Genomic DNA, 57671 nt, shown 5'->3' on the forward strand with positions numbered 1-57671 from the left:
ACAGGTAGACGCAGTTGCCGTGGCTGTCGGCGAAGACCTGGATTTCGACGTGGCGCGGCCGGCCCAGGTACTTCTCGATCAGCACCCGGTCATTGCCGAAGGCGGCCTGTGCCTCGCGCTTGGCGGAGGCCAGCTGTTCATGGAAGTCCTCGGCCGAGGTGGCGACCTTCATGCCCTTGCCGCCGCCGCCGGCCGAGGCCTTGATCAGCACGGGGAAGCCGATGCGGGCCGCCTCCGCCGCCAGCACGCCGCTGTTCTGCTCCTCCCCATGATAGCCGGGCACCAAGGGGACGCCGGCGGTTTCCATCAGGGCCTTGGCCTCGGACTTGCCGCCCATGGCGCGGATGGCGCTGGCCGGCGGGCCGACGAAGACCAGGCCGGCGGCGGCGCAGGCCTCGGCGAAGCCGGCATTCTCCGACAGGAAGCCATAGCCGGGGTGGATGGCCTGGGCGCCGGTGCGGGCGGCCGCGTCCAGGATGGCATCCATGCGCAGGTAGCTGTCGCGGGCCGGGGCGGCGCCGATGCGCACCGCCTCATCCGCCATGGCCACATGCAGCGCACCCGCGTCGGCGTCGGAATAGACGGCGACGGTGCGGATGCCCAGGCGGCGGGCCGTGCGGATGATGCGGCAGGCGATTTCACCGCGGTTGGCGATCAGCAGCGTATCGATCATCACTTGTCCCCTGCAGGCTGGACCCAGGCGGCCTTGCGCTTTTCCAGGAAGGCGGAAACACCCTCCCGCCCCTCGTCACTGGCCCGGATGCGGGCGATGCGTTCCGCCGTGTCGCTGATCAGCGCGTCGGTCACCGGCTGGTTGGCGCAGTCGAAGACCAGGGCCTTGGCGGCCATCTGGGCGTGCGGCCCGCCCTCGGCCAGCCGCTTGACCAGCGTGGCCACGGCCTCGTTCAGCTGCTCGGCCGGTACCACCTGGTGCACCAGGCCCGCCGCCTGGGCCTCCGCCGCGCTGAAGCGTTCCGCCGTCAGGAAATAGCGGCGGCAGGCGCGCTCCCCCATGGCGGCCACGACATAGGGGCCGATGGTGGCCGGGATCAGGCCCAGCTTGACCTCCGACAGGCAGAAGGTGGCGCCCTCGGCCGCGACGGCGATGTCGCAGCAGGCCACCAGGCCCACGCCGCCGCCGAAGGCCGCCCCGTGCACTACGGCAATGGTGGGCTTAGGCACCCGGTTCAGGGTGCGCAGCATGGTGGCCAGGCCCAGCGCGTCGGCGTGGTTCTGGTCGCGGGTATAGCCCGCCATGCGCCGCATCCAGTCCAGGTCGGCCCCGGCGGAGAAGCTGGGGCCGTTGCCCTTCAGCAGGATGACGCGCACGTCTGGGTCGGCGCCCAGCTGGTCGAACAGCTGGGTCAATTCAGCGATCACCCCCTCGTTGAAGGCGTTGTGCAAGGCCGGCCGGTCCAGGGTGACGGTGGCGACGCCGGCTTGATCCACTGTGGCAAGAACATCGGTCATGGTCTTGATCTCACATCCGGAAGACGCCGTAGGTGGTGGGCTCCCCACTATTGGCGTCAGGGGCCGCGTTGAGGGCGGCGGAGAGGGAGAGCGCCAGCACCATGCGCGTCTCGGCCGGATCGATGATGCCGTCGTCCCACAGGCGGGCGCTGGCGTAATAGGGATGGCCCTGGTGTTCGTACTGGGCGCGGATGGGGGCCTTGAACGCCTCCTCCTCCTCGGCACTCCAGGTCTTGCCCTGGGCCTCCAGGCCATCGCGCTTCACGGTGGCCAGCACGCCGGCCGCCTGCTCCCCGCCCATGACGCTGATGCGGGCGTTGGGCCACATGTAGAGGAAGCGCGGGGAATAGCCCCGGCCGCACATGCCGTAATTGCCGGCGCCGAAGCTGCCGCCGATGATGACGGTGAACTTGGGCACCTTGGCACAGGCGACCGCCGTCACCAGCTTGGCACCGTCCTTGGCGATACCGGCATTCTCATACTTCTGCCCGACCATGAAGCCGGTGATGTTCTGCAGGAAAATCAGCGGGATGCCGCGCTGGTTGCACAGCTCGATGAAGTGCGCGCCCTTCAGCGCGCTTTCCGAGAACAGGATGCCGTTGTTGGCGATGATGCCGACGGGATAGCCCCATAGGTGGGCGAAGCCGCAGACCAGCGTGGTGCCGTACAGCTGCTTGAACTCATCGAATTCCGACCCATCGACCAGGCGGGCGATGATCTCGCGCACGTCGAAGGGCTTGCGGCTGTCGGTGGGAATGATGCCGTAGATTTCCTCGGCGGCGTACTTGGGCGCCACCGGTTCGCGGAGCGCCAGGGCCGGCGCCTTCACCCGGTTCAAATTACCGACGATGCGCCGGGCGATGGCCAGGGCATGGGCGTCGTTCTGGGCCAAGTGGTCGGTGACGCCGCTGGTGCGGCTGTGCACGTCGGCACCGCCCAGATCCTCGGCACTCACCACCTCACCGGTGGCGGCCTTCACCAGGGGCGGACCGCCGAGGAAGATGGTGCCCTGGTTGCGGACGATGATGGACTCGTCCGCCATGGCGGGGACATAGGCGCCACCGGCGGTGCAACTGCCCATGACCACGGCGATCTGGGGGATGCCGGCGGCCGACATGGTGGCCTGGTTGTAAAAGATGCGGCCGAAATGGTCGCGATCGGGGAACACCTCGTCCTGGTTGGGCAGGTTGGCGCCGCCGCTGTCCACCAGATAGACGCAGGGCAGGTTGTTCTCCCGCGCGATCTCCTGCGCCCGCAGGTGCTTCTTCACCGTCAGGGGGTAGTAGGTGCCGCCCTTGACCGTGGCGTCGTTAGCCACAACCACGCATTCAGTGCCGGAGACGCGGCCGATGCCGGTGAGGATGCCGGCGGCCGGCACCACATCGTCATAGACGCCGTGGGCGGCCAGTTGCGAGAACTCCAGCCAGGGGCTGCCCGGGTCCAGCAGGTGGCGCACCCGGTCGCGGGGCAGCAGCTTGCCACGCGACAGGTGCTTGGCCCGTGCCTTCTCGCCCCCGCCCTGCTTGATGCCGGTGACGGTGGTATGCAGGTCGTCGACCAGGGCGCGCATGGCCGCGACATTGTCGGCGAAGGCGGCGGCGCGGGTGTCGATCTGGGAAATCAGCTGGGGCATGACGCGGGTGTTCCCCCCTTGTTGTCTCAGGCAGATGAGGTCGGCGGGCCGATGCGCCGGTCAGGTGGCGCTTTCGCGGAACAGTTCCCGGCCGATCAGCATGCGGCGGATCTCCGAGGTGCCGGCGCCGATCTCATACAGCTTGGCATCGCGCAGCAGGCGGCCGGTGGCGAATTCGTTGATGTAGCCGTTGCCGCCCAGGATCTGGATGGCGTCCAGCGCGCATTTGGTGGCGCTTTCGGCCGCCAGCAGAATGGCCCCGGCGGCGTCCTTGCGGGTGATCTTCTTGGCGTCGGCCGCGCGGCCCACGGCATAGACATAGGCGCGGGCGGAGTTCAGGGCCACGTACATGTCCGCGACCTTGCCCTGGATGAACTGGAACTCACCGATGGGCTGGCCGAACTGCTCCCGGTCATGGACGTAGGGCACGACCACGTCCAGGCAGGCCTGCATGATGCCCAGCGGACCGGCGGCCAGCACCGCGCGCTCATAGTCCAGGCCGCTCATCAGCACGCGGACGCCGCCGCCCACCTGGCCCAGGATGTTCTCCTCCGGCACCTCGCAGTCCTCAAACACCAGCTCGCCGGTGTGGCTGCCGCGCATGCCCAGCTTGTCCAGCTTCTGCGCGCAGGAGAAGCCCTTGAAGCCCTTCTCGATCAGGAAGGCGGTGATGCCCTTGGGGCCCGCCGATGGGTCGGTCTTGGCGTAGACCACCAGGGTGTCGGCGTCCGGGCCGTTGGTGATCCACATCTTGGTGCCGTTGAGGACGTAGCGGTCGCCCCGGCGCTCCGCCTTCAGCTTCATGGACACCACGTCGGAACCGGCACCGGGCTCGCTCATGGCCAGGGCGCCGACATGCTCGCCCGAGATCAGCTTGGGTAGGTAGCGGGCCTTCTGTTCCGCCCGGCCGTTCAGGCGGATCTGGTTGACGCACAGGTTGGAATGGGCGCCGTAGCTGAGGCCGACGGAGGCGGAGGCGCGGCTGATCTCTTCCATCGCCACCATGTGCTCGATATAGCCCATGGCCGCCCCGCCGTACTCCTCCTCCGCCGTCACGCCCAGCACGCCCAGGTCGCCCAGCTTGCGCCACAGGTCCATGGGGAACTGGTCCGTGCGGTCGATCTCCGCCGCGCGCGGGGCGATCTCCGCCGCCGAGAAGGACGCCACGGCGTCGCGCAGCATGTCGGCGGTTTCGCCGAGGCCAAAATCCATGGTGGGGAACGCGGCGGAGATCGACATGGCGGGCTTGTCCTCCCTCAGGGAATGTGAGATTGCTTATTTACAAACGGTCATACGTTTCTTTCGAGCGGGCCGCAAGGGTGATTTAGGGACCAAATGGGGCGTGATCTTGACGGCCGCCAGCGGCGGGCCGAAAAGTCGCGGGCGCCGGCGGCCCTAAGCCCCGGAAACATCAGGAATTGGATTTCTCGGCATGGTGCGGACGGTGGGCTCACGCGGGCCCAAGACGATGGAGGCGATACGCGCGGCGGGCCTGCGCCTGATCCGGCAGCACGGCTATGAGGCCATCACGCTACGCCAGCTTGGGCAGGAAGTCGGCATCCAGCCCGGCTCGATGTACAACTACATCCAGTCGAAACAGGAACTGCTGTTCACCCTCATCCGCGACCACATGGTGGCCCTGTCGGCCGAGGTGGCGACGGCGCTGGAGGGGGCGGCCGATCCCCTGGACCGGCTGCGGCGCTTCATCCGTTTCCACGTCTCCTACCACATCCGCCGCACGGACGAGGTGTTCATCGGCGGGTCCGAATTGCGCAGCCTGGAGGGCGAAAACCGTACCGCCATCCTGGCCATGCGCCGCGATTATGAGCGCCTGCTGGTCGTCATCCTGGAGGACGGCATGGCCGCCGGCCAGTTCAAGCGCACCGACCCACCCGTCACCGCCTATGCCATCCTGGCCATGCTGACCGGCGTGTGCACCTGGTACAACCCCGCCGGCCGCATGGGCGAGGAAGACCTGATCCGCCTGCACCAGGACATGATCTTGGGCGGGGTGCTGGCGTCAGGGGCTCAACCGTGATCAAACTCATTCTTTGATTGAAAATTTACACAACTTAATTACCTTGCATTGCGCATTCCTAAGCCGATGGTTGGGAGCTAGTCTATGCCCGACAATGTTGAGAACGGGGACCAGGGCACCTATAAGCCATGGTACCGTGAAGCATCCACAATCATCTCAATTGTTGCCTTTGTCTTCTCCCTTGGAACATCCCTGGTTTCCTATATTCACACACGACAACAGGACATAAGCGAAAGAAGAGTTGAGTTAAGAGGCCTCATACAGAGACTAGATAAAATTCCATTAGATAATATTGAGTATGGAAAAAAATACTCTGGCGACCCCGCAATCATTGGAATGATTAATGGAACGCTAAATCAGGAAAACTCTATGCTAGCTCGGCAAGCGGCAGACATTGCAGAAGAAATACCAAAAAGCATTACGGCAACAGAATACATGGGAATCGGAAGCGCGTTAGCGAATTCAAATATCTATGACAGAGCCCTAAAAATGTACCAAATTGGCGTAACAATATCAAATAATGCTGACGACGAAGTGTCATTACGGAGAGCGCTGGCAAGTTTACTATTTGCCACCGGCAGCGTCGAGAAAGGGAGGCAACAATATAGAATGGCACTCGATGTATTTTCGAAATACGACAATAACAATCTTTATCACATTGAATACACTAACACCCACACAGAAATGAGCTGGGCGTTTTCAGAACTAGCCATTCGTCAATGTAATTACGCAAGCACCCATATCGTTGACTCTCGGCGTCATCTATCGCAAATGGCTGCGGGCCCATTCACCGATCAAATTGCCAGCCAAGTTGCTAGCGCAGAAGATAATATTAGAAAATGTGTGCCATGAGCTTTAATTTCACGCCGATATTGTATTTCTTCAGCTAAAATTTAAGTGTGCCATCAACTGGGACAACCCACCTGCCGCGACACGCCGAACTGGTCCGCCAGCCAGGCGTAGCGGCAGCTGAAGGGACAGGCGACCAACGGTATCAGTATGCCGCCACCCTCACTCAAGGTGGCATATTCCTGGTCCAGCGCGGCTGGTCGGTGAATGTCACGAACAAGGACAGCGACGGCGTGAAGCTGAAGCGTGGGTGATGGGACTGTCGATGCACCGCACCTGCTGCTTGCTTATGCTGAAGCGGGCCTTCTGCACGCTGCCCGGCGCGCTGGAACCTGCAGCGCCAGTTAAAGCGCCGGCGGCGTCGCCGCCAGGAAGCGGGCCACCTCCGCCGGGGTGCCGAGGGGCACCACCGCCGCGAATGGCATGCGGTGCAGGTAGACGGGGAGCCCCGCCCGGATCAAATGGTTGTAGAGGGGGGCAATGTACTTCTCCCCCTTCGCCATGTTGGCCGGGTTGGCGAAGAACTCGGCATAGGATCGGGCGTAGAGGGTGAAGGAGGAAAACCAGTAGAGCCCGACGGTGGCGTCGTCGGAGATGCGCTCCTTCTCCCGCAGTTCCACGATACGGCCGTCTTCGTCGGCGCGGGCGAAGCTCCAGGCCGCCCCCGGTCCGGGGAAGCAGGGAACCCAGCCGTCGCCGCGCACGGCATCGGCCGGCAGGTGGGCGGGATCGACATGGGTGTCGATGTTGTAGACCAGCATGGGTCGGTCGGGGTGGGCCACCGCGTCCCGGGCAGCCAGGGCGCTGGTGGCCTGGCCGTCGGTCAGCGCGTCCAGTTCGACCAAGGACACGTCGCGGATGCCCAGGGCGGCAGCTTGCTCACGAATGAAATCCTCCGCCCCATCCTGGCGCAGGGCCACGAAGATGAAGGGCGACCCAGCCTCGATGAACGAGCGCAAGCTGAGCATGGACCAGGCGAACAGGGTGCGGCCGTGCGCCTCGATCCGGTATTTGGGCACAGTGTAGCCGGCGTCGCGGAAGCGCTGGCCCATGCCCGCCATGGTGATGATGACCGTGGCCGGGGCGGCGGTGGACATGGGGGCGCGGACCTTCCATCAAGCGGATTGGCTTCAAGCGGCGGTCGCCTGCTCGATCTCTTCCAGGATGGAGCGGGCGGTCAGGGCGAAGCCTAAAATCTTCTTCGGCACGTCGATGTGCAAGGGCGCCATGCTGATGAACAGCGAGGCCTCGCACAGCCGCACCAGCAGGGGGTCAAATCCCGCCTGGGCCAGCCGGTCGCGGAACAGCGCTTGCGCCCAGGCGCGTTCCCCGGCGTTGCTGGCCAGGGTCAGGCCCAGGTCGGCGCCCAGCGCCACCTCATACTGCCCGCTGTTGACGAAGTCGTAGCCGCCCAGGATGGAATGGGACAGCTTGGCCAGGTCGTAATAGGGATCGGTGTGCAACTCATCGGCCGACTCCACGCCGCGCGGATCGATGAAGCGCAGCAGCTGCGTCGCCTTGGAATAGAGGATGTTGGAGAAACACAGGTCGCCATGGCCCACCACCAGCCGGTCGGCGGGGAAGCGGTCCCGCAGGCCCTGATAGGCCGCCAGGTAGCGGTCGGCCAGCGCGTCGATGCCGCCTACGGCCCGGGCCAGCAGGGGCGCCAGGTCGCCATAGGCCGGCAGGCTTTTCAGCAGGGCCAACCGCTCCACCACCTTGTCGCGGTAAAGGCGGTCCATGACGGCCCTGCCCTCCGGCCGGGCGACGCGGCGCGCCGGGCGCTGGGTGACGTAGCTGAACACCCGGTCCAGGAACAGGCTGAACTCCGCCGGGGTCATGGTGCCATGAACCCACTGGATGCCCATGTCGGCGATCAGCAGGCGCTCCATGCGATAGCTGGCGGTCTCGCCGTCGTCCTGGAAGTCGAAAGGCTGGACGAAGAAGATGCGCTGCTGCGCCGGCAGCAGTCCGTAATACTCGAACTCCCGCCGCAGCTTGGCGCGGTCGCGCGACCGCTTCACCAAGGTGTAGTCCGGCCCGTCGCTGATGGAATTGAAGTGGCGGGCGTCGAAGTTGTTGGCCAGGAATCCCACGAACTGCGCCGGGTCGCGCAAATCGATCAGGCCCGTGTCGGCCAGGTCGGGTACCGTGAAGTCCTTGCGCCGCCGCGCCACGAATTCGCGCAGGCGCCCCTGGGCCAGGGCGCTCAGGGCCCCTTCGGCCAGGCGCTGTTCCACCAGCACCAGGCCGGTCCACTCCGCGGCGGTACGCACCGGCCAAGCCTGGTTGCCGGTGGCCTGGGCCAAGGTCCTCAGCAACTGCGTCAACTGACCACGCGCACCGGCGGCGGCGAGATTTGCGGGGAACAGCAGGAATTGGGTGGAAGCCGGGGCCGTCCCCGCCCGCTCCGCCGCCTCATCCAGGGCGGCACGGGTGGTGGCCACCACGGGCGGGGGCAGGCCCGCCTCCTGCGTCGCCTCTTGCACGTGGCGAAGCAAGGTGCGGCGGCCGTGGATCAGGCCGCCGAAACTACCCACGCCGGTCATGCTGAGGATGTCGTCGGGAACCCGGCGGCTGTCATCGAACAGTATGGTCAGGCCCATCGCGATTCCTCCTCGATACCGGCACCGCCGGTGTGGACGACGCATGGCCTGACAAGAATGCAGGGATTGTGCCAGCAGCGCCGGCGCGGCGACAAGAGGCCGGGCCTACCCTTCTCGACAGAGGGCGGACGGGCAACGCCCCGCGTGCGGCCACGGTGAAGGCGGCCGGGCGTGGCATATGGCGTGGGCTTGACGTTTTCCACTCGACGGCGGTCCCTGGAGAGGTCGAAGATCGGCGCTGGACGGACGGGACGGCAACAACGTCCCTTTCTCCAGACGGTTTTCATACGGTTTCCATTCCCCATCTTAGAACCGGATCCTGATCCATGCCTGGCACCCCCACCCACACCCCGCCCGTTCCCGACGCCCAGAGCTGCCTCCACGCCGAAGGCCCGCGACTGTCGCCGCTGGTCTGGGGAGCGTGGCGCTCGCGCGAGGGGGAAGAAACCGGCACCCCGGCAAAGCTTGCCCGCTTCCTGGACGGATGCCTGCAGCTGGGCATCAGCAGCTTCGATCATGCAGACATTTACGGCGATTACGGGGCGGAAGCCCTGTTCGGCCAGGCGCTGAAGGAATGGGGCGGCAAGCGCTCCGCCCTGCAGTTGGTCACCAAGTGCGACATCGCCCTACTGTCGCCGCAGCGGCCAGGCCATGTGGTGAAGCATTACAACACCTGCGGCGACCACATCATCGCCTCGGTCGAGCAATCGCTGCGCAACCTGGGCACCGACTATATCGACCTGCTGCTGCTGCACCGGCCCGATCCGCTGATGAACCCGGACAATACGGCCGACGCGCTGGACCGGCTGCTGCGGTCGGGCGTGATCCGCCACATCGGCGTGTCCAACCATAACCCGTCACAGGTGCGGCTGCTGCAATCCCGCCTGGGCCGGCCGCTGGTGACCAACCAGATCGAATTCTCCGTCACCAGCCTGGCGCCCCTGTTCGACGGCACGCTGGACCAGGCGCTGGAACTGCGCATGCGGCCCATGGCCTGGTCACCTCTGGGCGGTGGCGGCCTGTTCACCGGCGCCACGGAGCAGGCGCGCCGCACCCTGGCGGCGCTGGAGGCCGTAGGTGCGGAAATGGGCATCGGCGACCCGGGCACCGTGGCGCTGGCCTGGCTGATGCGCCACCCGTCGCGCCCCGTGCCCGTGCTGGGCACCACGCGGCTGGACCGCGTGCGCACCTACATGCAGGCAGCGCAACTGAAGATGCAGCGCCAGCACTGGTTCCAGATTCTGGAGGCCAGCCAGGGCCATGAAGTTCCCTGAATGAGGGATGGTGCCATTCCGCATGGTGCCACCGGTCGTGGCCGATAGTGTCGGGGGGATGTCCTTCCGCCCGGCACGCGCCCGGCTGATACTGCCCCCACGACGCGGCCGACCGGAGAGGCGGCGCGATGAGGGGGATGGGGAATGACGCGGGCACCGGCAGGCATCGGAATTCTGGGCTATGACGACGTCAACGCCCTGGACGTGACCGGTCCGGCCGAGGTCTTCGCCAATGCCGCCGACCTGGCGGAATGGGGCGAGGCCGAGATGGCGCCGGGGAAACGGCCCTATCGCGTCGTGCCGCTGGGCGTGAAGGCAGGGCCCTTCACCAGCGAGTCCGGCCTGACCTTCACCCCGGCGCACAGCCTGGCGGCCGACGATGTGCCGGACCTGGACACCCTGATCATTGCCGGCGGCAAAGGTTTGCGCGAGCCTGTCACCAATGCCGCCGTGGCGCAGTGGCTGGTCGGAAACGCCCATCGCTTCCGCCGCGTGGCCAGCGTCTGCACCGGCATCTACGGCTTGGCGGCCAGCGGCCTGATGGATGGCCGCCGTGTCACCACCCACTGGCGTCATGCCGCCGACCTGGCCCGGCGCTTCCCGCGCTTGAGCGTCTGCGCCGACGCCCTGTTCCTGAAGGACGGCGATTTCTACACCGCCGCCGGCGTCACCGCCGGCATCGACCTGGCCCTGTCGCTGGTGGAAGAGGACCACGGGCCGGCCCTGGCCCTGGCGACGGCCCGGGAGTTGGTGGTGTTCATGAAGCGCCCGGGCGGCCAGGCGCAATTCTCTGAACCGCTGCGGTTTCAAAGCCGGGCGGCCGACCGCTTCGCCGACCTGTCGGCCTGGATGCTGGGCAACCTGGACCGCGACCTGTCGGTAGAGGAACTGGCGACGCGGGTGAACCTCAGTCCCCGGCAGTTCCGGCGCCGCTTCACCGCCGCCCTGGGCCGTCCACCCGCCGACTATGTCGCTGACCTGCGCCTGGGCGAGGCCTGCCGCCGCCTGGTACAGCCAGGCGTGAGCGTGGACACGCTGGCCGCCGCCATCGGCTTCCGCAGCGCCGACGCCTTCCGCCGGGCCTTCCGCCAGCGCTACGGCGTGTCCCCCAGCCAATATCAGGCGCATTTCTCCCCGGCCGGCAGCAGCTGAGCCGTTTCATTCCACCCTGAACCACCACCGGAGGGCCCCATGGCCTGGTTTTCCTCTGCCCGCCGCCTAGCGGCGGCGATGCCCCTGCTTTGCCTGCTGCTCACCCCGGCGACCGGCTCCACCGCCACGGACCGTCCTGCCCCTTTCGTTCCACAATTCGACAAGGACGACCGACTGACCTTCCCCGCCGACTATCGGGAATGGGTCTATGTCACCACCGGCATCGACATGGCCTATGGCCCGGCCATGCGCATGGGCCATTCCATGTTCGACAACGTCTTCGTGAACCGCGAGGCCTATCTGGCCTTCAAACAGACGGGCACCTGGCCGGAGAAGACAACCTTCGTGCTGGAGGTGCGCGGCGCGGCGGACAAAGGCTCCATCAACAAGTCCGGCCATTTCCAGACGTCGGAGGTCATGGGGCTGGAGGTTCATGTGAAAGATACCGCCCGCTTCCACGACGACGGCTGGGGCTTCTATTCCTTCAACGCGGGCGAGGCGGCTCCCCCACCCGCGGAGCAATTGCCGGTGGAGCAGAGTTGTTACAGCTGCCATCGGGACCATGGGGCGGTGAACACTACTTTCGTGCAATTCTATCCAACCCTGCGCCCCATCGCCGAGGCTAAGAAAACCTTCAGCGCCGCATACCTGGCCGAAAATCCCTAGAGCGGAACGCGATCAGGTGGTGTCACCTGATCGTGTAAATCCGCTCTATTATGAATAGGTTAAGAGCAAGATGCGATCATGGCTGATCGCATCTTGCTCTAGGCGGCGCCTGCTGCCGGCCAGGGCAATCGCGGGCCGGGCCGTCCTGTCGGGCCTTTGTGACGTATTCTGACACGGCGCCGTTGCCGTCGTGTCGGGGATGGACTATCAGTGCGCTTCGGCAGATAAAAGCGCGGTCATGAAGCCCGGCCTGATCCCCCCCCTGGACCCGTCCCTTTCCGAGTCTCCGCCGGCGGCGGCGGGAGGTTCGGCGCCATCCCGCACGGCGGCTCGGTCCCAGGACGGCACCCGGGAACGGCTGATCGACCAGGCGCACACCCTGCTGGCCCAGGGCGGTCTGAAGGCGCTGAGCGTGCGCAACCTGGCCGCCGCCGCCGGCCTGTCCACCAGCGCCGTTCCCTATCACCTGGGCGACAAGGACAGCCTGACCCAAGCCGTGTTCCTGGCCGCGGCGGAGCGTGACCGGCAAGCTTGGGCCCAGTTCCGCGTTTCGCTGGGCGACGGCGGCCTGCCCGTCCACGCCCTGGCCGACGCGCTGGTGGTGCAGGCGCTGGACCTGTCGTCCCGCCAGGGCACCATCGAGTTGGTATGGTACGAGCTGATCCACCAGGCCCGCCATACCCCCGCCCTGCGCCCCATCCTGACGCAATGGTATGAGGAGCGGCGCGGCCGCTATCGTGACCTGTTCGCGCTGGCCGGCCTGCCCACCCATATCGCCGACATCATGACCCACTATCTGGTGGGCGACCGGTCCACCCTGCTGGTGGCCGGCGGCGCATCGGGCTTCGCCCTGTCGGTGGTGGAGAACATCCGCCACCTGTGCGATCCGGAAGAAGGCCGTGGCGCCCTGTGGCATGAGCGTCTGCGCCGTCCCGGCGGCGCGGGCGACGACGGTGGGGAACCGGTGGGAGAGACGGAGCGGCGCATCGTCGCCGCCGCCGTGGCCACCATCATCGACCAGGGCGTGGCCGCCGTGACCCATCGCGCGGTGGCGCAGCGGGCGGGCGTGTCCCTCTCCTCCACCACCTATTACTTCCGCTCGCGCGGCGACATCATCCGCCGCGCCTTCCAGTTCATCCATGAGGAGCTGCGGCGCGAAATCCCGGCGGTGCACCGCGAACCGCCACCGCTGGGCATGTTTTTGCGGGCCGTGGCCGACAACATGCTGACGCCGGTGGAGGGCGGACGCATCGCCGGCCGCAACACCACCCACGCCATGGGCGACTTCGCCCTGGAAGCTTGCCGCGACGCCAGCCTGGTGCCACTGTATCTGGCCTTTCGCCAGGGCCGGGGCTCCCGAATTCGCGCGGCGTTGGATCACGTGGTGGGGCCGCAGGCCTCCCTTTCCCCCTTCCAGGCGCAGATCGTGTCCACCTGGATGCAGGGGCGCGCACAGATCCTGCACGCCATGGACGACCCGCCCGATGTCGACGGCTACGCCACCGAGATGATCGTCCTGATGCGCTATCTGCAGCCGGCGATGCCCAAGCCCTGACTGAAAGCCCTGACGTTAAAAAGCCAGGCGTCCCAGATGGCGGCCGGCCAGAACCCAGGCGCGGGCGGCGGCCAGTTGTTCGCCGGCCAGAACCCGCCGCAAATGGGCCACCCGGCGCACATGCTGCCGGCTTTCCAGCACCGTGTAGATATGGGTGTACACGCCGTGGCGGCGGTGGATGACGGCGTAGGTGCGGGCGACACAGTCCGGCACGCCGGCAAGGGGCATGCGCTCTTCCCGCAGCAGATGCACGGCATCCCCCGGATGGCTGGTGATGCCCGGTGCGGTGCCCAGGACCGGCGTCGGCGAATCTTCCTCCGCCTGCGTGACGGTACTGGGCGTATTCAGCGGGAAAGCGGCGGGAATATGCACGGGATGTCCACTCCAGACGGAGCTGACCCGGCATGACGCGACCATACGCTGCGACCCACTTGGTTGCCGCCGCCCGGGAACCGGGGGCCGCCACATCTCCGCGCGAACGCGGAAACCACCTTGCCTGGGCTGGCAGGTTGGTGCGGGACGCCGGCCCCGCTCCTGATGCAACAGTGCCGGCACGAACACCGGCGCGTTGTGGATACCCGCAACCGTTAGGCCTGGCAAGCCGCCAATTGGGCATGACGGTCCCAGTCATCCGGCGTCCAGTGCGGCGCCAGCACCAGGGCGCGGCCGGTGGCGACGATGTCGCCATCCCGCCCGCTGTCATGAATACGGCACACCGTGGCCAAGTCCACCAGCCGCTTTTCGGGTCGCAGGCGGGTGATGGCCACAGTGGCGGACAGCGCCGCATCCAAGGGCACCCGGCGCCAGAACACCGTGTCTTGCTTCAGGTAGTTGGTGCCCGGCCCCGGCAGGCGGACGCCCAGCAGGAAGGAAAAGAGGTTCAGCACCAGCGGCTCGCGCAGGCGATGGCCGGTCAGGCGCTCATAAAGCGCCAGATCCTGGTCCGCGTACAGGCGGGTGACGTGGGCGGCGGCGCCCCGCGGCGGCTCGCGCCAGTCCTCATCCGGCGCCAGCGGCGCCAGGGTGGCCACCCCGTCGCACACGACCTGGCCGTCCGCCCGCCGCTGGGCCAGCAGGCGCACGTGGGCGCCGTCTTGCGGATCGGCGCGGAAGGTCAGCGCCTCGTCCGCGTATGCGGGGGCGGGGAAGGTCACGGCCAGGCGGGCCAGCGGCTGGCCGGGCTGCGCATCGGCGGCCAGGCCACGCAGCAGGGCGCACAGCAGCGCACCATGCGCCACGGTACGGCCGAAGCGGGTAAGGGCAGCGTGGCCGGGATCGACATGGATGGGGTTGTCATCGCCCGACAGCCGGGCGAAGGCGTGGAAATCATCCTGGGTCAGGGTGCGCGTGAGGATCACGAGGCCAGATCCAACCCCGGCGGCGGCACCAGACGGTGCTTCTGGATCTTGCCGGCGGCGGTGCGGGGGAAATCCTCCACCAGCACGAACCGGCGCGGTACCTTGTAGCCGGCCAGTAGCCCCCGGCAATGCCTGGCCAGGCTGTCGATGTCGGTGCCGGGCTGGGCGCGGACATGGGCATGCCCCACCTCCCCCCACACCGGGTCGGGCACTGCCACCACCGCAACCTCCAGCACGCCGGAATGGCGCAGCAAGGCGTTCTCCACTTCCACCGGATAGACGTTCTCCCCGCCAGAGATGAACATCTCCTTCAACCGCCCCACAGGGTAGTAATAGCCGTCCTCGTCCTGGCGCACCAAATCGCCGGTGCGCAGCCAACCGTCGGGGGAAAAGGCGGCGGCAGTGGCCGCCGGCTGGCGCCAATAGCCGGGCGTGACCGCGGCCCCCTTCACCCACACCTCGCCCACGTGGCCGGCGGGCACGTCCCGCCCGGCCCCATCTACCACGCGCACCCGGCATAGGATTTGCGGCTTGCCGATGGAGCCCACCTTGGCGGCGGCCCCGGCCGGGTCGTTCAGGAACAGGGTGGGTCCCGTCTCCGTCATGCCCATGCCGTTGCACACGAACGCCCCGCGCTCGACGAAGCGGCGGGCCAGCGCATCCTCCAGCGGCGCGCCGCCGCAGGCCCAGCGCCTCACGGCGCCCAAGTCCGTGGTCCTGAAGCGGGGATGCAAGGCCAGCTGGCGATAGACGGCGGGCACGCCGAAAAAGGTGGTGATGCGGCCCTGGGCGATCAGGTCCAAGACAGCGCCGGCGTCGAATTGCGACTGCACCATCACCTCCCCTCCCGCCATCAGCAGCGGCAGGGTGTGCAGGTTGATGCCGGCGGTGTGGAACAGCGGCAGGTAGTTCAGGGTGCGGTCATTCTCCGACAAATCAACGCCCTGGCGCAGATTGACATAGTTCGCCATGGCCATGCCGTAGGTGTAGAGCACGGCCTTCGGCTTCCCCGTCGTGCCGGAAGTGTAGAGCAGGTACCAGACATCATCGGCCGGCCAGACCTCGCGGGACGGCAACGACGACTGCTTCGCCACTAGGGCTTCGAAGCAATCGTCCAGATCGACAAGGGCCAGATCGACAAGGGCCAGCCCATCGGCCAGGGCCTGGGCCGTAGCCCTGTCCTCGACCCCATGGAACAGCAGCCGGGGTTGGCAGTCGGCCAGCACGGGAGCCAGTTCCGCCGCCGGCATGCGCCAATTCAGCGGCACCAGCAGGCAGCCCAGCTTGGCGCAGGCGAACAGCAGCACGAAGAAGTCCGGTCGGTTGCGGCACAGCACCGCCACCCTGTCCCCGGGCTCGGCGCCCAAAGCGGCCAGCAGGCTGGCGGCACGCGCGGCGCGATCGTCCAGGCCGGCATAGGTCAGCGCCCCGGCAGCGGACCCAACCGCGGTGAGGTCCACCAGGGCCCTGCGGTCCGGCGACAGCCGGGCGCGCTGCGCCGTCAGGTCGAACAGATCCCACATGGTTTGGCGGCGGACGCCCCGCTCCTTCATTGTTCCGGTTCAGAAATGATCCAGTCAGCTTAAGGCTTGGTCAATTAGGGCTTCAGACCCCGGGCGATGAAGTCGGCCGCCTCTGCCGCGACCTCCGCCGCCGGGCGGTCGTCGCCCCAGACGGCGTAGCGCTGGCCGATGAAGACACTGACGCCGATCAAGGCCCAGGCCCGCACCTCCACGTCGCCCTCGCGTATCTCCCCCCGTTTCTTGGCCGACTCCAGATTGTTGATATAGCCGTCGGCGAACACCTGATAGTAGCGCCGGTAGGCATCCTCGGCAACGAACTGCGCCTCCATCACGATGCGGTAGAGGTTGCGGTGGGCGCGCACGAACTCGATGAACGCCTCCAGACCCAGGCGTTCCGCCGTCAGCCGGTCGGGTGCGTGGGCCACCCGCTCCGCGATCCACCGGCGGGTCAGCGCGCCCATATCCTCCACCAGCGCGCGGAACAGCGATTCCTTGCTGTCGAAGTAAGTGTAGAAGGTGCCCAGGGCCACGGCGGCGCGCTGGGTGATGCCGCTGACCGATGCCTCGTGGAAGCCGCGCTCACCGAATTCCAGGGCGGCGGCGTCCAGCAGCTTGCGCAGAGTGCGCTTGCCCCGCTCGGTACGCGGCGTCTTGTCGGCGGCCGCTTCCCCAGGCGCCGCCTCGGTCTCAGGGCCCTCGCCCACGCCGCCCTGCGTCATGGCATCGGTTTCGCCATCGCCGGCAGCCCGCTTCGCCGCCTCGGGTGAACGCGCCATGCCCCAATCTCCCTCTCTCGTTTTCTAGAACTTGAACGTTGACTCAACTTTCATCTTACGGCAAGCATGACGGCGGGAGGATGATCCGCCGACGCTACCGTCGGTGGATACCACGAAGCGCGGAAAACACCGATGCACGAACTGGGGCGACAGGCCGGGGCCCGGCCACGCGGGGAGGACTCATGCCCGCTGATACCGGCTGACGGCGGGCTGATGACCTATCGTCTGGCTGGCAAGGGCCGCCCTTTGGTGCTGCTGCACGGCTGGGCCACCCATGGCGGCTTCTTCGCCCCGCAGTTCGCCGACTTGGCCGCGTCGTTCCAGGTGCTGGCGCCCGACCTGCCCGGCCATGGCGCCACCCCGGTCCCCCACCCCACCGTGCGGCACCAGGCGGATGCGCTGCGTGCCCTGCTGAACGCCCTGGATCTGCGGGGCGCCATGCTGGTCGGCTGGTCCATGGGGGCCATGGTGGCGTGGCGCGCTCTGCTGGATGGCGCCGGGGAACGGGTGACCGGCCTGGTGGTGGTGGATATGAGCCCGCGCCTGTGCAACGACACCGGCTGGCCCTGGGGCCTGCGGGGGGCGGTCCAGGCGCGTGGGCCCCAGGCGGCCCGCCTGCTGGCCACCGACTGGGCCGTGTTTGCGCCCCGCATCGCCCGGCGCATCTTCGCCGCCGGCAGCCTGCACACCGACCTGCGCCGCTGGGTGGAGGGAGAGGTCGCGCGATGCGATGCCGAAGCCATGGCCGCCCTATGGCTGGATCTGCTGGCCCAGGATTTCCGGGCCGACCTGGGCCGGCTGGACCTGCCCACGCTGATCCTGCGCGGGGGGCTGAGCCAGCTCTATCCCGCCGGCACGGCCGATTGGCTGGCGACGGCCTTGCCCCAGGCGCGACAGGTCACCTTCGCCGCTTCCGGCCATGCGCCGCATCTGGAGGAACCGCAGCGCTTCAACGAGATCATCACCGGCTTCGCCGCCGGCCTGCCGCCCTGAGGGGTTGGGCGGGGAACGGCGATCAACGGACGAAAGAACGGGCCCATGAACAGGGCCATGGACGGGAGGGCAAAGGGAATGAGCAAAGCTGCACGCTGGTTGTTGGGCGTTTCGGTCGCGGGTCTGATGCTGGGGGATGCGGCGTGGGCGCAACAGGCCGCCGACCCCGCCACCGACAGCGACGTGCTGCAAGAGGTGGTGGTGACGGCCCGCCGCCGGGCGGAAAACCTGAAGGATGTGCCGGTGGCGGTCACCGCCATTTCCGCCGACCAGTTGCAGGCCCAGGGCTCCGTCAACCTGACCGACCTGGAATACAAGTCGCCCAACACCACGGTGCAGGTGGCGCGCGGCTCCAACTCCACCCTCATCGCCTTCATCCGCGGCGTGGGCCAGCAGGACCCGCTGTGGGGCTTCGAGCCCGGCGTGGGCCTGTACGTCGACGACGTCTACGTCGCCCGCCCGCAGGGTGCTGTACTGGACATCTACGACGTCAGCCGCATCGAGGTGCTGCGCGGGCCGCAGGGCACGCTGTATGGCCGCAACACCATCGGCGGCGCGATCAAGTACGTGACCCGCGACATGACCGACCAGCCCACCGCCAATGCGCGGGTGGAGATCGGCAGCTATAACGAGCACAACGTCATCCTGTCCGGCAGCACGCCGCTCAGTGAGAAGTTCGCCATCGGCGGCGCCGTGGCCATCTACCGCCACGACGGCTACGGTCACAACCTCTATACCGGCGCCGACCAGTACAATAAGGACGTGGTGGCCGGCCGCATCAGCGCGGAATTCAAGCCTACCGAGAAATTCACCATCAAGGTGGCGGCCGACCAGACCAACGACATGTCCAACGCCAAGAGCGGCCACCGCGAAACGGCGACACCGGCTGGCGCCGCTCCCCTGCCCGACGATTACGACACCATGGCCGGCGTGGGCGACCACAACTTCGTGACCAACCGGGGCATGTCCTTGACGGCCGAATGGCAGCTGTCGGACCAGTGGCTGCTGAAGGCCATCAGCGCCTATCGCGACGGCTACACCCAGACCAACATCGATTTCGACAACCTGCCCCAGCCCTATCTGGACGTACCCGCCTGGTACAAGGACCACCAGTTCAGCCAGGAGGTTCAGGCCGTTTACGCCGGCGAACGGCTGCAGGGCGTGGCCGGCATCTATTACATGGACGCGACCGCCGCCGGCGCCTTCGACACCGATGTGCAGAACCTGGGCCTCAGCATCCTGACCTCCGGCTCGGTCAAGACCAAGAGCATCGCCGGCTTCACCGACCTCAGCTACGACCTCACCGACGACCTGAAGGTCTCGCTGGGCGGGCGCTACACCAACGACGACAAGACCGGCAGCGTCTATCGCGCCTATTACCTGGGCATCCGCAGCCCCATGTTCGGCGGCAAGCAGCAGGCGCCCTTCTCCATCCGCACCAACTACACCAACGACCGCAGCTTCGGCGAATTCACGCCGCGCGCCAGCGTCAGCTACAAGCTGACGCCGGACGTGACGGGCTATGTCTCCTACTCCAAGGGCTTCAAGTCCGGCGGCTTCGACATGCGCGGCGACGCCGTGCTCACCCCCGACACGGTCAAGGGCTACAACCCCGAGACGGTCGACAGCTATGAGGTGGGCCTGAAGGGGGATTATCTGGACCGGCGCCTGACCCTGAACCTGGCCGGCTTCTACGCCGACTACAGCGGCCAGCAGGTGACGACCCAGGTGCCCACCGCCACCGGCATCGCCAGCTTCGTCGACAACGCCGGCGCCAGCCATATCTACGGCCTGGAGTTCGAGGCCGTGGCCAAGCTGACCCGCCAGCTGACCGCCCAGGCCAATGTCGGCTACACCCTGGCGCAGTTCGACAAGTTCCTGTCCTACGACTTGACCAGCAGGCAGTACGTGGATGTGGCCAACACCCGGGGCTTCCAGAACACGCCCAAATGGACCACCGGCTTCACCCTGTCCTACCTGCTGCCCTTCGATGACAAGAGCACCCTGAATTCCTCGGCGAGCGTGTCCTATCGCAGCTTCACCCAGCTGTACGATACCGCCAGCATCCTGGACCAGCCCGGCTACACCCTGCTGGACCTCAACTTCATCTGGACCTCCGCCGACGACCACTGGCAGGTGGGCCTGCATGCCAAGAACCTGACGGACGAGCGGTACCGCGTGGGCGGCTATCCCTTCGGCGGCGCCACCTATGCCAATTCCTTCGCCGCCTATTACGGCCCGCCGCGCACCATCACCGGCACCATCGGCCTGCATTTCTGACAACGGTTCGTTTGGGGCCTGAGCGGGCGGATCCAGATCAGCGGTTCCGCCCGCTTACCCATGCTAGAGATCAGCCAGGATCACCCATGAGCGAGAGCACGATGACCGAGACCGCCGTTCCTCCTCCGTCACCGGTTCTGGCCCCGACCCAGGCACGGCCTCGCTACCGCGTCCTGGTGATGGCGGCGCTGTTCGTGGTCTACACCCTGAACTTCGTGGACCGGCAGATCCTCAGCATTCTGGCCCTGCCCATCAAGACGGAGCTGGGCCTGACCGATACGCAGCTGGGCTGGCTGGGCGGGCCGGCCTTCGCCCTGTTCTATACCTTCCTCGCCATCCCCATTGCCCGCCTGGCCGACCGCATGAGCCGGGTGCGCATCATGGCCGTGTCGCTGGCACTGTGGAGCGGCTTCACCGCGCTGACCGGCCAGGTGGGCCTGTTCTGGCAACTGTTCCTGTGCCGCATGGGCGTGGGCGTGGGCGAGGCCGGTGGCGTGGCCCCCGCCTATTCCCTGATCAGCGACTATTTCCCCAAGCACCAGCGCGCCCGCGCCCTGGCCGTCTATTCCTTCGGCATCCCCTTCGGCAGTGCCCTGGGCATCCTGCTGGGCGGCTACATCGCCACGGCCGTGAACTGGCGCCTGGCCTTCACCGTTTGCGGCATCGCCGGCCTGATCATGACGCCCATCTTCCTGATTTGCGTGCGCGAGCCGATGCGCGGCGCGTTCGACGCGGTGAAGAACGCAGGTGCCCCAGTGCCGCTGCGGGCCGTGCTGTCCATTCTGGGCACCAAGCCGTCGTTCTGGCTGCTGTCGGCCGGTGCCGCCTCCTGCTCCGTGCTGGGCTATGGCCTGGCGTTCTGGATGCCGGCCTTCCTGGCGCGCATGCATGGCATGGCGCTGAAGGACGTGTCGCTGTTGCTGGGCGTCGGCAGCCTGGTGGCCGGCACGCTGGGCATCTGGGCTGGCGGCGCCCTGGCCGACCGGCTGGGCAGCGCGCGCAAAGCCGCCTATCCGCTGGTGCCAGCCGTGGCCTTCCTGGTGGCGGTGCCGCTCTACGCCCTGGGCTTCCTGGCCAAGGAGCTGTGGCTGGGGGGGGCGCTATGCACCCTGCCGCTGGCCCTGGGCCTCGCCTGGCTGGGCCCCGTCATCGCCGCCGTGCAGCACGTGGTGCCGCCGGCCATGCGGGCCACCGCCTCGGCCATCTTCCTGTTCATCAACAACCTGGTGGGCATCGGCTTCGGCATCTTCTTCTTCGGCCGTCTGTCCGACCTCCTGGCCCCCCGGTACGGCACCGAGGCCCTGCGCTATTCCATGCTGATCGGGCTGGGTTTCTACCTGCTGAGCGCGCTGTTCTTCATCCTTTCCAGCCGCCGTCTGGAACGGGATTGGGAGAGGTGAAGTCCGATGGGTTGCGGGTAAGGGCTAGGAGCCTTACAATGTGGAAATTCCCACGGGAGGGATTTTTCCGATGTCCATCGAACTGACGGTAACGGCCAAGGGCCAAGTCACCCTGCGTCAGGAAGTCCTGGCTCACTTAGGCATAGGGCCAGGCGACAAGGTCGTGGTCGATCTATTGCCGGATGGCCGGGTCCAGGTCCATGCCAAACCGGGCCTAGCCATAACGGAGCTGTTCGGTGCGCTGAAACGGCCCGGCCAGCCTGTCCTTACCATTGATGAGATGAATGAGGCGATCGCGGCCGGTTGGGCCGGCGAACGATGAAGATCACAATCGATACCAATATCCTGGTCCGTTTCTTCATTGAAGACGATCCAGAGCAGGCGGCCCAGGCACGCGCCCTGATGATCAAAGGGACACGGATCGTCATTCCCCTGCCCGCGCTGTGCGAGGCGGCATGGGTACTGCGACGCGGGTATCGACTTCCCGCCGCGGATATCGCGGATCAGTTGGAACGCCTGCTTCTTGTCGAAACAATCGTCATCGACAGGCAGGCGCTGATGGCGGGTGTCGCTTTCCTGCGCGCCGGTGGTGACTTCGCCGATGGGGCCATCGCGACCGATGGCCGGGACAAGGGTGGTGAAGTGTTTGTTTCGTTTGATCGTGGCGCCGTCAATCGCTGGCGGCGTATGGGCGGGAACGCTGCCGAACCCGCCCTTATGCTGTCCGCCGGGTGATCACTCCGCCAGCTGCGCCTCACGCTGGCGGGCGGAGTTGCGCATGCCGTAGAGGAAGTAGATGGCCAGGCCCAGCAGGCTCCACGCGCCGAAGCGGATCCAGTTGCTGAGACCCAGCGAGATCATCAGCGCCACGCAGATCACCGCGCCGACGACGGCCACCACCGGCAGGTAGGGCACACGGAAGGGGCGCGGGCGGTGCGGGTCGCGCACGCGCAGCACCAGGGTGGCGACGCAGACCAGGGCGAAGGCCATGAGCGTGCCCAGGGACACCAGGTCGCCCAGCACGTCCAGGGGGGCGATGCCGCCGATGATGGCGGCCACCACCGTCACCCACAGCGTCGCCTGCCACGGCACATGGTGCTCCGGATTGACCGAGGCGAAGGACGGCGGCATCAGGCCGTCGCGGGCCATGGCGTAGAAGATGCGGATCTGGCCGTAGTTGCAGATCAGGATGGCGGAGCCCAGGCCCAGGATGGCGGCCAGGTTGATGATCATGCCCAGCCAGGCCAGGGACGGGCCGGCGTTCTTGATGGCGATGAAGATGGCCTCGGGCGCGTCCAGCATGGTGTAGGGCGCCAGGCCGGTCATGACCAGGCCCACCACCACGTACAGCGTCACGCAGACGGCCAGGCCGCCCAGGATGCCGCGCGGCACGGTGCGCTGGGGCGCGCGCGCCTCCTGCGCCGCGGTGGAGACCGCGTCAAAGCCGATATAGGCGAAGAACAGGGTGCCGGCGGCGCGGAACACGCCGGACCAGCCGAAGGCGCCGTCGCCCGTGTTCTCGGGAATAAAGGGATGCCAGTTGGCGGTATCGACGTAGAAGATGCCCACCACTGCGAACAGCACCATGGCGCCCACCTTGATGGCCACGGAGATGTTGTTGAAGCGCGCCGTTTCTTTGATGCCCAGGCTGAGGATCACGCCGCACAGGGCGATGATGAACACGGCCGGCCCGTTGATGAAGGCCCCGGTCCATTCAAAGCCCTTCTCATCCGAGTAGGACAAGGGGGCCGATGCCAGGTTGGTGGGCAGATGCACCCCCCATTGCCCGAGGAAGGCGTTGAGGTAGCCGGAAAAGCCCACGGCCACGGCCGACCCGCTGATCATGTATTCCAGCACCAGGTTCCAACCCACCAGCCAGGCCACGATTTCACCAAGGGTGGCGTAGGTGTAGCTGTAGGCGCTGCCCGCCACGGGGATGACGGTGGCCAGTTCGGCGAAGCACAGCCCGGCGAACAGGCAGGCCAGCGCGGCGAAGGCGAAGGAGATGGCGACCGCCGGCCCCGCATGGGTGGCGGCCTGCGATCCGGTCATGACGAAGATGCCGGCCCCCACCGTGCAACCTACGCCCGCCAGGATCAGGTCCAGCGTGCCCAGGCCACGCGCAAGCTTTGCGGCCCCGTGCTTCCCCTCACCGGCCGCGATGAGCGCATCGACCGGCTTGACCGTCCATAACCCCATACCCGTCCCTTTCCCCGTTCGCACCATCAGGTGGGCCGCACGTCCGGGGCCCTGTCCTATCCGTTATTCCCGTCCTAGCACGTTCCGGCACGCCCGTCCCAGCCCGGGCCCTGAACGCGATCAAATTTTTAATCCACGCCTTCATCCTCCGGTGAGGGGTATCGGCGCAGCACCGCCTCGATGACGAAATTCTGGCCGGTATAGACATGCTCATACAGCAGCTGTGCCGCCTTCTCGCCATCGCCGGCGATCAGGGCGGCCAGCACCGGCTGGCTGCCGGCCCGGTAAGCCGCCGCCCCTTCGGACTGGGGGATCCCCATGAACAGGGGGCGCTGCCCGCGCTCGTACAGGTTCTGCAGGATCTGGTGCAGGCGCGGGTTGCCTGACGCCTCGGCGATGGTCTCGTGGAAATCCTGGTCGGCCTCCAGGATCTTGCGGTGCTGGTCGGGGTCGTCCGGCTCCACCGTAATGGTGGTGGCACGCACCAGGCGGCGGACATGCGCCGTGGTCAACCGCCCCGCCGCCAGCCGCCCGGCCATAGGCTCCAAGGTCAGGCGGAGTTGGAAGCAGTGCATGATGTCTTCCGGCGTGATGGGCGCCACGGTGAAACCGCTGCGCGCCCGCGCCGCCATCAGCCCTTCCTGGCACAGGCGGGCCAGGGCGGTACGCACCGGCGCCTTGCCGAAGCCCAACCGCTCGGCCAGCAGGGCCTCACTGACCCGCTGCCCCGGCGTCAGCCGGCAGAGCATGATGTCGGCGCGCAGGGCCTGATAGGCCCGTTCGCTCAGGCGTTCGTCAGTGGTGGTCAAGGCCCGCTTACCTCCCGCTCATGCCGCCCTAATGCCGTCCCTCTTACTAGAACGCCAGCCCCGCGCCCAGGTCGCCATTCACCACCAGGGCCTTGGCGGCGGCGATGTCGGGGGCGAAGTAGCGGTCCTGGTCGTAGGCCGGCACCACGGCGCGCAGCTTGGCCCGGGCCGCCTCCAATGCTTCCGAGGTCCTCAGCGGCAGATGGAATTCCAGGCCCTGGATGGCGGCCAGCGCCTCGATGCCGACGATGCCGGCGGCGTTGTCGGCCATGTCGATCAGGCGGCGGGCGGCCCAAGTGGCCATGGAGACGTGGTCCTCCTGATTGGCGGAGGTGGGGATGCTGTCGACGGAGGCCGGATGGGCCAGGCCCTTGTTCTCGCTGGCGAGCGCCGCCGCCGTGACGTGGGCGATCATGAAGCCGGAGTTGATGCCGCCGTCCTTCACCAGGAAGGCCGGCAGGCCCCCGTTGTGGTGCGGGTCCACCAGCATGGCAATGCGGCGTTCCGACAGGTTGCCGATCTCGGCGAGCGCCAGGGCGATCTGGTCGGCGGCGAAGGCCACCGGCTCGGCATGGAAGTTGCCGCCGGACAGGATGTCGTCGGTGTCGGGGAAGACCAGGGGGTTGTCGGTGACGGCGTTGGCCTCGATCAGCAGGGTGCCCGCCGCCATGCGCAACTGGTCCAGGCAGGCACCCATGACCTGCGGCTGGCAGCGCAGGCAATAGGGGTCCTGCACCCGCTCGCAATCCAGGTGGCTGGCGCGCACGGCGCTGCCGTCCAGCAGGCGGCGATAGGCGGCGGCGGTGTCGATCTGGCCCTTCTGGCCGCGCAGGTCGTGGATGCGGGCGTCGAAGGGCGTGTCGCTGCCCCGCGCCGCGTCCACCGACAGGGCGCCGGCGGTCAGCGCCGCCTGGAACACCCGCTCCGCCGCGAACAGGCCGTTCAAGGCCAGGGCGGTCGACACCTGGGTGCCGTTCAGCAGCGCCAGGCCCTCCTTGGGGCCAAGTTCCACGGGCGCCAGCCCCGCCCGCTTGATGCCTTCGGCGGCGGGCAGGATCTGGCCGTCCACCCGCACGTCGCCCACGCCCAGCAACGGCGCCACCAGATGGGCCAGCGGCGCCAGGTCGCCCGAGGCGCCGACGGAGCCCTTGGACGGGATGCAGGGGTAGACGCCGTGGTTGGCCAGCGCCGCCAGCGCCCGGATGACGCTACTGCGCACGCCGGAATAGCCGCGCGCCAGGCTGGAGATCTTGAGCACCAGGATCAGGCGGACGATGGCGTCGTCCAGCAGCGGGCCGGTGCCCACGGCGTGGCTCAGCACCAGGTTGCGCTGCAACTGCGACAGCTGGTCGTTGCCGATACGGGTCTTGGCCAGCAAGCCGAAGCCGGTGTTGATGCCGTAGGCGGTGTGGCCCGCGGCCATGACGGCGTCGACCGTGGCGGCGGACTTTTCCGCATTCGCCAGGGTGGCGTCATCCACCATCAGGTGGACAGGGCCCGCCAAGGTGGCGCGCAGGTCAGCCAGGGTCAGGCGGCCGGGGACCAGGGTAAGGGTGTGCATGACACGGGAACTCCCGAAAAATCAACAGACTATAGGCTCGTCTTCAGCCGGCGGCGTAATGCGCCGCCGCTGAGGACAGGAAGGTTGCGATCATCTGGCGCAGCACCGGACGCAGGCGGGAACAGCGCCCTTCATCCAGCGCCGGCACCAGGCCGGGGGCCAAATGGGTGTCCTGCGACAGCTCCAACTGCAGGGCGTGGACATGCGCCGCCGGTTGGCCGTAGTGGCGGGTGATGTGCCCGCCCTTGAAGCGGCCGTTCAGCACCGCGCTGTAGCCGCTGGCCTGGGCTACCCGGAACACCGCGTCGGCGAAACCGCCGGCGCAGGAGGCGCCGGCGTTGCTGCCCAGGTTCAGGTCGGGCAGCCGGCCGTCGAACAGGCGCGGCACCTCCGCCGCGATGGAATGCGCGTCCCACAACAGGGCGTAGCCGTGCCGGGCCTTCAGCCGGGCCAACTCCGCCCTCAATTGAGCGTGGTAAGGCTGCCAATAGGTGTCCACGCGGACGGCTTTTTCAGTATCGTCGGGCCCTTGCCCCGGCAAATACAAGGGCGTGCCGTCGAACATCACATCCGGGATCAGGCCGGTGCCGGCCTGGCCCGGATAGAGGTTGGCGTCATTGACCGGGCGGTTCAGGTCCACGACATAGCGGCTGTAGCCGGCCACCAGGGTAGAAGCGCCAAGCTCGCCCGCGAAGTCATACAGCAGATCAACATGCCAGTCGGTGTCGAGCAGGCCGTGGGCCTCCGGCACCAGGCGGGACGCTATGTCCCCCGGCACCTGGATGCCCACATGGGGAAAGGAGATCAGCAGCGGTGCCGTTCCTTCGCGGAAAGTGAAGATTGGCGCCGTCATTTGCCAACCACGGACAGGTTCAGACCATGGTGCGGGGCGCCGTAGGCAGTCAGATCATGGCCGACGACGACGTGTGGAACGGCGGGCCTCATTTGACATTCCTCCTTCCTGCTTCGCCGGTCAGAGCATATCGCTGAGGGGTGTTTTGGCCCCGAAACGACTGATCTCGATGGCAATGGCGGCACAACGGGCGCCATCCTAGCGGCGGAGTGATGCCGCGTAAAGGCCTACTACGCCATCTGACCTGTCAGTTAGCTCGCCGGTATAGAGCCTCGCAGCCCTGCTACGCCCTGCCAAAACGCTGGATCTGGCTGTCTGATTCCCTTGCGATGTTTGGCCAATGATGGATCAGCATGACGTCCTGTATGTCATTGGCTATCTGAAATTTCAGAACCGCCAACGGAGCGCCGCCCGCCTCAGCACAAGGGAATAGGCCTGCCAATCGGATGGCGACGCCTGTGCAAAACGGGGCGCGAAGTGGTCAGGCCGTCTGATCGGGGGCGCTCGACACTGCCAGCAGGCAGGCCAGGAAGTCGGACGCGTCCTCGGCGTCGGCTAGGAAGCCCGCGCCGATAATCCGCCGTTCCACATCCACCCGTCGGACGATGATGGGGAACAGGGCGACGCCGTTGGTCACCTCGCTATGGATGCTGACGGTCAGGGCCTGGCCTGGGGCAATATCCTCCACCCCGCCGTGCAACTGTAGGCCGATGCCCTTGGCAGACCAGTCGACCAGGCGAGCCTGATGGCGGTCCACCCGCAACGGGTACGCGTCGCCGGACAGGCGGGTGGCCTGGCGGCGGTCCACTGCGGAGGGAGGCGTCTCATCCGTCATGGGCGCCATCCTACCCGGATTAGACGGCCAAGGCTTCAGCGGAAAAATTCTTGGCGCCGCGGAAGTCGGCGTTGCGGATGTCGGCCCCGCGCAGATCGGCCATGGTCAGGGTCGCGTCGGTCAGGCAGGCGCCGGCCAGGACGGCATTGCGCAGGTTCCCCTGGCTCAGGTCACCATCTTCCAAGCGGGCCATGGTCAGGTCCGCGCCCGCCAGATTCACCCGCACCATGCGCGCCTTGCTGAAATTGGTGGGCCATTCATGGCCGTTGCGCAAATCCATGGGGCAGGCTACGGCATTGGCCAGGTTCGCCTCGTTCAGCGTCGCCCGCTCCAGGCAGGCGCCGCGCAGATCGGCGCCGGCAAGCTCCGCACCGCGCAGGTCGGCCATGGACAGATCGGCCATGGCCAGCACTGTGCCGCTGAGGTTGGCGCCCTTCAGCGTTGTCTGCCTGAGGATGGCAGCCGACAGGTTCAGGTTGGACAGATCCTGGCCGCTGAGGTCGATGGCCGACAGGTCCGCGCGCCTGCCCTTGCCGCCATTGCTCAATATCCACAGGCGGTGCTGACGCAACGTCTCGCCGATGGTGCCCTCGATATCGTCCAGGCGGCGCACCAGGTCGGCGCCCGTCAGGTTGGCCATGGAGAGGTCGACATCGTCCAGCAGGGCGCCCAGCAGACTGGCCTTGGACAGATTGGCGCTGCGCAGCAGGGCGCGGGTCAGCACGGCGCCATCCAGCTTGGTGCCGCTGAGATTGGCCTCCGACAGGTCCGCGCCTTCCAAATTACAGCCGGTGAGGTCGGAGCCGCTGAGGTCCGCCCTGACGAAGATGGCGCCGCGCAGGTCGGTGTCGCGCAGATCGGTCTGGACGACGAAGGCGTTGGACAGCTTGGCGTGGCTGAGGTCGGCCTTGGTCATGGACGCCTCCGCCAGCTCGGCCGAAGGATTGCCCTGCACATTGGGCGTCAGCTCGCCGTCCTTGCTGCGCATCAGATGACCATCGCGCAGGTCGGCCTCCACCATCACAACCCGCTGCATGCTGGCCCCACGGAAGGCGGCACCGCGTAGATCGGCCCGGGTCAGGTTGGTGCGCTCCAGCGTGGCGCGGCGCAGGTCCGCCCCGAACAGGCAGGCGGAGCGCAAATCGGCCTCTGACAGGTCGGCATCGCTAAGCCGCGCGCCGGTCAGGTCGGCGCCGGCCAACATCCGGCCGCGCAGTACGGCGTTGGACAGGTCGCAGAACTTCAGGCTGGCCCGCGCCCCGCCCCGTTGCCCCTGGAGGTAGCGCAGATGCAAGGTCAGGGCTTGCTCGATCTCCGCGGCCGAGAGGCGCCGGTAACCGATATCGAGACTGTCAACGTCGGCCCTGGGGCTCATATGGGTCTCAGGCTTTAAGGTTCATCACCGCGGGAGCCTATGTGATAGCGGTCCTTCGTTAATAAAAGGTCATCAAGACAAAGTTTCTCCCGCAGAGGCCTAAAAAATCAGCGGAAAAATCAAAAGAACATTTTGAATTTTGCTTTCTGATGGATTGTGACGGGAGCTCATCTCCTTTAAATAGAGCTGTCCTGACCTGTGCCGCAAAAGGCAACGGCGGAACCCGAGGGTCCCGCCGTCCCGTCCAACTGCCACTTGCCCTTGAACTGTGCTCTTGCGCGTAAGGCACCCGCCGTGGCGTTGTCGTCCGGTCAGGCGCACTCACGTCCAGAATTAGGCCAAATGGGTCTCCAGCGCCGCGTTCTTCACGGCCTTCTGAAGCTTTTCGAACGCCCGCACCTCGATCTGGCGCACACGTTCGCGGCTGATGCCGAACTCCTGGGACAGGTCCTCCAGCGTCGTCGGGTCGTCGCGCAGGCGACGCTCCGCCAGGATACGGCGCTCACGGTCGTTCAGGCCCTTCATGGCGCCGGCCAGCAGGGCCTTACGCTTGCCCAGCTCTTCCCGGTCGGCCAGGCGGATTTCCTGGCTTTCCGTCTCATCCACCAGCCAATCCTGCCACTCGCCCTCGCCATCCACGCGCAGGGGCGCGTTCAGGCTATGGTCGGGGCTGCCCAGGCGGCGGTTCATGGACACGACGTCCTGTTCCGGCACGTCCAGCTTGGTGGCGATGGCGGTCACCGTCTCCGGCGACAGGTCGCCGTCCTCGATGGCCTGCATCTGGCCCTTCAGCTTGCGCAGGTTGAAGAACAGTTTCTTCTGCGCGGCCGTCGTACCCATCTTCACCAGGCTCCAGCTGTGCAGGATGTATTCCTGGATGGCGGCGCGGATCCACCACATGGCGTAGGTGGCCAGGCGGAAGCCGCGATCGGGGTCGAAGCGCTTCACCGCCTGCATCATGCCGACGTTGCCTTCGGAGATCAGCTCGGACAGCGGCAGGCCGTAGCCGCGGTAGCCCATGGCGATCTTGGCCACCAAGCGCAAATGGCTGGTCACCAGCTGGTGGGCGGCAATGCCGTCCTCATGTTCCTGCCAGCGCTTGGCCAGCATGAACTCCTTCTCCGGCTCCAGCATGGGGAAGCGGCGGATTTCCTGAAGATACCGCGACAGGCTCGATTCCGAACTGACGGCGGGGATGGCGGGCAAGGTGGCCATGGTCAACAACCTTTCACGGTTAAGGACCCCCGGGGATCGGGCGGTCCCCCCGTACCGGATGCTCAAATGGAGCCCCCCGGACGGGGTTGGGGTGACACATTGATCAGTATACGCCTCTGACTCGTATCCGACCACACTTTAAAATCATTCTAAACTAAAGATCAGCCCTGCAAGATCGGCGGGCAGGTCGCTGGTGAAGGCCACCATGTCACCGCTGACCGGGTGACGGAAGGCGATGTCCTTCGCATGCAACGCTTGGCGACGAAAACCGAGAAGTTGGGCCTGCGCGTCCGGCGTCGCCTCCTTCAGCCGGGCGCCCAGGGCGCCGGTGGGGCGAGCCTTGCCATACAGCGGATCGCCCACCAACGGATGGCCGATCTGGGCCATGTGCACCCGGATCTGGTGCGTACGGCCCGTGGCCAGCTTGCATTCCACATGGGCGGCCAGCAGGCCGTAGCGGGCCAGCGTGCGCCAGCGGGTCAGCGCCGGCTTGCCGCCCTTGCTTACCACGGCCATGCGCTTGCGATCCGTCGGATGGCGGCCGATGTTGCCCTCGATTTCCCCCTCGCCCGTCGCCGGTGAGCCCCAGACGACGGCGTGGTAGGTGCGCGACAGGGTGCGGTCGGCGAACTGAGCGGACAGGCCGGCATGGGCCCGGTCGGTCTTGGCCACCACCATCAAGCCGCTGGTATCCTTGTCCAGCCGGTGGACGATGCCCGGCCGGCGCACGCCGCCGATGCCGGACAGCCGTTCCCCACAGTGGAACAGCAGAGCATTCACCAGCGTGCCGTCCGGGTTGCCGGCGGCGGGATGCACCACCATCCCGGCGGGCTTGTCGATCACCAGCAGGTCATCGTCCTCGAAGACGATGGTCAGCGGGATGTCCTGCGCCACCGGCACGGCCGGCTCCGGCGCCGGCACGGCAATCTGGAACACCTGGCCGGGTTTGACCCGGTATGAGGCGTCGTCTATGGTCTGGCCGCCCGGCTGACCCAAGGCCACGCGCCCCTCCCCGATCAGCGCTTGCAAGCGCGAGCGGGTGAGGCCGGCGGCCTCCGGCACCAGCTGGGCCAGGGCCTTGTCCAACCGGTCGCGGGCCGCGGTGTCGGGGATGGTGACAGCGATAAGGGCGCAACCCGCCTCCTCGCCCTCCAGTTCCTCATCCTCCGCGCCATCCACCACCGGGGCGCCAAGGTCCAGGCGGTCAGCCCCGCCCTCACCCGCCATGGCGCTGAAACGCGCGACGGCAGGGTCGGCAGGCTGGCCCGAGGCGGCACAGATGGTTGAAGCAAGTGCGGACAATAAAGACCTTCCTCGTCATCATGGGCGTACTGATCGTCGCCGGTTTCACCTTCATCGGGGTGGAGGTCTGGCGGCGTGCCACCGACCCGAACCACCCCCGCGCCTTCGGCCGCCACGCCGATACGGCGGCATCAGGTGCCACTACCCCTTCGGCCCTGCCGCCCGAGGCCCTGGCCCCCCTGCTGAAACTGCCGGAAGGCAGCCGCATCGAAGCCATGACCAGCGTGGGCAGCCGCTTGGCCGTCCAGGTCGCCCTTCCCGGCGGTGCCCAGCAGATCGTCCTGCTGGAGCCCAGTACCGGAAAGATCCAGATCGCGGTCGTTGCTGGAACCACTTCATCGGGCACCCCATCTTCCACAGGTGGGGTGCCTGAACCCAACCAGACGATGCGCCCGCAGGTTCCCCGGACGCCGTGATTACGGTCACACCGGCCGGCCGCCCACCAGCGTAATCGCCCTACATGACAGAGATTTAATGGCCCCTGTCAGGAAGCCGGCGCTGGAATGAGGGCCGGGGGTGACTGCCCAATATTTCAGCGATGCACGGCAGCATTAGGCTCTTCCATACTTTTTTGCTTCCTCTTCGTGCGCGCCGGCCCCGATCATCACCCGACATCCAGCAATAGGCGAGACGGTCCCCCATGAACTTCATGAGCGACAATGTGGTGGGCGCGGCCCCGGAGATCCTGGCGGCCCTGGCCGCGGCCAATGAGGGCGCGCAGCCCTCTTACGGCGGCGACCCGCTGACGGCGCGGGTGACCCGGGACCTGGCCGAATTGTTCGAGTGCGACGTCACCGTTTTCCCCGTCGCCACCGGCACCGCCGCCAACGCGCTGGCCCTGTCGGTGCTGACCCCGCCTTACGGCGCCGTCTATTGCCATGACGAGGCCCATGTGGAGGTGGATGAGTGCGGCGCGCCGGAGCTGATGTCCGGCGGCGCCAAGCTGGTCCCACTGGCGGGCCCCCATGGCAAGCTGGACGCGATGGCGCTGAAGGCCGCCTTGGACAAGGGCGGCGCCGGCGTCGTCCACCATGTGCAGCCGGCTGCGCTGACCCTGACTCAGGCGACGGAGTCCGGCACGGTCTACACCCCCGACGAGGTCATGGCCCTGACGGAGGTGGCGCGGGCGCACAAGCTGCGCGTCCACATGGACGGGGCCCGCTTCGCCAACGCCGTGGCCAGCCTGGCCTGCGCCCCGGCCGACATCACCTGGCGCGCCGGCGTGGACGTGCTGTCCTTCGGTGCCACCAAGAACGGCGCCCTGGCGGCGGAGGCGGTGATCTTCTTCGACAAGGCCCTGGCCGACAACTTCGCCTATCGCCGCAAGCGGGCCGGCCATTTGTTCTCCAAGATGCGCTTCCTGTCGGCACAGTTGGACGCCTACCTGACGGACGGCCTGTGGCTGCGCCTGGCCACCCACGCCAATGCGATGGCGACGCGCCTGGCCCAGGGCCTGGACGCCCTGCCCGGCGTCGGCCTGCGCAGCCCGGTACAGGCCAACGAGGTCTTCGCCGTGATGCCGGAGCCGATGATCGCTGGCCTGGAGGCCGCCGGCTTCCACTTCTACCGCTGGGATGGCGCCTGCATCCGCCTGGTGACCGCCTGGAACACCGACCCGGCGCATGTGGATGCCTTCGCCGCCGCCGCGCGGGGGCTGGCGGGAATCGCGTGAGCGGCCAAAGCGCGCCTGAGGCAAAAGACCGCCCCGCGCCCACGCCCGCAATGACGTAGGGTCTGGGCCGTGAACCGGGGCAGACGCACCCCGACAAACTCTGTGGAGATCCCATGCGCACCATCGTTCTCGCCGCCGCCCTCTCGCTGGCGGTCACGGTCCCGGCCTGGGCGGCCCTGCCCAACGGCGCCCCGGCCCCGGCCTTCACCGCCCAGGGGGCCCTGGGCGGCAAGACTTCGACCTTCTCGCTGACCGACGCGCTGAAGAAGGGGCCGGTGGTGCTCTACTTCTTCCCCGCCGCCTTCACCAAGGGCTGCACCGTGGAGGCGCACGAATTCGCCGAGGCGACGGAGACGTTCAAGCAATACGGCGCCACCGTGGTGGGCGTGACCGCCGGCAACATCGATCGCGTGGCCGAGTTCTCCTCCGTCGAATGCCGGGACAAGTTCATGGTGGCCGCCGATCCCGATGCCAAGATCGCCGCCGAGTATGACGCCAAGAGCCAGGGCAATTCCGCCATCTCCAACCGCACCTCCTACGTCATCGGCCAGGACGGCAAGGTCGTCGCCAGCTACACGGACAACAACCCCGACCAGCACGTGCAGCTGATGCTGGACGCGGTCAAGGCGCTGCACACTAAGTAAGCACGGGCCGATTCCAGCGGCCGCACGGGCCGCTGGAATCACCTTGAGATCAATCCGCCAGGATATGCGCGGTCTCAGCGGCGGTGACGAAGGCCGCGCGAGCGGCCTCCGCCTCGCCCGACCCGTCCAGGGCCGCCAGGCACGCGGCGGTGGCGGCCTGGCGGGCGGGATCGTTGAGGTGGGCTTCCGGCCAACGGTAGATCAGCCAGTTGGAAGCCTCGTCCACCGTTGTGATGGTCCGGCGGACGGACGGGGCTTCCCACACATCGATCGGTGTCAGGGTACGCAAGAGCGGCCTCCTCCAGCTGTTGGACCATACAACGAGGCAGCGGCGGCCGGGTTCCCGCCGGACGTCATCCGCCCGTTACTAGCCTGAACGCGATGCCCCACATCACCAGCGCGATGACGCCCCCAAACGACATGAGAAAGGCCTCTTATGCCGTTTTCCGGATCAGGTAGGGTTAAGGTAAATGCCCCAAACGTCCGAGCGCGCGCCTGCGGAGGTGCAGACCACGCCATCGGCCTGAAAACGTATGGTGATGGAACGGCCAGCGGTAAATGCCGTGGTAGCCAAGGCCAGCAACGCGTCCCTATCCGTATTGCTGGACGGAATGACCGCTGCTCCTTGCGCATAGTGAATATATAAGTCGCCGCTCCCAATCCAAATGCGCACGACATTGACGGTGCATTCCGTGTAAGCGAAAGCGTTGATGGGAAAAAAAACAACTAAAGCTGCCAGGAAAATCTTCAGAATTCTCATTCCATCCCTACTTATATTAAAAATAAAGTTTTCACTTTTCAGAATTCGATAACTTCGAGCATAGCATATATATAACCATGAATGCACTAACAAGATCAGATGAATCAACCGACTGGCTTTGCCAACTGCCTAAACCGAAAAGCCAGTGTACTCACCTGCCCGTGACCAGACTGAACGCGATGCCCCACATCACCAGCGCGATGACGCCCTCCAGCAGCCGCCAGGCGGCGGGGCGGGCGAAGATGGGGCGCAGCTTGGTCGCGCCAAAGCCCAGCGAGAAGAAGAACAGGAAGGAACCGGTGATGGCGCCGGCGGCGAAGGACGCTTGGAAGCCGTCGAACTGGGTGGAGATGGTGCCCAGCAAGACCACCGTATCCAGGTAGACATGCGGGTTCAGCCAGGTGATGGCCAGGCAAGCCAGCAGGGTCCGGCCCAAGCCCTGCCCCTCCGCCCTGGGGCCTGCCGTCAGCGCGCCGGTGGAGCGCCAGGCCGACCATAGGCTTTTGGCCCCGTACCAGGCCAGGAAGGCGGCGCCGGCATAGCGCATGACCGGGTCCAGCCAGGGCAGCCAGGCGGCGGCAGTGCCGAAGCCGGTCACGCCAATGCCGATGAGGACGGCATCGGACAGGGCGCAGGCCAGGCACACGGCGAAGACGTGCTGGCCGCGCAGGCCCTGGCGCAACAGGAAGGCGTTCTGCGCACCGATGGCGACGATGAGGCTGAGCCCCATGCTCAGGCCCGCGATGTAAACCGAGACATTCATGGCGGTAAGGCGAATCCCAGGAGGTGACTGGGCCTTGTGGTAGGCGCCGCCTCAGGATTAGGCTAATTAATTCACCTAATCCGAACTTAGCGAAACTTATCCATGATTGATTACCCGGCGGCGCGTGCCGTGGCGCTGGTGGTCCAGACCGGCAGCTTCGAGAAGGCCGCCGCCGCGCTGAACGTCACCCCCTCCGCCGTGTCCCAGCGCGTGAAACAGCTGGAGGAGCGGCTGGGCGCCGTGCTGGTCGAGCGGGGCAGTCCCTGCACCGCCACGGAAAAGGGCGAGTGGCTATGCCGCCACATGGACCACGTCGGCCTGCTGGAACGGGAACTGACGGCTCATCTGCCGGGCCTGGTCGACCCGGCAGCACCGGTGCCGCGCGTGACCCTGGCCGTCGCCGCCAACGCCGACAGCCTGGGCACCTGGTTCCTGGCGGCGGCCTCTGCCTTCACCCAAGGCTGCGACCATCTGCTGAATATCATCATCGACGACCAGGACCACACGGCTGACTGGTTGCGGCGTGGCCGGGTGCTGGCGGCGGTGACCTCACTGGAAAAGCCCATACAAGGCTGCCGCGTCACCCCCTTGGGCGCCTTGCGCTATCACGCCACGGCCAGCCCCGACTTCATGGCGCGCCATTTCCCGGGCGGGGTGACACCAGAGGCGCTGGCCCAGGCGCCGGCGCTGACCTTCAACCAGAAGGATCGGCTACAGCATGACTGGATTCGGCGGACGCTGAGCCGCGATGTCGTGCATCCCACCCACTTGCCCACCCACTGGCTGCCGTCGACGCAGGGCTTCGTTGACGGCGCCCTGGCCGGGATGGGCTGGGGCATGAACCCCGCCCAGCTGGTGCGCGGCCATCTGGATGCGGGCCGGCTGGTGGAACTGGTGCCCGGCACCGTCCTGGACGTACCCCTGTTCTGGCAGGTGAGCCGTTTGGCCGCCGATCAGCTTGCCGACCTCAGCCGGCGCGTGGTGGCTACCGCCAAACGCGAACTGGTATCGCCAACCTGAGATGATATTCGCCTTGGGCGTGTGTTGGCTGACGGGCATACTGCCGGCAACGCACCACCCAGGGGAATACCGCCCGTGCCCAACCCGATCAATCGCGCCACGCCCGGCGTCTACATCACGGAGCTTTCGGCCTTTCCGCCCAGCATCGTCGGGGTGCAGACGGCCGTTCCCATCTTCGTCGGCTACACCGAGCGGGCCAGCGACCCCGCAAGCCAAAAGCCGCTCCACCTTCAGGCCGTGCCGGTCAGTTCCCTCGCGGACTACACCACTTATTTCGGTGGCGCCTATTCCCAGCCGTTCGAGGTGGCGCCGGCGGCCGCGGGCGCGGCCGATTTCCAGGCGACACCGCCGAATGGCCAGGAAAGCGCTTACTACGCGGTCAGCCCCAGCGGCCCGCGTTTCAATCTGTACCTGGCCATCCAGGCCTTCTATGCCAATGGCGGCGGCAACTGCTATGTCGTGTCGGTCGCGGATTACGGCCAAGGCGGGGTCTCCAAGGACACCCTGCTCGCCGGCTTGCAGGGCGCCGGCACGCAGGCGGGGTCGACCATGACCGTGATGCCGGACGCCTGCCTGCTGTCCGGCACCGATTATGGGGCGGTGGTGACGGCCATGCTGACGCAGGCGGCCACCCTGCAGGACCGTATGGCCATACTGGACCTGCCGGGCGCCGTTGATCCGGCAAGCTGGAGCGCCAACGGCCTGGCCGCCCAGCGCGACGCTTTCTACGCCGCCATCGCCCCGGCCCCGGATGCCTTCAGCTATGGCGCCGCCTACGCGCCGGCGCTGCGGACCAGCCTGGTCACAGCGGGTGAGGTCGACTACACCCGCCTGCAGGGCAGCGCCGCCCTGATACGGGGTCTGCTGGGCCAAGAGGCGTCGACCCTCTACACCGGCGCCAAACTGGCCGAGGTCCAGACACAACTGGCGACAGCCTTCCCCGAAACTCCCCCCGTCCCGGCGCCCAGCGCCAGCCAGATCAGCGCCACCAACCAGACCCTGCTGAGTGCCCTGCCCCTGCTGGGCACGATCGAAGGCATCGTGGCGCAGAAGCTGAATGTGACGCCGCCCAGCGGCATCATGGCCGGCATCTGGACGCAGAACGATACCAATCGTGGCGTCTGGAACGCACCCGCCAATACGGCGCTGGTCGGCGTGACAGCGCCCACGGTGCTTCTGAACGACGCGCAGCAGGGGGACTACAACGTCCCGCTGAACGGCAACGCCATCAACATCCTGCGCGCCTTCGTCAATCGCGGCACCCTGGTATGGGGCGCCCGCACCCTGGACGGCAACAGCAACGACTATCGCTATATCCAGGTGCGCCGCACCCTGATCTACATTGAGCAATCCATCAAGATCGCCCTGCAGCAGTTTGTTTTTGCGCAGAATGATCGCCAAACCTGGGTCACCGTCACGGCCATGATCTCCAACTTCTTGACGGGGCTGTGGAGCCAGGGCGGCCTGTTGGGCGATAAGGCCAGCGACGCCTTCAGCGTCCAATGCGGGCTGGGGTCGACTATGACCGCGCAAGACATCCTGAACGGCTACATGATCGTCTCCGTCACCCTGCAAATGGTCCATCCGGCGGAGTTCATCGAACTGACCTTCACCCAAAAAATGCAGGACATCGGCTGACCTGTTCCGGGTCAGGCCGTCGGCAGCACCGTCCAGCCGTTGGTGTTGGGATCCAGACGTTTCACCGGCCCCTCGAAACGGCGCATCAAACCGTCCAGCAGGCCGGACAGGCTTTGATAGCGGTTGAGGATGGCCTGCACCTGCGCCTGGCCCGGGCCGGCGGTCCGGCCCGCCAGGGTGATGGCCTCGTCCAGCGGGATGGCCCGGTGGACGATGATGCCGGGGGCGGCTTGGCGGGTGGCGTTGGGGGCACGGATGTAAGCCAGCAGCGCCGTTTCGTCCACCAGGTGCCGCAGCACGTCATCCAGGGCGTGCAGCACCTCCCCCCGCCAACGGGTGGTGACGCCGCCGATACGCCGTTCCTCCCCGCCATGGGCGTGGCCGGCGCACACCACCTCCGCCAGGTGCCAGCGCAGCCGGCTGGCGTAGCCGCCGAACATGTGGGCGTGCTGGTCCTGTTCCGGCAGGCCGCTGCGGGTGACAACGGGGGCCCCGGTGTTGGCATGGCCGAGGTCGATCGACGACAGGCCGTTCCACACCTCGGCCAGCATGCCGCTGTAGTTGGCCATGCGGGTCGGCCAGACAGCGCCGCCGCCGAAGATGTCGGACAACGCGTTGCGGACGACGCCGACGACGTCACCGAAAACATGATCCCCCTGCATGGGGGCCAGGGGCGGGGCGGCGGTCGGCGCCGGCTCCGCCGGAATCTGGGCGCCCTGGGGATTGGCGAAGGTGCAGTTGGAAATGAGCGGCATGGGGAAACCCTGTCGGAGACGGGCCTGGGGGAGCCCGCGGGAGGCCACACCCTAGCCGGATCAACTGCCCCAACTCATGCGCGCCGAAGCTGTATGCCACCCGGGGGAAGCGCTGACGACGACCCTGATCTTGTTGCGTATTCCGGTTTCGCTCATAGGATGCCATTGGGCCGCACCACCGCGGCGTCCGAGAACGGTTCCCCTCTTTCGGGACCGGTGGCAGAATGGGCGCCGGTTGTTCACCGCCGCAACGGTGAAGGCCCGGCACGACAAGAATGGGCAGTTGACATGATCACGTTCACGCTGAACGGACAGGCGCAGCGTTTCGAGGGCGATCCCGAGATGCCCCTGCTGTGGTATTTGCGCGATGTCCAGGGCCTGACCGGCACCAAGTTCGGCTGTGGCGAGGCGCTGTGCGGCGCCTGCACCGTGCATGCCGACGGCGCCCCCATCCGCAGCTGCCAGACGACTCTGGGCGACCTGTCCGGCGTGGCCGTCACCACCATCGAAGGCCTGTCGCCCGACGGCATGCACCCGGTGCAGGTGGCATGGCGGGAACTGAACGTGGCCCAGTGCGGCTATTGCCAGGCCGGGCAGATCATGTCGGCGGCGGCCCTGCTGAAGGATACGCCCCACCCCAGCGACGAAGCCATCGACGACGCCATGAGCGGCAACATCTGCCGCTGCGCGACCTACCCCCGCATCCGCGCCGCCATCAAGCGCGCGGCCGGCGAGGTGCACCGCAAGACGGCCAGCAGCGGGAGTGCGAAGTGATGAGCGGCATCACCAACCTCAGCCGCCGCGCCGCCCTGATGGGCCTGGGCGCCGGCACCTTCATCCTGGCCGGCGGGCTCGGCCTTGCGGTCGGCCCCGGCGCCCTGGCAGAGGATGCGCCCAAGAAGTATGGCGGCGACGCCATGCCGGGCGGGGTGAAGGATGACCCACGCCTGTTCGTGGCCCTGGCCGCCGACGGCACCCTCACCATCCTTTGCCATCGGGCGGAGATGGGCCAGGGCGTGCGCACCAGCTGGGCCATGGTCATCGCCGATGAGATGGATGCCGACTGGGCCAAGGTGAAGGTGGACCAGGCGCCGGGTGATGAGGCGCGCTACGGCAACCAGAACACCGACGGCTCACGCAGCATGCGCCACCACTTCCAGGCCCTGCGCCGCATCGGCGCCGCCGCGCGCCAGATGCTGGCCCAGGCCGCAGCGTCCCAGTGGGGCGTGCCGGTGGCGGAGGTGACGGTGGATCACCACAGCCTGGTGCACGCCGCCAGCGGCCGGCGCCTGGGCTTCGGCGAGGTGGCGGCGGCCGCTGCCGCGCTGCCCGTGCCGGCGCGCGAGACGCTGGTGTTCAAGGACCCGGCCAAGTTCCGCTACATCGGCCGGGGCGACGTTGGCCTGGTCGACGGCTTCGACATCACCACCGGCCGCGCCACCTACGGCATCGACGTGCGGCGGGACAATATGCTGTACGCCGTGGTCGCCCGCCCGCCGGTGCATGGCGGCAAGCTGGGCCACTACAACGTGGATGAGGCGCTGCAGGTGCCGGGCGTGCTGAAGGTCGTGGTGCTGAACACCGCGCCCCTGCCCTCCGGCTTCCTACCCAAGGGCGGCCTGGCCGTGGTGGCGGAGAACACCTGGGCCGCGCTGAAGGGCCGCGAGAAGCTGAAGGTCACCTGGGAGGATGGGCCCAACGCCAGCTATGACAGCGCCGCCTACCGGGCGGAGCTGGAGGCGGCGGCCCGCGCCCCCGGCCAGGTGGTGCGGAACGTGGGTGACGTGGACGGCGCGCTCAAGTCGGCGGCCAAGCATGTCACGGCGGAATACTACATCCCCCACCTGGCCCAGGCGCCCATGGAACCGCCGGCCGCCGCCGCCCAGGTGACGGGCGACAAGTGCGAGATTTGGGGCAGCACCCAGGCGCCGCAGACGACGCGCGAGACGGTGGCCAAGGTGCTGAGCATCCCGCCGGAGAACGTGACGGTCCACCAGACCCTGGTGGGCGGCGGCTTCGGTCGCAAGTCCAAGCCGGATTACATCGCGGAGGCGGCCCTGCTGTCCCGCGCCATGGATGGCCGGCCGGTAAAGCTGACCTTCACCCGCACCGACGACTTGCACCACGGCTTCCTGCACACCGTGTCGGTGGAGCGGCTGGAGGGCGGACTGGACGCCAAGGGCAAGCCGGTGGCCTGGCTGCACCGCACCGTGGCCCCGTCCATCGGTGCCACCTTCACCGCCGGCGTGAAGCATGAGGGCGCCTCGGAACTGGGCATGGGCGCCGTCAACACGCCCTGGATCGTGCCCAACCTGCGGGTGGAGAACCCGGAGGCGGAGAGCCACACCCGCATCGGCTGGTTCCGCAGCGTCTCCAACATCCCGCACGCCTTCGCGGTGCAGAGCTTCGTCGCCGAACTGGCGGAGGCGGCGGGACGCGACCCCAAGGATTTCCTGCTGGACCTGATCGGCCCGGCCCGGCAGATCAACCCGGCCGACCTGTCGGACAGCTGGAACTACAACGAAGACCCGGTGGCGTATGCCTATGACACCGGCCGTCTGCGCGGCGTGGTGGAGCGGGCGGCCAGGGAAGCCGGCTGGGGCAAGCCCCTGCCCAAGGGCCAGGGCCGGGGCATCGCCGCCCACCGCAGCTTCGCCAGCTATGCCGCCGCCGTCGTGCAGGTGGATGTCGACGCCCAGGGCAAGCTGACCATCCCCCGCGTCGACATCGCCTTCGATTGCGGCCCCGTCATCAACCCCGACCGGGTGCGGGCGCAGCTGGAGGGGGCGGTGACCCAGGGCGTCAGCTTGGCCACGCTGGGCGAGATCAGCTTCAAGGCCGGCCAGGTGCAGCAGGACAACTTCGACACCTATCAAGTCACCCGCATCGAGGCGGCGCCCAAGGACATCCGCGTCCACCTTATGCCGGCGCCCAAGTACGACGCGCCCCTGGGCGGCGTGGGCGAACCCGGCGTCCCCCCCATCGCCCCCGCCCTGCTGAACGCCGTGTTCGCCGCCACCGGCAAACGCATCCGCAGCCTGCCCATCCGGGATCAGTTGCGGGCGTGAGGAAAGCCCCGCCAGGCGCCCTTCTGCCCAGTCTAAAGCGACGCCTGACCACCGGCGCGGGGCGCCCACGGGTTTCTGCAATCGGTTGCAATTCACTCTTGTTTCAGGCGGCCGCGCGCTATAAAAGTTATACGCAACATCTATTAACTGCGACGGCAGGATAGGCGTAGTGACCGCGCCGTCCAAGTCGCCGCCAATAAACGATTGATAAGGGGGGATCACATCCATGCGGCGACACCCGATGCTTTCCGCGCTTCTCGCGGTTGGCTTGGTTACGGGCCTATGCGGCCCGGCCGGGGCATCCGATACCGGCGCCTGGATAACCACCTGGGCGTCCAGTCCCTCTCTGGCCACCGAAAAGCTGCCCCTGCCGTTCTGGAAGCCGGCGCCGGAGGCGCAAGGCACGGTGCGTTACACCCTGCGGATCAGCGCCGGGGGTGACCAGGTACGCGTCCGGCTGTCGGCCGAGACCCTACCGCAGGACCTGGTGGTCGACCATGCCACCGTCGCGGTGGCCGATGCCCAAGGGCATGTGGCGCCGAGCGCCTTTCGCACCCGGACCTTCGATGGCGCCCGCACGGCCCGTGTGCCGGCGGGCGCACCGCTGCTGAGCGATCCGCTCGACCTGCCGGTCGATGCCGGCGCGGTGCTGGTGGTGAGCCTGCATCTGCCCCAGCCGGTCACCGTGCCGCAGGCGGACAACAACCATCACACCGACATCCTGCCCGGCGACGACCGGACGGAGGCCGTCACGCTGGACGGCGCGCGGGGCGAGGACGCGCGGGAGATTGTGTCCGCCCTGCTGGTCCATTCCGGCGCACAGGCGCGCACCATCGTCGCGTTCGGCGATTCCATTACCGACGGCTTCGGTGCCAAGGATAGGCTGATGCGGGGCTGGCCGGACCAGTTGGCCGCCTTGCTGCGCGCCAAGGGCCGGCGCGATATCGGTATCGCCAACGCCGGCATCGGCGGCAACCGGGTTCTGCGCGGTGAGGTCGGCCCGTCAGCCCTGGCCCGGTTCGACCGCGATGCGCTGGCTGTCCCAGGCGTGACCGACATCGTCCTGCTGGAGGGCATCAACGATTTGGGCCTGAGCGGCCTGCCGACCTTGCGGACCAGCGCCACGCACCCGGTGGTGACGGCGGAGGACATCATCGCCGGCTACCGCCAGCTGATCGAGCGGGCGCGGGCGCGGCACCTGAAGGTGCATGGCGCCACCCTTACGCCGGCCATCGGCGCCACCTTCCCCGGCTACGCCACACCGGAAAAGGACGCGATGCGGCAAAAGATCAACACCTGGATCCGCACCAGCGGTGCCTTTGACGACGTGATCGATTTCGACGCCGCCGTGCGCGACCCAGCCCACCCCGACCGCATCCGCGCCGACTATGACTGCGGTGACCACCTGCATCCGTCCGATGCCGGGTATCACGCCATGGCGGAGACGGCGCTGGCGGTCATATCTCCCTGACCAACACCAGGATCAATCCGGCCGCATTCGCCGGTGCAGGGTGCTGCGGTGCACGCCCAGTTCCCGGGCGGCGGCGCTGATGTTGCCACGGTGGCGCTCCAGTACCTGGCGGATGGCGTCATCCTCCCGCGCTTTGAGGCTGGGCGCCGGGGCGCCGGTCTGTGCTGCGGGCGCCAGGTCCGGCGGCAGGTCGGCCGGGGCGATCAGGGTCCCCGGCGGCGACAGGGCCACCAGGGTGCGCAGCAGGTTGGCCAGTTCGCGCAGGTTGCCGGGCCAGTCATGGCGGCGCAGGCGGTCGCGGGCGGCGGGGGCCAGACGGATGCCCCGCTCGGCGGTGCCAAAGCTGGCCATCAGGGCGTCGATGATGCCGTCCAACGACCGCTCGCGCAGGGGCGGCAGGGTCACCACCAGGTGCTTCAGCCGGTAATAGAGGTCGGCGCGGAAGGTGCCCTCGGCCACGCAGGCCGCCAAGTCGCGGTGGGTGGCGGTGACCAGCAGGAAATCCACCTTCACCGGGCGGCCGCCCACGGGCGTCACCTCCCCATCCTGCAGCACGCGCAGCAGGCGGGCCTGCAGGGCCGGCGGCATGTCGCCGATCTCATCCAGGAACAGGATGCCGCCGTCGGCCTGGCGGATCTGGCCGCGATGGCCGCCCCGCCGGGCGCCGGTGAAGGCACCATCCTCGTACCCGAACAGCTCGGATTCCAGCAGGCCTTCCGGAATGGCGGCGCAGTTGACCGCCACCAGGGGCGCCTGCGCCCGCCCACAGGCGGCATGGGCCGCGCGCACGAACACCTCCTTGCCCGTTCCCGTCTCCCCCTGCAGCAGCACGGGGATGCTGGCGTCCAGCGCCCGGATGGCGCGCTCCAGCAGCGGCCGGGTGCCGGCATCCCACAGCATGCCGTCCGGGGCGGTCGCCGGCGGGGACAGGTCCTTGGCATGGGCCGGGCGGCGTATCGCGGGGCGGCTCTTGCCTGGCGTGGTGATGCGGGCATGCAGCGGGCGGCCGCTGTCGGCAGTGCGCAGGATACGGTCGCCCCGCGCCAGGCCGCCATCCAGCACGCTCTCCAGCCGCACGCGGCCGATGGCGGCGGCGTCCAGGCCCAACAGGGCCAGCGCCGCCGGGTTGGCTGCACGCACCACGCCATCGTCCACCGCCAGCAGGCCTTCCTGCGGCGTGCCCAGCCAGCCGGGATGGGCGTGCAGGCGCACCACCAGCTCGTGCCCCTCCGCCGCTTGCGCCGCCCAACGATGTTCCAGGTGGGCCACCGCCAGGCTGGCCAGGCTTCTGGCGCTGGTGCCCTGGCTATCCGACCGGGCCGCGCGCGTGTCGCCCGACAGGTCGATGACACCGGCCAGCGCGCCATAGGGGTCCATCACCGGCATGGCGGTGCAGATGAGAAAGGCATTGTCGGTCAGGTAATGCTCCGCCCCCCGCACCTGGACCAGGGCGCGTTCCGCCAAGGCGGTACCCACGGCGTTGGTGCCCTCGTCATCCTCCCCCCAGCCGGCGCCGGGCTGGAGGGAGACGCGGCGGGCGCGGCGGACAAAGCCGGCGTCGCCGCGCGCATCCAGGATCAGGCCCCGATCGTTGGTCAGAAGCACCATGCCGCCCAGGTCACGCATGGCCTGGTGCAGGGTGTCCAGCTCGGGTGTCGCAAGATGCATCAGGGTATGGTGACGCTCGCGCAGCACCGCCAGATCGGCGCGTGACAGCGGATCCTGGCGTGCGGGCCGGTCGGCGCGCAGGCCCCGATCGGCACAGCGGCGCCAGGACCGCGCGATGATGGGCGGTACGGGAGCCCCCTCCAGGCCGCCCGCCTCGCCCAACCGCTCGCGCGCCATGGCCAGGGCGGTCGCCAGACTTTGCGGGGCGTTCGCCATGCTGATCCTCCCGATAATCGCGACAGGTGTCGCGGACGTGTCGCGCATTGCGACACATCCGGCGCCGGTCTTTGGGGTAAAGCATGGGGCAGATCGGCGCCTCCCGCAACCCGACCTAAGTGGCATGGATTAAGGGCTTGATCCGGCGGGATTCCTGAAATCATCAACGCGGTTGGCACGGCCCTTGCCATTGGTAAGCCAGCGCAAACCGCCCGCCTGAGGCGCAAAACAAGCTGGAGGACACGTTACATGGCCAAGATCGCCCCCGGACAGTATGGCAGCCCGGTCTCGTTCAAGAGCCGCTATGGCAATTTCATCGGCGGTGAGTGGGTGCCGCCGGCGTCCGGCGAGTATTTCCAGAACACCACCCCCATCACCGGCCAGGTCATTTGCGAGATACCGCGGTCGAACGCGGAGGATATCGAGCGCGCGCTGGACGCGGCGCACGCCGCCAAACGCGACTGGGGCCGCACCTCGGCCGCCGACCGCGCCCGCGTCCTGGAAAAGATCGCCCAGCGCATCGACGACAACCTGGAAACCCTGGCGACGGTGGAAACCTGGGACAACGGCAAGCCCATCCGCGAGACGCGCGCCGCCGACATCCCCCTGGCCGCCGATCATTTCCGCTATTTCGCCGCCGCCATTCGCGCGCAAGAAAGCGGCATCTCGGAGATCGACCACAACACCATCGCCTACCATTACCACGAGCCCCTGGGCGTGGTGGGCCAGATCATCCCCTGGAACTTCCCCATCCTGATGGCGACGTGGAAGCTGGCCCCGGCCCTGGCCGCCGGCAACTGCGTGGTGCTGAAGCCGGCGGAACAGACGCCGGTCAGCATCCTGGTGCTGGTGGAACTGATCCAGGACCTGTTACCCAAGGGCGTGCTCAACGTCGTTAACGGCTTCGGTGTCGAGGCCGGCAAGCCGCTGGCCAGCAGTTCCCGCATCGCCAAGATCGCCTTCACCGGAGAAACCACCACCGGCCGGCTGATCATGCAGTACGCCTCACAGAACCTGATCCCCGTGACGCTGGAGTTGGGCGGCAAGTCGCCCAACATCTTCTTCGACGACGTGGCGGCCCAGGACGACGCCTTCCTGGACAAGGCCATCGAGGGCTTCGTCATGTTCGCCCTGAACCAGGGCGAGGTCTGCACCTGCCCCTCGCGCGCCCTGATCCAGGAAAGCCTGTACGGCCGCTTCATGGACAAGGCGCTGGCCCGCGTGCAGGCCATCAAGCAGGGCAACCCGCTGGACGGCGACACCATGATCGGCGCCCAGGCCAGCAGCGAGCAGCTGGAGAAGATCCTCTCTTACCTCGACATCGGCAAAAAAGAAGGCGCCAAGGTGCTGGCCGGCGGCAACCGGGCGGAACTGTCGGGTGACCTCGCCGGCGGCTTCTACGTCCAGCCCACGGTGTTCCAGGGCAACAACCGCATGCGCATCTTCCAGGAGGAAATTTTCGGCCCGGTCGTGGCCGTCACCACCTTCAAGGACGAGGAGGAGGCCCTGCACGTCGCCAACGACACGCTGTATGGCCTGGGTGCGGGCGTGTGGACGCGCGACATCAACCGCGCCTACCGCTTCGGCCGGGAAATCCAGGCGGGCCGGGTGTGGACCAACTGCTACCACCTGTACCCGGCGCACGCAGCCTTCGGCGGCTACAAGCAGTCCGGCATCGGGCGGGAAAACCACGCCATGATGCTGGACCATTACCAGCAGACCAAGAACCAGTTGGTCAGCTACAGCCCCAACGCCCTGGGCTTCTTCTGATGACCGGCCTGGCCATTCCCAACCCGGACAGCCAGGCCTCCACGGATCCCGGACCATCGGAAACGGTGGTCCGGGCCGCCGTGCTGAGGGTCGACGCGACACCGGAGGCGCTGGCGCTGATCCAAAGGCTGGAGGCCCGCCACGGCCCCCTGCTGTTCCACCAGTCCGGCGGCTGCTGCGATGGCAGCGCGCCCATGTGCTACCCGCGTGGGGAGTTCATGACCGGCGACGGCGACGTCCTGCTGGGCGAAATCGGCGGCCAGCCCTTCTACATGGGCAAGGCCCAGTTCGAGTATTGGAAGCACACCCGCCTGACCATAGACGTCGTTCCCGGCCGGGGCGGCATGTTCTCCCTGGAAGGGCCGGAGGGCCTGCGTTTCCTCACCCGGTCGCGGCTGTTTACGGATGAGGAATACAGAGCGTTAAATATAGACGACGCGCTTTGCACCCTAACGTAAAAAACACTAAGAGGTTACGGACGGCGGCATTAAGCCGCCGTCCGTATGTCTAAATCAACACCCAAAACTGCTAGAGCTTGGTCGATTTGATTCATGCGTGAGGCATGATGCACATTAAGAAGCCGAGCAACAGTCGTCTTATCGACCCCCATCGCCCTTTGAAGATCGGCGCGCCGCCACCCTTTCGCCTTCATGGCTCGATAGAGTAGTGCTTTTGCCCATACGAGAGATGGAATAGCGATGCTTTTGCTGTTGTTGACTGGTGAAGGATCGGGAATAGGATCGCCGTCCTCGATCATCTCACCTATCATTACGATAGCAGCATCACAGAGACGAGTAACAGCTTCATCAATGCTATCTCCCTGATCATGCACGCCGGGAAGGTCGGGGGCTGACGCAACATAAACACCTCCATCTTCCTCGATGACTATCGGGAAACGCATATGAAACCTCGCAGATGTCGCTATGTAGATCAGAGATCTACATCTTTCCGTAAAAGATTGAGATCTTTCAGGATTTTAAGAAGCAAGTTATCGCTGATTTCAAATCCCTTCCCATGATTGGGAATGTGTGTTTTTCGCCCTTTGAAAACAGCAACTTGATGGCCACCCTTACCAGGGCGGATAGTAGCACCTAGTCGAGTTAATGCGCTCCTAAGCGCACGTGGCTTCGTAGGCAATTACATCTCCATGAAGTCAACTTTATTCGCATTGCATCTCTCCCTAGGCAGGTTCGGGGTAAGCGATAGTGGGGTCATATTTGTCCCCTGTCAACGCAAAATGGGGACACATCAGTCCCCATTTTCTTTGGCATTGGGATACTTGAAATCCTCCACGATCAGCATCCAGCCGGCCGCTGGCGCCGGGTCTGGGCGTAATATCCCAGCCCCAGCGCCAGCCATATAGCCAGCAGCGCATAGGGCCGCCAGTCAGTGCCGAAGCCCAGGGCGGCGATGACGATGGCGGCCAGCATGCCCAGGGCCGAGAGCGCCTTCACCAGGCCGGGGCTGAAACGCAGCCGGGCCTGGGCCCGCACCTCCGGATGCTTGTCCGCCACGTTGTAGGCGGCAAGGCAGGAGCCGAAGTACTTCATCATGGTCGGCACGTTGATGGACAGCAGCAGGAACAGCAGGCTGTCGGGCAGGAACAGGCCGGTGCACGAGGCGAGGAAAGCAACGGCGGTGGCCATATGCGGCGTGCCGAAGCGGGGATGGATGCGCCCCAGCGGCGCCGGCAGCACGCCGGTGGCACCCATGGCGTAGAGGAAGCGGGCGTAGACCAGGAAGATGGCGTTCATCGACTTGATCAGGGCCGCCACCGCCGCCGTGACGATCAGCGGCGTGGCCCAGCGGCCCAGCGTGGCCTGCGCCACCATCAGCAGGGGCGCCTTGGCCGTCCCCAGCGCCTCCGGCCCCACGACGCTGAGCGCGGTGAAGGAGACGGCGACGTAGACGACCACGGTCAGCAGCAGGCCCAGCGCGATGCCCCAGGGCACCACCACCTTGGCGTTCTTGACCTCCTCCCCCACCTCGGTCGCGGTCTCGATGCCCAGGAACAGCTGGATCATCAGCGGCAGGGCCGCCAGGATGGGCGTCCAACCGCCGGTCACGGCCTGCACGAACAGTTCCGGCTTCATCGCCGGGGCGCCACTCACCACCAGCACGGCGAACAGGCCCAGCAGCATGATCATCAGCACCGTCTGCGCCCGCGCCGCCACGGCCACGCCCAGGTAGTTGAGGGCGAAGATCAAGGTGAACAAGCCGAGGATGACCGGCACCGCCGGCAGGGGCAGCACCATGCCCAGGTAGTTCATCAGCACCCGGCCCAGCACGATCATGACCACGGCGTTGCTCAGCACCCGCAGCCAGACGATGGAAAAGGCGATGACCGGGTGGCTGAACTGCCGCTGCCACTCGTACGAGGCCGCCGTGCGGGGCACGGCCGAGGCCATGTAGGCGTAGACCAGGGCGAACAGCACCATGGGCAAGGCGGCCAGCCCGGCCGCCACCAGGATGCCGGCGCCGCCCACCTGTGTGGCGGGTCCCAGCACGGAGAAGATGGCGGCGCCAATGGCGGTGCCCGCCCCCAGCATCACCAGGTCGATCAGGGTGACGCCCTGTTTCAAGCCGCCGGGCTTCAGGCCAGCCTTGCTGTCGCTCATGGGGAATGAACCAATCCTAAATGTGCTCGGTCAACGGCATTGCCATGCCGTTGTAGGACGCGGACGCCCGGCGATTGAGGGAACACTACTGGCTCAGGAAAGTCCGCACATCGCGCGCCAGCGCGGTACGCGCCTCATTCCCCAGATAGGGCATGTGGCCCGAGGGGTAGAGATGGGTTTCCGTACGCTCCTGGGGAATGCCGGCATGGGCGATGGTGTAGGCGGCGGAGCCCAGGGTCGTCACCAGATCGTAGTAGCCGGCCCCCACCATGACCCGCAGGCGCGGGTTGCGGCGCATGGCCGTCGCCAGGTCCTTGGCGTAATTGGAATAGATCGGCACGCCCGGCCCCTGCCCATAGTCCCAGCGGCCGTTGACGGCGCGGAAGGAGATGGCCTCGTACGCCTCCGCCACCGTCACGTTCAGGTCATGACGGATGTAATCGTTGAATGCGCCGACGAAGCCCGGCACGTACTGGCCCATGGCCGGATCGTCGGCCACCGGGTCCTTGGCGCTGCTGGCCAGCGGCAGGGTGTAGCGCCCGTCATAGGCGCCGACCTCCTGGCCCTCCAGCAGCTCATGAGCGAAAACCCCGGTGCTGACGCGCAGGTCGTTGGCCTTGATGACGGCGGGAGACAGGCCGGTCAGAGTGGACAGCTCCACCGTCACCGCCTCCCGCTCCGCCTCCGGCAGGGCGTTGCCGGCGTAAAGGGCCTTCAGGTAGCGGTCGGCCGCGAAGGCCTTGGCCGCGGCCACCTGGCTCTCGGCCGTGCAGCCGGCCGGGCCCTTGTGGTGATAGCAGGCGATGGCAGCCAGGGTGGGTAGCGCCGTCAGGTGCCGGGCATCGTCCCCGCCGGAACCGCTCATGTCCATGGACTGTCCCAGCAGGATGATGCCATTCAGCGTCATGCCGTCCATGCTGCCCGTGGCCATGGGCCCCCCGGCCAGCAGGCGGGCCACCACGGCGGCCCGGATGGTACCGTAGCTTTCCGACATGAGGTACTTGGGCGCGTTCCAGCGGTCATGCTCCCGCGTCCAGCGCTCGATGACGTCCACGGTCATCTGCGCGTCCTGCGCGGTGCCGTAGAACTGCTCCGGCTTGCCATCGGGCAAGACGCGGCTGTAGCCGGTGCCGGGCGGATCGATCAGGACGATGTCGGCCACGTCCAGCGGGCTGTCGGGGTTGTCCACCGTGTGGAAGGGCGGCGTGGTCGGCGGGTGCACCGGGTCGGCGAAATCCACCCGCTTGGGGCCGACGAAGCCCATGTGCAGCCACAGGCTGGCAGAACCCGGCCCACCGTTAAAGACGAACACCACCGGCCGTACGGTGCCTTTGGGCACGTCGGTGCGGATGTAGCTGGTGGTGAAGACACTAGCGGTCCGTTGCCCGGCCGGGTTGGTCAGGATGGTTTCCGCCACCGTCGCCGTGTAGCGCAACTTCCGACTGTTGAAGGTGCCGCTGTGCTCGGAGGTGAACACGCGGGGTGCGGCGGCGGGCCCCCCGCCCGCCTCCGCTGCGTTCGAAGCGTTGCCAGCCAGACAGGCCAGCATAACGCCCGCCATCAACGCCGTCTTGTAGTTGCCCATTGTCATGTCCCTCAAGCGCCGGGCGCCGGCATCCGCCGGCTTGGCTTATCCTCGGTTTCCAGTCCGCTTCGCTCCCCAGAAACCTGGCGGCATGAGTAGGAACTCATGCCGCTGGAGCGTCTAGGCTCAGTCGCCCAAGTCGTCGTCGTGGCCGCCGCCGAACAGGCCGGGCGCGCCCAGGCTGTCACCGGGGCCCTCCATCACCTTGGGCACCGTCACCGGCGGGGCGTCGGCGAAGGGCTTGATGCTCAGCGACTGGTAGATTTCGCTGGGGTAGTAGATCGCCCCGCCCTTCATCACCAGGCGCGGCTTCTTGACCGCGCGGATGTCCTGGGTGGGATCGCCGGCGATCAGCACCAGGTCGGCCAGCTTGCCGCGCTCCACGGTGCCCAGATCGCCGTGGCCCATGTACTCCTCGGGCGACAGGGTGGACAGGCGCAGCACCTCGGCCGGGCTGATGCCGGCCATGGTGTACAGCTCCATCTCCCGGTGCACGGTGAAGCCGGTGACGTCGTCCGTGCCCGGCAGCAGGCGGATGCCCTTGTCGTGCAGCAGCTTCAGCGTCTCCAGCACTTTACCAAACGCTTTCACGTAGGCCTGGTCGTCGGCCGGCGACTTCAGGGGCACGAAGGTGCGCTTGCGATAGCGCTGATAGCCGATGGGCATGTTGTCGAGGTAGTCGACATCGCCCGGCGGGGTCACACCGGCGCGGCTCAACATCAGGCGTTCCAGGATGACGGCGGTAGGGTCGTGGGCGATGTGCCCATCCACCATCAGCTTCACCGTCGCCTGCACGGGCGCCGAGTTCAGATCCAGATCGGCGGCGCGCGCCATGGCGGTCAGGCGCAGGGGCGTGCGGGTATCCTCCTCCGGCTTCAGCAGCCAGCCCAGCATCAGCTGGTTGATGTGGGTGATCTCGCTATAGCCGTCCCTGATGCAGCGGTCGGGCGTGTCGAAGGCCGGCACGTGGCCGGTGACGGTCATGCCGCGCTTGTGCGCCTCGTCCGCAATGGGACGCACCCAGTCCGGCGTCATGGAATTGTAGATCTTGATCTGGAAATATCCGCGGTCGGCATACCAGTCCACGGCCTTGACCGCGTCGGCCACCGTTTCCGGAATGATGCCGAAGCGGGCGGAATAGGGGCTGCGGCCTTCCAGGAAACCGTTGGGCGTGATGCGCGGGCCCGCCAGTTCCCCCGCCTCGATCCGGGGCATCATGTCCTGAAGGAAGGCGTTGTCGTTGCCCATGTCCCGCGTCTCGGTGACGCCGGCCGCCAGGTAGAACAGTCCGGAATCGAGCGTGGTGTGGGAATGCATGTCGTGCAGGCCGGGCATCAAGGTGCCGCCCTGCCCGTCCACGATCACCTGGTCGTCAGGTTGGGCCCCATTCCCACCAAATGGGTCCTGGTCCGATGGCATCACGGCGGTGATGCGGTCGCGCAGCACGATGACGGTGGACAGGCCGCCCAGCGTGCCGGTGCGCGCATCGAACACATGAACGTTCCGGATGCGAACCGGTTGGGTGTAGCGATGGGCCAGCGCCTTCTGCCGGTCGCGTGCCAGCGCGCGCTCCGCCTCCGCGCCCAGGGCTTGGATGGCGTGCGCCTCTTTCTCATGCCCCTGACGGATGGTCAGGTAGTGGCCGCCGAAGGTGGCAAACAGGCGGCCCGCCTTGTCCAGCAGCACATAGTCCGGCTGCAGGTTCACGCCCTCAATGCGATAGAGCGTCAGGGGCAAGGCGTCCTTGCCAGCACCCAGCGTGGTGGCCTTGACCTTCACCAGGCGCATGGTGCCGGCAGGCAGCAGCGGCAGGCTGTTGCCCGGCGCCTTCAACAGAGCGCGGGCATAGACGCCCAGGGCCCAGGGACTGTCGTCGTTGACGACGTACAGCGGCGCCTTGGCCGCCGGCACCGCCCCCTTGTCCGCCTGGCTGGTCCAGCTAGCCTGGCCGCCTTCCCACTTGAAGCTTTCGTTGACGCTGCCCCCCATCAGCGAGGTGCCGCCCACCGTCCAGCTGGTGGGAATGCCGCCGGCACCGATGGTGAGATTTTCCTTGTGCTTCGGGCCCCGGCCGTTGTCGTCGACGTAATAGTCAACGCTGACCGACGCGCCGTCGGTCGTGCCGGTGACGGTGCCGATGTTCTCCCCATTCTGAACGATGACCAGCTTTTCGGTAACGGCGGCGGCCTGCGCCGTCCCGGCGGTCAGGGCCAGCGCGGCAGCGCCGTTCAGCCAGAGGATGGTCGCCAAATGGCGGGGGGAAACGCGCGTGTTCATGCCCGGTGCTCCTGCTTCTTCCCATCAGGCCGGTTGCCGGCCCAGCCTGTCCGGCGCGTCGATGGCGCCGCCGGACCAGGATCCCTGTATTGGGGAAAGCCTATAGCGGGCTTGGGGGATAGATTATGCCGATATGGAGGAAAGCACTCGGGCGTCGCATAAACTATGCCGCCACGGACCCGGTCTCGGCATAAGGGTACCGGCGCCGCCGGCACCCCGTCCGCTTTTATTGCTGGGCGCCACCGGCTGTACCGGCGCCGCCGATGTGCAGGTCGAACCAGGCGATGATGCGGCGGTTCAAATCCTCAATATTTTCCGCCTTCTGCATGACGTGGCCCTCATCGGCGTAGACGATGAAGCTGGTCTCCACGCCCATGGCACGCAGGGCGTGCCAATATTCCCGCGTCTGCATCACCGGGGTTTCGATGTCGCGTTCCCCCACATGCAGCAGGGTGGGCGTCTTCACATTGCGGATGTAGCGGATGGGCGACAACCGGTCGTAAATCTCCGGATCCTCGTACGCCGACTTACCGAAGAAGGGGATCATCCAGCGGTCGATGCCGTTCTGGCCGTAGTAGGAATACCAGTCCGACAACCCGGCACCGATGGCCGCGGCCTTGAAGCGTTGGGTCTGGGTGATGGCCCACATGCTCATGAAGCCGCCATAGCTGCGGCCGAAGATCATCAGGCGGTTGTCGTCGATGGGCGCTTGCGCCTCCGCCGCGTCGATGCCGGCCATGATGTCGCGCAGGTCGCCGCCGCCGAAGTCGCGGATGTTGGCGCGGGTGAACGCCTCCCCCTGGCCGAAGCTGCCGCGCGGATTGGGCAGGAACACGGCATAGCCCGCCTTGGCGAAGGCGGCCATGATGTCACCCCAGACAAAGCGCGGCGTGTGCGCGGCCGACGGGCCGCCATGGATGTTCACCACCATGGGCCGCTTGGCGCCATTGGCCACCGGCGTCCTGGGCGTCACCAGCCAGCCCTGGACGGTCATGCCGTCGTTCTTCCAGCTCAGGCTGGTGACAGTGACCAGCGGCGCCAGACCATCGTTGTCGTGGGTTATGGCCGCCAGGTCGCCCAGGTGCCCATACTCAATGCGGGGGCCGAAATCGAAGCCCTCCGCCACCCAGGCGGCGTGGGTGCCGGCGCGGTCCAGCGCCAATCGGCCATCGCCGGCGGTACGGGTGGCGGCAGCAGTCTTGACCTCCGTTACGGTGCCCTTGGCGGGATCGACCACAGCGCTGCCCGTCTCCCCACCCAGGGTGACTCCGGCGACCAGCCGGTTGCCCCGCCACGCCAATGAGGTCAGCGTGCCGGCATAGCCGGCGGTCACATCCTTAGGCTCCCCGCCCTTGACAGGCACGGTGTAGACGTCGCCGCCGAAGGAGCCGAAGTCGCTCATCAGACCGCCGATGAAGGCCACGGTCTTGCCATCGGGCGACACGCGCGGGAAGGCGATCTGCATTGAAGAGCTGGCGATGACGCGCATGGTGCCATCGCGGCCGAAGGCGCGCAGGCTGGCGATCCACCAGTTGTTGTCGCCGTTGCCCTCGGCGGCGGTGGCGACGAAGCCCTTGCCGTCCGGCATCCAGTCATAATCGTAGACGTAGGTCTTGTCCGGGCTGACCAGGCGCACGGCACCGCTGGCGACCGTGACGATGGCGATGCGCTGGACGTCGTCCCCCTCGCCCTGCTCACCCACCTGGCGGGCACCGGCGTGGGTGGCGCCCGCCTCTTTCTTGGCGTTCTCCGTCACCAGCAGGGCGATTTCCGTGCCGTCCGGCGACCAGCGCGGCGTGCTGGCCAGGCCCTGGACGGCGGCCAGCGGACGCACCGTCCCGCCTTCTGCCAGGTAGAGGATGGCTTGCCCGGCGGAGGTGCCGACGAAGGCCAGGACCTTGTCGTCCGGTGACCAAGCGGGCCCGGCATAGCGGCAGGCGGCGCACGGATCCAGCGTCAGGGCGACAGCGCCATCCGCGCCGCGCACCACCACGGTGCCATGGCCGGCGCTACCGACCCCCTCGGCCTTGTCGGCCTCGACCGCCGCCAGGTGCCTGCCGTCGCCCGACAGGCTGAGGCCAGTGTACTGGTGCGAACTGGCGGCCTGCGCGGCCCCAGCCTGTGCCACCCCGGCCGCCCCAGACACCGCCAGCACCAGGCCGATCGCCGTTGCCCCAACAAACCCGCGATCAGCGCCCCACCAAGAAGCCATGCATCATCTCCCGCATCCGAACCTGCCCCGCTTCCCCGTCGAAAGGGCTGTGGCCCGCATCGAAGGCGGCAACGGTCACGCGGTCAAGAGGAATGCCGGCCCGGTCGATGGCGTAGCGAGCGGAAAGCAGCGGCACGGCCATGTCGTAATAGCCGCCGACCAGCAGCAGGCGGGTCCCGGGCTGCGCCTTCATAACCGGCGCGATGTCGGGTGCTGCGTTGACGTAGAATCCGTCCTCGCGCTTGGCCGGCTGGAAGTTCCAGCTAAAGTTCACGTCCAGGGTCAGGGACACATAGTCGCGGCCCACCGGCACGTTCAGCTCATGCTTGAAATAATCGGTAGCGACGCTGGAGGTGATGACGTTGGTACGGCCCAGGCCCAGTGCCGGGTCCTTGGCGGCGGCCGGACGGTCGGCGGGCGCGTCCTTGGGCACCGGCCCGGTGACGCGGCCGTCCAGGCGGCCCACCACCAGTCCCTGGTCGGCCAGCAGCGTTTCCAGGAAGGTTTGGGTGCCTATGCGCAGGTTGGCGTCGGCGATGGTCTTGGCCGGCAGGCCGATCAGGTCGCCCAGGCGGGCGGCCACGGCGTCACGCTCCGCCGCCGGTAGCTGGCCGCCCTTCAGCAGGGCCAGGGCGTAGGGGCCCTCGGCATAGTCGGCGGCCACCTGGAACACTTGGTCCGGTGTCTGCGCGTCGATCTTGGCGCGGCCATGCTTCCAGGCCGTCACCGCCATGGCCGGCAGTTCGAAGATGTGCGGCAGGTCGTTGCCGGGGTTTTCCGCCACCGCCGTGAAGTCCAACGCGGGGGAGATGAGGATCAGGCCGGCGATGGGCAGGTCGCCCACGAACTTCATCATGGTGGCGAGGCGAAAGCCGCCATAGCTCTCACCGGCGATGTAGACGGGGGAACCGGTGCGCCCCTGGTCGCGCAGCCAATCCCGGATCAGGCCCAGCACCGCCTGGGCATCACCGTCGGCGTTCCAGTAGGGATGGCCGTCGCCGCCGGGCAGCACCCGGCTGAAGCCGGTACTTACAGGGTCGATGAACACCAGGTCGGCATCGGCCAGCAGGCTGTGCGGGTTGTCGGCCAGCATGCGGTTGCCGTCGGCGCCCTTCACGATGCTGCGTGGCCCGAAGGCACCGAAATGCAGGGGGGAGGATGAGGCGCCGGGCCCGCCGTTGAAGACGAACAGCACCGGCCGGGTCTTCACAACCGGACTCGCCACATAGGCGGTGGCGGAGATCGAGGCCAAGGGCTTGCCGGTCGCGTCCGTCAGAACCTTCTCCGCGAAGGTGGCGGTGTAGCGCACGGTCTTGCCGTTCAGCGTGATGCTGTGCGGCGTCGTCACCGGTCCCAGGATGGGGCCCGCGATCTCCGGCACCGGCGCACCTTGAGCGAGCGCCGCCACCGGGACGGCCGTCATCATCAGGCTCAGAACCAGGCTGCGCACCCGTTTGCCCATCATAGTATCCCCTTTATTTGTTCCCTCAGTCGCCGGGCGGGCGCATCCGCGCCCTTGGCTTCCTCGTTTTGCAGTCCGCTGATGCTCCCCGCAAAACTCCGGCGGCCCCAGTCGGGGCCTACAGCGGCACGAGCCGCGGGCGTTATTTGGGCGCGTAGGCCCAGCACTCGACCTCGACGCCCGCGCCCAGCGGCAGGGCACCGACGCCCATGGCGCTGCGGCCCGGCAGCCGGTCCGGCTTGAAATAGCTGACATAGACTTGGTTGAAGGCCGCCCACTGCGTCATGTCGGTCAGCATGACCGTGCATTTGAAGACGGCGTCCATGCCGCTGCCCACACGGCCCAGGGCG

General features: G+C 67.1%; 51 protein-coding genes and 1 riboswitch (2 of these 52 cut by a window edge). Of the genes, 21 read left to right on the plus strand and 30 right to left on the minus strand.

Going from position 1 to position 57671, the window contains the following annotated elements:
* The 4 genes in view from Y958_RS25440 to Y958_RS25455 are tightly spaced (at most 60 nt apart) and all read right to left on the minus strand, a layout consistent with a single transcriptional unit that may run on beyond the window.
* A protein-coding gene (locus Y958_RS25440) for an acetyl/propionyl/methylcrotonyl-CoA carboxylase subunit alpha (RefSeq protein WP_088874694.1) crosses the window boundary here: on the minus strand, positions 1-673 show its beginning. It extends 1376 nt beyond the left edge of the window; the window shows 673 of its 2049 coding nt (coding positions 1-673); the start codon lies at positions 671-673; its stop codon lies beyond the left edge, outside the window.
* Positions 673-1470 (minus strand): enoyl-CoA hydratase/isomerase family protein, encoded by a 798-nt coding sequence (locus Y958_RS25445; RefSeq protein ID WP_088874695.1) that lies wholly within the window; start codon positions 1468-1470, stop codon positions 673-675. The genes Y958_RS25440 and Y958_RS25445 overlap by 1 nt, the downstream gene beginning before the upstream one ends.
* Before the next feature lie 10 nt (positions 1471-1480).
* Positions 1481-3103: a carboxyl transferase domain-containing protein gene (locus Y958_RS25450; RefSeq protein WP_088874696.1), complete on the minus strand. Its 1623-nt coding sequence runs from the start codon at positions 3101-3103 to the stop codon at positions 1481-1483.
* A gap of 60 nt (positions 3104-3163) precedes the next feature.
* Positions 3164-4342 (minus strand): isovaleryl-CoA dehydrogenase, encoded by a 1179-nt coding sequence (locus tag Y958_RS25455; RefSeq protein WP_088874697.1) that lies wholly within the window; start codon positions 4340-4342, stop codon positions 3164-3166.
* Between the two features lie 193 nt (positions 4343-4535).
* Between Y958_RS25455 and Y958_RS25460 the strand changes: the two genes are divergently transcribed.
* On the plus strand, positions 4536-5141 hold the full coding sequence (locus Y958_RS25460; protein WP_088874698.1) for a TetR/AcrR family transcriptional regulator: 606 nt from the start codon (positions 4536-4538) through the stop codon (positions 5139-5141).
* A gap of 84 nt (positions 5142-5225) precedes the next feature.
* Positions 5226-5993, plus strand: coding sequence for a hypothetical protein (locus Y958_RS31590; protein WP_145727616.1), 768 nt, complete (start codon positions 5226-5228; stop codon positions 5991-5993).
* 341 nt (positions 5994-6334) lie between these two features.
* Here the strand turns inward: Y958_RS31590 and Y958_RS25465 are convergent, their stop codons facing one another.
* Together Y958_RS25465 and Y958_RS25470 are read right to left on the minus strand one after the other, a co-directional pair.
* The gene (locus Y958_RS25465; protein WP_088874699.1) at positions 6335-7087 is read right to left on the minus strand and encodes a glycosyltransferase family 2 protein; all 753 of its coding nucleotides are present in this window, start codon (positions 7085-7087) and stop codon (positions 6335-6337) included.
* Between the two features lie 33 nt (positions 7088-7120).
* The gene (locus tag Y958_RS25470) at positions 7121-8596 is read right to left on the minus strand and encodes a capsular biosynthesis protein (protein ID WP_088874700.1); all 1476 of its coding nucleotides are present in this window, start codon (positions 8594-8596) and stop codon (positions 7121-7123) included.
* 326 nt (positions 8597-8922) lie between these two features.
* Here Y958_RS25470 and Y958_RS25475 point away from each other — a divergent pair, with 326 nt between their 5' ends.
* From Y958_RS25475 to Y958_RS25490, 4 genes are all read left to right on the plus strand, one after another.
* On the plus strand, positions 8923-9870 hold the full coding sequence (locus Y958_RS25475) for an aldo/keto reductase (protein ID WP_088874701.1): 948 nt from the start codon (positions 8923-8925) through the stop codon (positions 9868-9870).
* Positions 9871-10014: 144 nt separating this feature from the next.
* Positions 10015-11022, plus strand: coding sequence for a GlxA family transcriptional regulator (locus Y958_RS25480; protein ID WP_088874702.1), 1008 nt, complete (start codon positions 10015-10017; stop codon positions 11020-11022).
* A 39-nt stretch (positions 11023-11061) separates the two neighbouring features.
* Positions 11062-11688 (plus strand): cytochrome P460 family protein, encoded by a 627-nt coding sequence (locus tag Y958_RS25485; RefSeq protein ID WP_211098715.1) that lies wholly within the window; start codon positions 11062-11064, stop codon positions 11686-11688.
* Between the two features lie 238 nt (positions 11689-11926).
* On the plus strand, positions 11927-13243 hold the full coding sequence (locus Y958_RS25490) for a TetR/AcrR family transcriptional regulator (protein ID WP_186291489.1): 1317 nt from the start codon (positions 11927-11929) through the stop codon (positions 13241-13243).
* 15 nt (positions 13244-13258) lie between these two features.
* On the opposite strand, the gene Y958_RS25495 is transcribed toward Y958_RS25490, so the two are convergent.
* The 4 genes from Y958_RS25495 to Y958_RS25515 all read right to left on the minus strand — a co-directional run bounded on the left by Y958_RS25495 (position 13259) and on the right by Y958_RS25515 (position 16900).
* Positions 13259-13615, minus strand: coding sequence for a hypothetical protein (locus Y958_RS25495; protein WP_088874705.1), 357 nt, complete (start codon positions 13613-13615; stop codon positions 13259-13261).
* 49 nt (positions 13616-13664) lie between these two features.
* A riboswitch (SAM-I-IV-variant riboswitch) is annotated at positions 13665-13789 on the minus strand.
* 41 nt (positions 13790-13830) lie between these two features.
* Positions 13831-14601 carry a MaoC family dehydratase gene (locus Y958_RS32175; RefSeq protein ID WP_211098716.1) on the minus strand — a complete coding sequence of 257 codons (771 nt, stop codon included), beginning with the start codon at positions 14599-14601 and terminating at the stop codon, positions 13831-13833.
* Positions 14598-16154: an AMP-binding protein gene (locus Y958_RS25510; protein ID WP_244909602.1), complete on the minus strand. Its 1557-nt coding sequence runs from the start codon at positions 16152-16154 to the stop codon at positions 14598-14600. The genes Y958_RS32175 and Y958_RS25510 overlap by 4 nt, the downstream gene beginning before the upstream one ends.
* Before the next feature lie 44 nt (positions 16155-16198).
* Positions 16199-16900, minus strand: a complete 702-nt coding sequence (locus tag Y958_RS25515; protein WP_004273323.1) for a TetR/AcrR family transcriptional regulator — start codon at positions 16898-16900, stop codon at positions 16199-16201.
* 213 nt (positions 16901-17113) lie between these two features.
* Here Y958_RS25515 and Y958_RS25520 point away from each other — a divergent pair, with 213 nt between their 5' ends.
* The 5 genes from Y958_RS25520 to Y958_RS25540 all read left to right on the plus strand — a co-directional run bounded on the left by Y958_RS25520 (position 17114) and on the right by Y958_RS25540 (position 22308).
* On the plus strand, positions 17114-17893 hold the full coding sequence (locus Y958_RS25520; protein WP_186291490.1) for an alpha/beta fold hydrolase: 780 nt from the start codon (positions 17114-17116) through the stop codon (positions 17891-17893).
* 78 nt (positions 17894-17971) lie between these two features.
* Positions 17972-20173 carry a TonB-dependent receptor gene (locus tag Y958_RS25525; protein WP_088874707.1) on the plus strand — a complete coding sequence of 734 codons (2202 nt, stop codon included), beginning with the start codon at positions 17972-17974 and terminating at the stop codon, positions 20171-20173.
* Between the two features lie 86 nt (positions 20174-20259).
* On the plus strand, positions 20260-21573 hold the full coding sequence (locus Y958_RS25530; protein WP_088874708.1) for a spinster family MFS transporter: 1314 nt from the start codon (positions 20260-20262) through the stop codon (positions 21571-21573).
* Between the two features lie 70 nt (positions 21574-21643).
* A complete protein-coding gene (locus tag Y958_RS25535; RefSeq protein ID WP_088874709.1) occupies positions 21644-21895 on the plus strand; it encodes an AbrB/MazE/SpoVT family DNA-binding domain-containing protein in 252 nt (83 codons plus the stop codon).
* Positions 21892-22308 carry a type II toxin-antitoxin system VapC family toxin gene (locus Y958_RS25540; RefSeq protein ID WP_088874710.1) on the plus strand — a complete coding sequence of 139 codons (417 nt, stop codon included), beginning with the start codon at positions 21892-21894 and terminating at the stop codon, positions 22306-22308. Before Y958_RS25535 ends, Y958_RS25540 begins: the two co-directional genes overlap by 4 nt.
* On the opposite strand, the gene Y958_RS25545 is transcribed toward Y958_RS25540, so the two are convergent.
* The 8 genes from Y958_RS25545 to Y958_RS25580 all read right to left on the minus strand — a co-directional run bounded on the left by Y958_RS25545 (position 22309) and on the right by Y958_RS25580 (position 31722).
* Positions 22309-23772 carry an APC family permease gene (locus Y958_RS25545; protein WP_088874711.1) on the minus strand — a complete coding sequence of 488 codons (1464 nt, stop codon included), beginning with the start codon at positions 23770-23772 and terminating at the stop codon, positions 22309-22311. It lies immediately after the preceding gene.
* A gap of 128 nt (positions 23773-23900) precedes the next feature.
* The gene (locus tag Y958_RS25550) at positions 23901-24581 is read right to left on the minus strand and encodes a GntR family transcriptional regulator (protein ID WP_088874712.1); all 681 of its coding nucleotides are present in this window, start codon (positions 24579-24581) and stop codon (positions 23901-23903) included.
* 46 nt (positions 24582-24627) lie between these two features.
* The gene (gene hutH / locus Y958_RS25555; protein WP_088874713.1) at positions 24628-26142 is read right to left on the minus strand and encodes a histidine ammonia-lyase; all 1515 of its coding nucleotides are present in this window, start codon (positions 26140-26142) and stop codon (positions 24628-24630) included.
* A gap of 43 nt (positions 26143-26185) precedes the next feature.
* A complete protein-coding gene (hutG, locus tag Y958_RS25560) occupies positions 26186-26995 on the minus strand; it encodes an N-formylglutamate deformylase (protein ID WP_088874714.1) in 810 nt (269 codons plus the stop codon).
* Positions 26996-27476: 481 nt separating this feature from the next.
* Positions 27477-27830 (minus strand): PilZ domain-containing protein, encoded by a 354-nt coding sequence (locus Y958_RS25565; protein WP_145727614.1) that lies wholly within the window; start codon positions 27828-27830, stop codon positions 27477-27479.
* A gap of 19 nt (positions 27831-27849) precedes the next feature.
* Complete coding sequence (locus tag Y958_RS25570) at positions 27850-29205, minus strand: pentapeptide repeat-containing protein (protein ID WP_088874716.1); 1356 nt, start codon at positions 29203-29205, stop codon at positions 27850-27852.
* Positions 29206-29538: 333 nt separating this feature from the next.
* Positions 29539-30420, minus strand: coding sequence for an RNA polymerase sigma factor RpoH (rpoH, locus tag Y958_RS25575; protein WP_004272279.1), 882 nt, complete (start codon positions 30418-30420; stop codon positions 29539-29541).
* Positions 30421-30564: 144 nt separating this feature from the next.
* The gene (locus Y958_RS25580; protein WP_244909603.1) at positions 30565-31722 is read right to left on the minus strand and encodes an RluA family pseudouridine synthase; all 1158 of its coding nucleotides are present in this window, start codon (positions 31720-31722) and stop codon (positions 30565-30567) included.
* On the opposite strand from Y958_RS25580, the gene Y958_RS25585 reads away from it, so the two are divergent.
* The 3 genes from Y958_RS25585 to Y958_RS25595 all read left to right on the plus strand — a co-directional run bounded on the left by Y958_RS25585 (position 31713) and on the right by Y958_RS25595 (position 34038).
* A complete protein-coding gene (locus tag Y958_RS25585; protein WP_145727613.1) occupies positions 31713-32138 on the plus strand; it encodes a hypothetical protein in 426 nt (141 codons plus the stop codon). The two genes, Y958_RS25580 and Y958_RS25585, sit on opposite strands and share 10 nt — an antisense overlap.
* A gap of 224 nt (positions 32139-32362) precedes the next feature.
* Complete coding sequence (locus Y958_RS25590; RefSeq protein ID WP_088874718.1) at positions 32363-33394, plus strand: threonine aldolase family protein; 1032 nt, start codon at positions 32363-32365, stop codon at positions 33392-33394.
* Between the two features lie 113 nt (positions 33395-33507).
* Positions 33508-34038: a peroxiredoxin gene (locus tag Y958_RS25595; protein ID WP_088874719.1), complete on the plus strand. Its 531-nt coding sequence runs from the start codon at positions 33508-33510 to the stop codon at positions 34036-34038.
* A 49-nt stretch (positions 34039-34087) separates the two neighbouring features.
* Here Y958_RS25595 and Y958_RS25600 read toward each other — a convergent pair whose 3' ends face one another.
* The 3 genes from Y958_RS25600 to Y958_RS25610 all read right to left on the minus strand — a co-directional run bounded on the left by Y958_RS25600 (position 34088) and on the right by Y958_RS25610 (position 35561).
* On the minus strand, positions 34088-34327 hold the full coding sequence (locus Y958_RS25600; RefSeq protein ID WP_145621848.1) for a DUF982 domain-containing protein: 240 nt from the start codon (positions 34325-34327) through the stop codon (positions 34088-34090).
* A 162-nt stretch (positions 34328-34489) separates the two neighbouring features.
* Complete coding sequence (locus tag Y958_RS25605) at positions 34490-34798, minus strand: hypothetical protein (RefSeq protein WP_088874720.1); 309 nt, start codon at positions 34796-34798, stop codon at positions 34490-34492.
* Between the two features lie 151 nt (positions 34799-34949).
* Positions 34950-35561: a LysE/ArgO family amino acid transporter gene (locus Y958_RS25610; protein WP_088874721.1), complete on the minus strand. Its 612-nt coding sequence runs from the start codon at positions 35559-35561 to the stop codon at positions 34950-34952.
* 102 nt (positions 35562-35663) lie between these two features.
* Here Y958_RS25610 and Y958_RS25615 point away from each other — a divergent pair, with 102 nt between their 5' ends.
* The gene (locus Y958_RS25615) at positions 35664-36581 is read left to right on the plus strand and encodes a LysR family transcriptional regulator ArgP (protein ID WP_088874722.1); all 918 of its coding nucleotides are present in this window, start codon (positions 35664-35666) and stop codon (positions 36579-36581) included.
* A gap of 75 nt (positions 36582-36656) precedes the next feature.
* Positions 36657-38219 (plus strand): phage tail sheath family protein, encoded by a 1563-nt coding sequence (locus tag Y958_RS25620; protein WP_088874723.1) that lies wholly within the window; start codon positions 36657-36659, stop codon positions 38217-38219.
* Positions 38220-38230: 11 nt separating this feature from the next.
* Here the strand turns inward: Y958_RS25620 and Y958_RS25625 are convergent, their stop codons facing one another.
* Positions 38231-38974, minus strand: a complete 744-nt coding sequence (locus Y958_RS25625) for a hypothetical protein (RefSeq protein ID WP_088874724.1) — start codon at positions 38972-38974, stop codon at positions 38231-38233.
* Between the two features lie 288 nt (positions 38975-39262).
* Between Y958_RS25625 and Y958_RS25630 the strand changes: the two genes are divergently transcribed.
* The 3 genes from Y958_RS25630 to Y958_RS25640 all read left to right on the plus strand — a co-directional run bounded on the left by Y958_RS25630 (position 39263) and on the right by Y958_RS25640 (position 43513).
* A complete protein-coding gene (locus Y958_RS25630) occupies positions 39263-39748 on the plus strand; it encodes a (2Fe-2S)-binding protein (RefSeq protein WP_040849484.1) in 486 nt (161 codons plus the stop codon).
* Positions 39748-42042: a xanthine dehydrogenase family protein molybdopterin-binding subunit gene (locus Y958_RS25635; protein ID WP_186291491.1), complete on the plus strand. Its 2295-nt coding sequence runs from the start codon at positions 39748-39750 to the stop codon at positions 42040-42042. The genes Y958_RS25630 and Y958_RS25635 overlap by 1 nt, the downstream gene beginning before the upstream one ends.
* 241 nt (positions 42043-42283) lie before the next feature.
* Entirely contained in the window at positions 42284-43513 is a 1230-nt protein-coding gene (locus Y958_RS25640) for an SGNH/GDSL hydrolase family protein (RefSeq protein ID WP_186291492.1), read from the plus strand.
* A 12-nt stretch (positions 43514-43525) separates the two neighbouring features.
* Here the strand turns inward: Y958_RS25640 and Y958_RS25645 are convergent, their stop codons facing one another.
* On the minus strand, positions 43526-45397 hold the full coding sequence (locus Y958_RS25645) for a sigma-54-dependent Fis family transcriptional regulator (protein WP_088874726.1): 1872 nt from the start codon (positions 45395-45397) through the stop codon (positions 43526-43528).
* Between the two features lie 249 nt (positions 45398-45646).
* Between Y958_RS25645 and adh the strand changes: the two genes are divergently transcribed.
* Entirely contained in the window at positions 45647-47167 is a 1521-nt protein-coding gene (gene adh, locus Y958_RS25650; protein WP_088874727.1) for an aldehyde dehydrogenase, read from the plus strand.
* Positions 47167-47625: a DUF779 domain-containing protein gene (locus tag Y958_RS25655; RefSeq protein ID WP_088874728.1), complete on the plus strand. Its 459-nt coding sequence runs from the start codon at positions 47167-47169 to the stop codon at positions 47623-47625. Before adh ends, Y958_RS25655 begins: the two co-directional genes overlap by 1 nt.
* A gap of 29 nt (positions 47626-47654) precedes the next feature.
* Here the strand turns inward: Y958_RS25655 and Y958_RS25660 are convergent, their stop codons facing one another.
* The 7 genes from Y958_RS25660 to Y958_RS25690 all read right to left on the minus strand — a co-directional run.
* The gene (locus Y958_RS25660) at positions 47655-48068 is read right to left on the minus strand and encodes a type II toxin-antitoxin system HicB family antitoxin (protein ID WP_088874729.1); all 414 of its coding nucleotides are present in this window, start codon (positions 48066-48068) and stop codon (positions 47655-47657) included.
* Positions 48069-48462: 394 nt separating this feature from the next.
* Entirely contained in the window at positions 48463-49785 is a 1323-nt protein-coding gene (locus tag Y958_RS25665) for an APC family permease (protein ID WP_088874730.1), read from the minus strand.
* An 85-nt stretch (positions 49786-49870) separates the two neighbouring features.
* Positions 49871-51376 carry a S10 family peptidase gene (locus Y958_RS25670; protein ID WP_244909692.1) on the minus strand — a complete coding sequence of 502 codons (1506 nt, stop codon included), beginning with the start codon at positions 51374-51376 and terminating at the stop codon, positions 49871-49873.
* Positions 51377-51496: 120 nt separating this feature from the next.
* A complete protein-coding gene (locus tag Y958_RS25675; protein ID WP_244909604.1) occupies positions 51497-53647 on the minus strand; it encodes an amidohydrolase family protein in 2151 nt (716 codons plus the stop codon).
* Between the two features lie 226 nt (positions 53648-53873).
* The gene (locus Y958_RS25680) at positions 53874-55859 is read right to left on the minus strand and encodes an alpha/beta hydrolase family protein (RefSeq protein ID WP_244909605.1); all 1986 of its coding nucleotides are present in this window, start codon (positions 55857-55859) and stop codon (positions 53874-53876) included.
* Entirely contained in the window at positions 55837-57324 is a 1488-nt protein-coding gene (locus Y958_RS25685; RefSeq protein WP_186291493.1) for a S10 family peptidase, read from the minus strand. Before Y958_RS25685 ends, Y958_RS25680 begins: the two co-directional genes overlap by 23 nt.
* Before the next feature lie 139 nt (positions 57325-57463).
* On the minus strand, positions 57464-57671 hold the end of the coding sequence (locus Y958_RS25690; RefSeq protein WP_211098717.1) for a RidA family protein. 296 nt of this gene lie beyond the right edge of the window; the window shows 208 of its 504 coding nt (coding positions 297-504); the start codon falls outside the window, past its right edge; its stop codon occupies positions 57464-57466.

Origin of the sequence: Nitrospirillum viridazoti CBAmc (genome assembly GCF_000730165.1) — a bacterium.
Lineage (GTDB): Bacteria > Pseudomonadota > Alphaproteobacteria > Azospirillales > Azospirillaceae > Nitrospirillum > Nitrospirillum viridazoti.

Coding starts and splice junctions, on each gene's coding strand:
- hutH (WP_088874713.1), bottom strand. CDS start 26,142: ATGCACACCCTTACCCTGGTCCCCGGCCGCCTGACCCTGGCTGACCTG.
- Y958_RS31590 (WP_145727616.1), top strand. CDS start 5,226: ATGCCCGACAATGTTGAGAACGGGGACCAGGGCACCTATAAGCCATGG.
- Y958_RS25540 (WP_088874710.1), top strand. CDS start 21,892: ATGAAGATCACAATCGATACCAATATCCTGGTCCGTTTCTTCATTGAA.
- Y958_RS25635 (WP_186291491.1), top strand. CDS start 39,748: ATGAGCGGCATCACCAACCTCAGCCGCCGCGCCGCCCTGATGGGCCTG.
- Y958_RS25675 (WP_244909604.1), bottom strand. CDS start 53,647: ATGAACACGCGCGTTTCCCCCCGCCATTTGGCGACCATCCTCTGGCTG.
- Y958_RS25475 (WP_088874701.1), top strand. CDS start 8,923: ATGCCTGGCACCCCCACCCACACCCCGCCCGTTCCCGACGCCCAGAGC.
- Y958_RS25590 (WP_088874718.1), top strand. CDS start 32,363: ATGAACTTCATGAGCGACAATGTGGTGGGCGCGGCCCCGGAGATCCTG.
- Y958_RS25490 (WP_186291489.1), top strand. CDS start 11,927: ATGAAGCCCGGCCTGATCCCCCCCCTGGACCCGTCCCTTTCCGAGTCT.
- adh (WP_088874727.1), top strand. CDS start 45,647: ATGGCCAAGATCGCCCCCGGACAGTATGGCAGCCCGGTCTCGTTCAAG.
- Y958_RS25485 (WP_211098715.1), top strand. CDS start 11,062: ATGGCCTGGTTTTCCTCTGCCCGCCGCCTAGCGGCGGCGATGCCCCTG.
- Y958_RS25470 (WP_088874700.1), bottom strand. CDS start 8,596: ATGGGCCTGACCATACTGTTCGATGACAGCCGCCGGGTTCCCGACGAC.
- Y958_RS25625 (WP_088874724.1), bottom strand. CDS start 38,974: ATGCCGCTCATTTCCAACTGCACCTTCGCCAATCCCCAGGGCGCCCAG.
- Y958_RS25670 (WP_244909692.1), bottom strand. CDS start 51,376: ATGACAATGGGCAACTACAAGACGGCGTTGATGGCGGGCGTTATGCTG.
- Y958_RS25530 (WP_088874708.1), top strand. CDS start 20,260: ATGAGCGAGAGCACGATGACCGAGACCGCCGTTCCTCCTCCGTCACCG.
- Y958_RS25640 (WP_186291492.1), top strand. CDS start 42,284: ATGCTTTCCGCGCTTCTCGCGGTTGGCTTGGTTACGGGCCTATGCGGC.
- Y958_RS25570 (WP_088874716.1), bottom strand. CDS start 29,205: ATGAGCCCCAGGGCCGACGTTGACAGTCTCGATATCGGTTACCGGCGC.
- Y958_RS25445 (WP_088874695.1), bottom strand. CDS start 1,470: ATGACCGATGTTCTTGCCACAGTGGATCAAGCCGGCGTCGCCACCGTC.
- Y958_RS25480 (WP_088874702.1), top strand. CDS start 10,015: ATGACGCGGGCACCGGCAGGCATCGGAATTCTGGGCTATGACGACGTC.
- Y958_RS25615 (WP_088874722.1), top strand. CDS start 35,664: ATGATTGATTACCCGGCGGCGCGTGCCGTGGCGCTGGTGGTCCAGACC.
- hutG (WP_088874714.1), bottom strand. CDS start 26,995: ATGACGGCGCCAATCTTCACTTTCCGCGAAGGAACGGCACCGCTGCTG.
- Y958_RS25545 (WP_088874711.1), bottom strand. CDS start 23,772: ATGGGGTTATGGACGGTCAAGCCGGTCGATGCGCTCATCGCGGCCGGT.
- Y958_RS25525 (WP_088874707.1), top strand. CDS start 17,972: ATGAGCAAAGCTGCACGCTGGTTGTTGGGCGTTTCGGTCGCGGGTCTG.
- Y958_RS25655 (WP_088874728.1), top strand. CDS start 47,167: ATGACCGGCCTGGCCATTCCCAACCCGGACAGCCAGGCCTCCACGGAT.
- Y958_RS25565 (WP_145727614.1), bottom strand. CDS start 27,830: ATGACGGATGAGACGCCTCCCTCCGCAGTGGACCGCCGCCAGGCCACC.
- Y958_RS25660 (WP_088874729.1), bottom strand. CDS start 48,068: ATGCGTTTCCCGATAGTCATCGAGGAAGATGGAGGTGTTTATGTTGCG.
- Y958_RS25610 (WP_088874721.1), bottom strand. CDS start 35,561: ATGAATGTCTCGGTTTACATCGCGGGCCTGAGCATGGGGCTCAGCCTC.
- Y958_RS25665 (WP_088874730.1), bottom strand. CDS start 49,785: ATGAGCGACAGCAAGGCTGGCCTGAAGCCCGGCGGCTTGAAACAGGGC.
- Y958_RS25605 (WP_088874720.1), bottom strand. CDS start 34,798: ATGAGAATTCTGAAGATTTTCCTGGCAGCTTTAGTTGTTTTTTTTCCC.
- Y958_RS25515 (WP_004273323.1), bottom strand. CDS start 16,900: ATGGCGCGTTCACCCGAGGCGGCGAAGCGGGCTGCCGGCGATGGCGAA.
- Y958_RS25465 (WP_088874699.1), bottom strand. CDS start 7,087: ATGTCCACCGCCGCCCCGGCCACGGTCATCATCACCATGGCGGGCATG.
- Y958_RS25510 (WP_244909602.1), bottom strand. CDS start 16,154: ATGAAGGAGCGGGGCGTCCGCCGCCAAACCATGTGGGATCTGTTCGAC.
- Y958_RS25645 (WP_088874726.1), bottom strand. CDS start 45,397: ATGGCGAACGCCCCGCAAAGTCTGGCGACCGCCCTGGCCATGGCGCGC.
- Y958_RS25455 (WP_088874697.1), bottom strand. CDS start 4,342: ATGTCGATCTCCGCCGCGTTCCCCACCATGGATTTTGGCCTCGGCGAA.
- Y958_RS25450 (WP_088874696.1), bottom strand. CDS start 3,103: ATGCCCCAGCTGATTTCCCAGATCGACACCCGCGCCGCCGCCTTCGCC.
- Y958_RS25460 (WP_088874698.1), top strand. CDS start 4,536: ATGGTGCGGACGGTGGGCTCACGCGGGCCCAAGACGATGGAGGCGATA.
- Y958_RS25535 (WP_088874709.1), top strand. CDS start 21,644: ATGTCCATCGAACTGACGGTAACGGCCAAGGGCCAAGTCACCCTGCGT.
- rpoH (WP_004272279.1), bottom strand. CDS start 30,420: ATGGCCACCTTGCCCGCCATCCCCGCCGTCAGTTCGGAATCGAGCCTG.
- Y958_RS25680 (WP_244909605.1), bottom strand. CDS start 55,859: ATGGCTTCTTGGTGGGGCGCTGATCGCGGGTTTGTTGGGGCAACGGCG.
- Y958_RS25630 (WP_040849484.1), top strand. CDS start 39,263: ATGATCACGTTCACGCTGAACGGACAGGCGCAGCGTTTCGAGGGCGAT.
- Y958_RS25520 (WP_186291490.1), top strand. CDS start 17,114: ATGACCTATCGTCTGGCTGGCAAGGGCCGCCCTTTGGTGCTGCTGCAC.
- Y958_RS25595 (WP_088874719.1), top strand. CDS start 33,508: ATGCGCACCATCGTTCTCGCCGCCGCCCTCTCGCTGGCGGTCACGGTC.
- Y958_RS25685 (WP_186291493.1), bottom strand. CDS start 57,324: ATGATGGGCAAACGGGTGCGCAGCCTGGTTCTGAGCCTGATGATGACG.